This is a genomic window from Micromonospora parva, assembly GCF_040649675.1.
GTDB lineage: Bacteria > Actinomycetota > Actinomycetes > Mycobacteriales > Micromonosporaceae > Micromonospora > Micromonospora parva.
Window position 1 is genome coordinate 112899 of the sequence record NZ_JBEZFX010000009.1, and the last position, 57671, is coordinate 170569.

Consider the following 57671-nt stretch of genomic DNA (forward strand, 5'->3'; position numbering starts at 1 on the left):
TGTAGCTCGCGGTGAACGTCTGCAGCGACATGTTGGACCACTCGACCACGTAGGTGCGGTTCGGCGCGGTGCCGATGGTCTTGGTACGGATCACGCTGCCGGATCCGATACCGAGCTGGTCGTCCCAGAACGGGGCGATGACGGAGTTCGGCGCGTCGACCCGCGGCATGTCGGGGTTGATGACCGTGATCGGAGCGGCGTCGAAGCTGATCAGTCCGTTCGTGTCCACCCAGCCCGTGGTGTAGGTCTTGCCGTGCAGGGTGAAGGGGAACGGCAGGTTCACCTGCGCGGTGCCGTTGGTCAGGGTCAGCGGCGTGTCAGCGGTGACATAGCCGGACGCGCCGACGACGCAGCTGTAGCCGAGGCTGCCGTAGTCGACGGCGAGTTGCAGCGCCCGCACCGTGTCCTCGGTCAGGTCGACCTGGCTCTCCGCGGACGGGCCACACCTGTTGTGTTGCGACGACGAGATGGTGTAGCTGTCGGCGACCACGTCGGCGAAGCTCCAGGCACCGCCGGCGCCGGTGGTGGTGGCCAGACCGGTCGGGTCGAGGGTGACGGTCGCGCCGACCACCGGGTTGCCCGCCGGGTCGACGAGGGTGCCGGAGAGATCGTGCTTCTCCAACGGCTCGGCCGTCACCGGAACCGCGAAGGTGATCGCCTGACCGGTGGCCAGTGCCGGAGTCGCCGCCGAATACACCAGGCCGTCGTCGCCACCGGGTGCCTCCATCCCCACCACCGCGTTGGCCCCACGCTCAGCGTCGTTGTCGAGCTGGTCGTAGTTGGTGGTGACGGTGCCGTCGGCGGCCAGCAGGACCTGGAAGGAGAGCCGCTGCGCGGTCGACGACTTGCGATGCACGTTTCGCCATTCGATGACGAACTGTTCGTCGGCGCCGGTTCCCACCGTCCCCGTACGCACGCTCGCCGAGGCGTCGACAACCAGGTCGTCCCAGAACGGGGCGAGCAGGCCGTTCGGATCGGCCGGGGCGGGCAGTGCCCCACCGGTGTACGGGTGGGATCCACCCGGGTCGGTGAAGGAGACGAGACCGTTGGTGTCCACCCAGGCGCTGCGGTACGCGTGGCCGTAGAACGGGAACGCGAAGGGCAGTGCCACCTCGCCGACCGCGTCGTCACCGGTCAGCGCGAGCGCGGTGTCGGCGGCGATGAACTGCTTCGCCGAGGTGGCGCAGGTGTGCCCCTCGTCGTCGCGATACCGCTGCATGAAGATGTCGACACCGAGCCCCTGGCCGTCGATCTCCCACGGGCCGCTGGTGCCGGTCAGCCCGCAACGGCCGCCGAAGGACCCGACGAGGGTGTAGGCCCCGGGCGCGAAGTTGCCGAGGTTGAACGCCCCTTCGGGGCCGGTGGTCGTCTGCGGGCCGCCTGGTTCCAGTCGCACCGTGGCACCGGCCAGCGGCAGCCAGTTGTCGTCGTAGACGGTGCCGTAGACGAATGCCGTCACCTTGACGGTGAACGACGCCTGGGTCATTGCGCCGGTTCGGCCACCGTCGTCCTGGGCCGCCACGTAGATCAGGCGTTCTCCCGTGACGGTACCGACGCCGACGTCGACGGTGGCGGTCCCACCGGCGGCCGTCGCGTTCGCCGTGCTGCCCAGCGCGGTGTCGCCCACGCTGTACCGGAACTTCGTGATGTTGGTGTCGCCGCCGGCGTTGAAGGTGACTCGGAGCTGCCCTCCGGCGGTCACCTCGGTGCCGTTGGGGAAGGACACCGCCGGCTGCAGGGGCACTGCCAACGCGGCGAGCTTGGCCGGGGTCTCGACGAGGTTGTAGACCCGGATGTCATCGACGGCACCGGAGAAGAGCCCGTCGTCGGCGCCGTCCCACCTGCGCTTGCCGACTGTTATCGAGCCGGTCGCGTGGAAGCCGCCGACCAGCGTCGTCGTCGCGGTCTGGGCCACCCCGTTCACGTAGAGAGTCATCTTCTTCGTGGCACCGTCGTAGGTCGCCGCGATGTGAGTCCACTTGCCGGCGATGGCCGCCGAGTTGGACAGCACGTGGTACAGCGTGGTGTTGATGGTGTCCGAGGCGGACATGGTGAACCGCCACCGCTGGCTCGCGCCGGAGTAGCCCAGACTGTAGGCGTGCGACTGGGTGCCGTTGGCACTGAGCACGGCCTGGTAGCCGCTGGTCGGCACGGTCGGCAGCCGAACCCAGGCAGCCACGGTGAAACTTCCGTCGGTACGGACCGGGGTGGCCGCGCCGGTGTCCGGGTTCGGGGTCATCACCGTTCCGGTCAGTGAACCCGTCGTGCTGCCGTTGAGGCTGAGCGCGGTGCCGACACCGGCCCGACCCGGCGTCCGGGTTCCCGACGGCGTCAGGGTGAGAGTGTTGCCGTGGCCGGTGGCGTCGACAGCCGTGTTCCCGGTCTCGTCGAATGTCCAACGGGCGGCCGGACCGGACCCGGCCCGCACGCTGAACGTGTAGGTCGCCGGGACGAGCGAGTACCGACCGGAGTGGTCCCGGGACCAGACGCGCAGGGTGTTCACCCCGTCGTGCAACGGAATGACGCTGATCGAGGCACCGAAATTCGACTGGGCCGGCACGTTCACCGCATCGGTGAGCACGCCCGAGTCGAGGGTCCAGGCGTACTCCTTCACCTCGTACGCGCGCTGCGTCGGCGGCGCCACGGTGAACACGCCCGTCACGCCGACCCCGCCGCGCGGCGTACCGTCGTTGCTGTAGGTGGTGGAGCTGAGGCCCCCGGGTTCCTTCGGCGGTGTGGCGTCCACTGTGAACTCGCAGGTGCCGGACCAGTCGCTGTTGACCGAGCCGTCCGACGTGATCGCCTGCCACACGTAGGTGGTGCCGTCCACCAACCTGCCGGACGGGATCTGCTTCGACACCGCGGACGGGTTGCCCGACGCCTGGGAGATCTTGTTGGTCTCGTTGCGCGAGCCGCCGAGCGGCCACCAGTAGAACCACGTCGTCAGGGACTGCTGCGAGCTGTCCGGGTCGGCCTGCTTGACGGACAGGTACGGGGTGGCGCTCAACACGTACGGTCGGGAGCTGCCGACGGCGCACGGCTTACCGTCCGACTTGTGTCCCGACGGCGGGCTGGGCTTGGTGTTGTAGGTGATCGCCAGCTTCGGCGTCGAGTGCTTGAACCGCTTCCACTGGTTCTTGGTGCCCTCGTCGACCGCCCGCAGCCCGACTGTCAGGTCCGCCCAGCCGCTCTTTGCCGCCCGGTCGACCATGCGGGTGACGTCGAACTCGATCGTCCCGCTGCCCAGACAGCCGTGTGCGCCGCCAAGCTTGCGGTTGGCGGCCGTCTGAGCGGTGTAGCTGCTGTCCCAGCTCGGCTGGTTGTTCCAGGTCGTGGAGGACGAGATCTTCCCGGTGAGCCAGAGTTTCGCGTTGGACTTCGGGTTGCAGGTCCAGGAGTGGAGCTGCTCGATCCTGAACTGCGCCTTGCTAATGATCTTGCCCTTGACCGCGCTGGTGTTCATCCGGAACAGGGATCGGATGATGTGGTCCGCGCAGCCGTCGCAGTCCTCGGTCCGACCCGCTCCGGCGCCGCCGTAGGTCGACGCCCGCTGGAGCGCGGTGGAGTTCTGCCAGAACGAGCTGGACTTGTGCTTGCTCCACACCGACGTCCAGGCGTTGCTGGCAATCCCCCCGGTCCACGACGGGTCGATGTAGATGGGCAGCTTGGTGCGCGGGTCGTCCAGCATCGCCCGGTCCGGCACGATGGTCAGGGAGTCGCGGCCGACCGTCACCGGCATCACCGCGCGCCGGGTCACCCCGGAGGTGCCGGCTGGTGCGTCGCTCGATCGGGCGCCCTGGCCGGCGAGGTCCGGCTCCGCGCCGGCGACGGTGGCGTCCCACATCAGCGGGGCAGGCGCACTGAAGACGTCCCGGCCGCTCCCGTCGCGGGCCGCCAGACCACCGCCGGCCGCCGGACTGACAGTCACCCCCTTGCCGGCCAGGCCGAAGCGCAGGGACCGGAGCTTCGGGTTGGCCGCCGCCTTGCGGGTGTGCACCACCAACACCTCGGAGAAGCCGAGAGCGCCGGCCGTCACGCGCAGGTCGACCTCGGGCAGCACGTTGCGGTAGACGGCGGTGGAACCGTCGAGCACCGGCGCGGGCAGTCGACCGGGCCAGGACATCGTCAACTCGCGCGCACCGTCACGCAGGCGAGCCAGCGGTGCGTTCTCGCCCCCTGGGGAGAAGACCATCGGGAGCACCGACGCCCTGGGGGTGAGCCCCTCCGGGGTCGCCTTGAGGGCGGTGTCCACCGGCACCCACGAGTCGCCCTTGCGCACCCGTACGGGCTCGATGCTCTGCTCCAGGGTGAGCGATCCGTCGGGGTTGAGGAATGTCTGTGCGTATTCGGTGCGCTCCGACAGGATCTCCACCTGCCGGTCGCAGGTGGCGAGCATCGCGCGTGCGCTCTTGGCGTCCGGTTGGACGTCGACGCAGGCAGCGGCGGGCGTGGGCGCGGCCGCGCGGGCCGGAGCCGCAGGTGGGACGAGCACCGAGGCCGGCAGGAGCGCCATGACCAACAGAGCGGAACCACGACGACGAATGCCCAAAAAGGGCGTGCGACGCCCACCATGAACGACCATGAACAGCCCCCGTGTTGATCGATCCGCCGCTGCGGCGCGCTCAACATACTGAGGGGATCTTCAGTTTTCAATATTCAAGATCAGTGAGTTCACGCCTGATGCGTCAAGCGCCGAAACACGGCCTGCTGGGGCGTAAGGGTCCGCACCGCCCAGACTGGTCAGCCGGCGGAGGATCATCTGGGCGGATCGGGGCGCGTCAGCGGCTGGGCCGCCACGGGTCCGCTGCGGCGAGCGGATCGACCCAGCCGCCGTAGCGGTTGACCTCCCGGGCCCGCAGCAGCGACCGGGTGACCTGGCCGAACTGCCGTTCGTCGTCGGCGCTGAACAGCAGCACCTCCGTCCCCCGGTACCACCCCCACAGCTCGTGGGGCGGCGGCCGCCAGCGGTCACCGACCACTGCGAGCGCGGCCGGGAGCAGGAACACCGCACCGAGGATCAGGTACGCCTCGGCGGTGAGACGTTGCAGACCGCCGGTGAAGCCGAGGAGCACCCCCACCCCGCCGAGCATGCTGGCGGTGAGGACGACGGCACGGACGGCGATCCGGTCGTGCGGGCCTCGGGTGGTACGCAGATGGGTCAGGTCGGCGACCCGGTAGCTGTTGCGACCGACGGTGAACCGGTCGACGGTCACGATGATGCCGGGCCGTGCGTACAGCAGGGTCGACCGGGCGCCCGGCACCGTTCGCGGCGGTCGCGTCTTTGCGCCTTCACGATTCACGGTTCCTCCCGCAGGGGACGGTGGGCCGGGTGGACCGCCGGTGACAGTCATCGCCACCTGCCGACGGGATTCCCGGCTCCGGACTTCATTGTGTTTCGGCATTGCCAGTCGACCTGGGCATTTGCGGGCTCCCGACAGCTCGCCCCGACGGGTGACATCGCCGAGAAACAGCATCCATTTCGGGTTTTATCGGTTATGGCGACCAGGAAACCGGCGGCATGCGCCGGGAACGACGAAAGTCGCATATCCGTCAGTGGCCCTCGGAAAGGGCTATATCCGCCCCTTCTGAGTCGTCATCAGCCACGATGACGCCACCCAACACACCGGCCACGACCGGCAACTCCGCCAACTTTCGCCACTGCTTCAACTGCGAGTGACATCCGTCCCGGGTTAGGTTGGGCGAGCCGGTCCGGCCCAGTGCCGTCCGCCCGGATGGCCCCGGCCGGTGTCGTCGCGGGCATCAGCAGCCCCGGCGGCCGTGGGAGAGGGGCCTTTCGCTCTTGTCATCCCTGAGAAATCTGCTGCGCACCGTGGCGCTGGTCGGCATGTCCGCCGCGCTGATCGCCCCGACGGCGGTGGCCCAGGCCGAGCCGTCCCCCGCCGAGCTGACCCGCCGGATCGAGACGTCCTCGGCGGAGCTGGAGCGGGTCGTCGAGTCGTACAACAAGCTGCGTGAGGAGATCAAGACGAACGAGGCCGCAGTGGCCCGATTACAGGCCCGCATCGGCCCGCTCGAACAGCAGGTCGAGCAGAGCCGGGCCGACGTCGCCAAGATCGCCTCCACCGCGTACAAGAGCGGCAGCCTGCGCACCGCTGACGCGCTGCTGCGTCCCGGGGGTTCGGCCACGCTGCTGGACCGGCTCGGCACCGTCGAACAGTTGACCCGCCAACGGCAGGCGAGCATCTCCGGCTTCACCGCCAGTCAGCAGCGACTGCTCGACGAGAAGGCCAGCCTGGACGCCACGCTGGCCCGGCAGGCCGCGCAGGCTCGCCAGCTCGCCGCGGGTAAGAAGCAGATCGAGCAGGACCTGGCCAGGCTGTACGAGCTGCGCCGGCAGGCGTACGGGGCCGCCACCGAGCGACCCGAGCCCACGGCGGCGAAGAACGAGGCGAAGAACGTGCCCGCCGTGTCCGGTGCCGCCGGCACAGCGGTGCGCTACGCGTTCGGCGCGATCGGCAAGCCGTACGTGTGGGCAGGCGACGGGCCGAACGGGTACGACTGTTCCGGGCTGACCTCGGCGGCCTGGCGGGCGGCCGGGAAGTCCCTGCCGCACAACACCCGGATGCAGTGGAGCGCGGTCACCCACATCGGGCGAAGCGACCTGAGCCCCGGCGACCTGGTCTTCTACAGCGGGCTCGGGCACGTCGCCCTCTACGTGGGCGGCGGCCAGGTGATCGACGCGCCCAGCGCCGGTCGCAACGTGCTCAAGCGCGGCATGAACATGATGCCCATCCAGGGCTACGGTCGGGTTCGCTGACCACGCTCGGCAAACGGCAAACGGCGAACGGCCGGCGTCCCCCTATCGGACGCCGGCCGTTCGCCGTCATTACTACCAGGTCAGGCTGCTTGCAGCCCCTCTGCCCGGGCCAGCTCACGGAGCCGGCCGAGGGCCTGGATCTCCAACTGCCGGATCCGCTCGCGGGACAGCGAGAACCGGGACGCGACCTCGGTGAGCGAGTGCTCCCGGCCGTCCTCCAGCCCGTAGCGGGCCCGCATGATGCCGGCGGACCGGTCGTCGAGGTGGTTGAGCAGCCCTTCGATGCGCTGCCGCTCCAGGCCGCTGAGCACGATGTCCTCGGGCGACGGCGCGTCACTGTCGGCGACCAGGTCGCCGAGGTTCGTGTCGCCGTCGTCACCCACCGGGGTGTCCAACGAAACGGTGTCCTGCGACCAGCGGCGCAACTCGTTCACCCGCTCGACGGTGACGCCGAGGGAGGCGGCGATCTGCTCCGGCTCCGGGTCGCTGCCCAACTCGCGGGTCAGCTGCCGCGCCACGTTGCGCATCCGGTTGACGTCCTCCACCAGGTGCACCGGGAGTCGGACGGTGCGCTCCTGCTGGGCGATCGCCCGGCTGATCGCCTGCCGAATCCACCAGGTGGCGTAGGTGGAGAACTTGTATCCACGCTCGTAGTCGAACTTCTCGACCGCCCGGACGAGGCCGGTGTTGCCCTCCTGGATCAGGTCCAGCATGGGCATCCCGGAGCGTACGTAGCGCCGGGCGATCGACACGACCAGCCGGAGGTTGGCGCGGATGAAGAGGTCCTTCGCCCGCTCCCCCTCGACGACCAGCCACTCCAGGTCGGCCCGGTCGACACCGGCGGGAACGGCTTCCTCACCGAGCAGGTGCTCGGCGTAGAGGCCGGCCTCGATCGCCTTGGAGAGATCGACCTCCTTGGCGGCGTCCAGCAGTGGCGTCCGGGAGATCTCGTGCAGGTAGACGCCGACCAGGTCGCGCTCCTCGGCAACCTCGTCGGTTCGCATGCCGATGTTCTTGTCCACGTTGCCCACGGTCCCCTCGCTCGCGCCGGTTGCCCGGTTCCTTGCCATTTCCCACGCCTGTCAGCCCCTGGTAACTTCTGCTGTGCCCATCGGTGCTGACACCTACACAACAGATGAGACGTGTCGGGGATTCCTCGCCGTGAGTCGAAAGTGTCACGAATGCCTGAGTAGTAGCTGAGAGCACGGTCCATGTTTGCTGTCAGCACCCCATCGGGTGGGCTCACCATTGGGCACCACGTACGGGTTACCGCACCATGGCAACACCGCCCGCCGCGGGGGACAGCGACCCGGGTCACCACCACGATGCGATCCTGCTCACTGCCAGATACGCACCGGTGAACCGGTCGGTTCATCCACGGGGGTGTTATTACCCCCGGGCCAGATGAACAATCCGAAGCCCCGTTCGCTTCCCGGGGGTGGGCGGCGTTAGGAGGCGAGCAGGGCGAGGGCGCCGCGCACCTGGTCCGCCGAGCGGGCCAACGCGGCCCGGGCGGCGTCGATCTCGGCGCCGGAGACGAGGGAGACGAGCGCCGTCTTCAGGTCACCGTCGGCCTCGGTGAGGGCCCGCCGGGAGATCTCCTCCGAGCAGCCGGTGGCCTCGACCAGAATTGAGATCATTCGTCCGCGGAGTTTCGCGTTGGTGGCCACCATGTCGATCATGAGGTTCGAGTAGACCCGCCCCAGGCGCACCATGACGGCGGTCGAGAACGTGTTGAGCACCAACTTCTGCGCGGTGCCCGCCTTCATCCGGGTCGACCCGGTGACCACCTCGGGTCCGGTGTCCACCCCGATGAACACGTCGACCGACCGGGCGGCCTCCGCCTCCGGATTGGCGCAGAGCAGCACCGTGGAGGCGTCGATGGCGCCGGCTGCGGCGAGCGCCCCGAGGACGTACGGGGTGCGTCCGCTGGCCGCCAGACCAACCACCAGGTCCCCGGCTCGGACACAACTGGCCGCTTCGACCGCGCCGCCCCGGTCATCGTCCTCGGCGTCCTCCACGGCCCGCCACATGGCGTCCGGGCCGCCCGCGAGGTGTGCGCAGAACCAGTGCCGGGGCGAGTTGAAGGTGGGGGCCAGCTCGGCCGCGTCGATCACGCCCAGTCGGCCGGAGGTGCCGGCGCCGAAGTAGTGCACCCGGTGACCGCCGCGAAGCGCCTCGACCGCCAGGTCGACGGTGGTGGCGATCTCGTCGAGCACCGCGGCGACAGCGGCGGGCACCCGCCGGTCCGCGTCGTTGATCACGGTGAGCACGTCCCGGGTCGACATCAGGTCCAGGTCGACGCTGAGCGGGTTACGCCGTTCGGTCGGAGCACCCACCCGGACCGTCGGGCGAGCGGGCGGTGCGGGCATCTCCGCACCGGCCGTCATGCCCGCCTCCGGTTGGCACCCACCCGGTGCGACTGGACCGCCTCGGCGGTCGCCTCCAGGGCCTTGCGGGCCCGGGCACGGTTGCGGGCGGCCACCCCGACGAAGAGGCAGTCGACCACGGTGAGCTGGGCCAGTCGGCTGGCCGTCGCGCCGGAGCGGTAGGTGGTCTCCCGGGCCGCCGTGGTCAACACGAAGTCCGCCACGTCGGCGATCGGCGAGCGCGGGAAGTTGGTCAGGGCCACTGTCGCGGCACCGCGCGTGCGGGCCTGCTCCAGCACCTCGATCACGTCGGAGGTGGTGCCGGTGTGCGAGATGCCGATCGCCACGTCGCCCCGGCCCAGGAGGGCGGCCGAGGTCAGCGCGGTGTGCACGTCCGGGAAGTAGAAGGCGATCCGCCCGATGCGGTGCAGCTTCTGCTGGAAGTCCGAGGCGACGAAGCCGCTGGCGCCGGCGCCGTAGATGTCGATCCGACCGGCGCCGCTGATCGCCTCGACCACCTGCTCGCAGACGGCAGGGTCGAGTTGCTCGGCGGTCTCCTCGACGGCGCGGGCGTCGTTGAACGCGATGGTGGCGATGATCTGGGCGAGGTCGGCGCCGGGCGGGATGTCACCGCCGACCACTCGGGCGTCCGGTGGCTCGATCCGCCGGGCGGCCTCGGCGGCGAGGCGGATGCGCAGCTGGGGGTAACCGTCCATGCCCACCGAACGGCAGAACCGGATGACGGTCGCCTCCGACGTCTCGGCTGCGGTGGCGAGGTCGGTGATTGTCCGCCGGGCGGCGGCCGCCGGGTCGGAGACGACCAGCCGGGCGACCCGCTGCTCGGCGGGCGACAGCGATGGCAGCAACCCACTGATGTGGACGATCAGTCCACCGGGCTCGTGACTCGCAGAAATCTTCGGACTCTTCGCCACGGGTGAAACTTACTTTCACCAGGCGTGAGCGTCAACTATGACTGTCCGGTAGGGAAAAGTGTCGGCAGCCGGGATCACCGGTCCCGCACAGCCTGCCACTCCCCCAGGACCACCGCCTCATCCGCCGGGTCGAGACCACCCTGCCGTACGGCGGCCGGATGCGCTGCCATCCAGGACGCGGTCGCCCGAACGGTGTCCGGCAGCGGACGGACCGCCAACCCGGCGTGCAGAGAGGGTCGGGCGTCGCGGTCCATCAGGCCGCCGTACTCCGGCAGTCGCACCCACAGCGGCAGCGCCCGCTCCCCCGACCACTCGCGGACGTCGTGGGAGATCAGGAACTCCTGATCGACCCAGGTCAGGGCGGGTTCTGCCAGGTCCAGCCCGGCCGCGACCCCGGCCAGCAGGTCCGCCCGGGTCATCGCCGGTCCGATGCCGTCGTACGTGCCACCGAGGCGGGTGCCGGCGGCGTGCAGCAACCAACCCGCCAGGTCGGCGACGTCCACGAACTGCACCCGGTCGGTCGGCGCTCCGGGGGCCAGCACCTCACCACCGGCCGACAGCCGCCGCACCCAGTACGGGAAACGGTCGCTCGGGTCCTCGGCGCCGACGATCAACCCGGGCCGGCAGATGAACGAACGGTCCACCCCCATCCGCTCCCGGACCAGCTCCTCGATGCTCACCTTGCACTCGCCGTACCAGCGGTGATCCGGGCCGACCGGACCGTCCACGTCCGCCGGGGCGGCCGGCAGCACGGGCGCGTCCGCGACGCTCTGGCCCGGGGTGGTGTTGTCCGCGTACACCGAGATCGTGGACACGAACGACCAGTGGCCGACGTGGTCGGCGAGCGCGGCGAGCGCGTGCCGGGCGTGACTGATCTGGCGGGTCACGTCGATCACGGCGTCGAAGCCCGCGTCGGCCAGCGGGGCGAGCGCCTGCGGATCATCGCGGTCGACCGGGACGAACCGCGCCCCGGCCGGCACGACACCGGACACTCCCCTTGCCGCGCAGGTCACCTCGTGGCCCTGCTCGACGGCGAGCCGGGCCGTCGCCCGGCCGAGGAACTGGGTGCCACCCAGGATGAGGATCCGCATGCAGCGATCCTGCGCCCCCAACACCCGACCAGCCCAACCCCTCTGCCCACGGCAGACGGTGATCGTGAAGTTGTTGCCACTCAGGCCCGGCGTGTCACGGCAACACCTTGATGATCGACGCAGGGGTGGCGAGGGCGGGGGCGGGAGCGTGGGGTGGGGGTGGATGGGGGCTAGCGTGGGGGGTATGGCGGAGCGCAGCGTGGTGGTGACCGGAGGTACCGGCGGGCTCGGCGGGGCGGTCGTCACCGCGTTCGTCGAGGCGGGCTGGCGGGTGGTCGTACCGCAGCGGGAAGCCCGGCCCGGATCGGAGCCGGCGGCAGCGGGGGTGGTCCCGGTGGTCGCGGACCTGGCCGACCCGGCGGGTGCGGCGCGGGCGGTCGAGGCCGCGCTCGGCGAACCGGCGGCGCCGCTGCGCGCGGTGGTCAACCTGGTCGGGGGGTACGCCAGCGGCGGGCTGGTGCACGAGACCCCGGTCGAGGAGTTCGAACGGATGCTCACCGTCAACCTGCGGCCGACCTACCTGGTCACCCGGGCCGCGCTGCCGCACCTGGTGGCGTCCGGCGGCGGCGCGGTGGTCTGCGTCTCGGCCCGCGCGGCGATCGCCCCGTTCCGGGGCGCGGCCGGCTACTCGACGGCCAAGGCGGCGGTGCTGGCCTTCGCCAACGCGGTGGCGGTGGAGTACCGGTCGCAGCACGTGCGGTGCAACACCGTGCTGCCCAGCGTCATCGACACCCCGGCGAACCGGGCCGCGCAGCCCAACGCCGACCATTCCCGCTGGGTGACCCCGGCCGAGATCGCGCCGGTGATCCGGTTCCTCGCGTCGGACGAGTCCGCCCCGACCAGCGGCGCCACCGTTCCGGTCTACGGGCGGGCCTGAGCCGCCACCGACCCCAGGTCGTCCCCGGCCGGCGCGGACGACGGCAGCCAGGTCTCCAGGTGCGCCTGGATCTGCTCGGTCACCTCCTCGGCCGGGCGGCCCGCGTCCACCACCACGAAGGTGGGGTACTCGGGCAGCGCCCGGTAGGCGGTGTCGGCGGCGGTCAGCCACCCCATCGTCTCGTGATCGGTGCCGCGTTCCTCGATGCGCCGGTATGCCTCCGCCGGGTCGACGGAGAGCAGGAAGGTCACCTGCGGCGTCGGGAACAACCGGTAGCCGGCCCGGGCGAGCCGCTCCCAGCGCTGCCCGCCGTGCGCCCGGATGCTCGCGTACTGGCAGGCCGAGTAGCGGTCCATCACCGCCGTCCGGCCGGTGAGCAGACAGCTGATCAGGGCGATCGCGATGGCGAGCCAGCGCAGCACCGACTCCACGGCCAGCACGCCGTCGCGCCCGACGAGCCGTTGCGCGTCGGGCCGGCCGAGTCGGTGGGCGAGCCGGGCGAGCCAGCGCCGGCCACTGGCGTTGCGCCGGTACCTGGCGGGGCGCCCGGCGGCGGTCAGCGCGTCGGCCAGCCGGTGCGCCTGGGTGGTCTTGCCGGAACCGTCGATGCCGATCAGGGCGACAGTGCGCAACCGGGCCTTGCGTCGTCGCATCCCCGATGATCTGGCCACTCTCCACAGATTATCCGACCGACGCACCCGCCCCGCGAGGTTTGTCATGCTTCATCCCTGTTGACACCCGACCGCGACACCGGCAGGTGTGGCCGACCGGAATGCCGGGTACCGGACTTTGAAATCCAACCGCCGGTCCACCAACACGACGACGGAGGAACCAGATGGCTGAGCGCGGGGACGAGAGTCTTGTGCACACCCTCAAGAAGGTCGCCGCCGTGCTCAAGCAGTCCGAGATTCCGTTCGCCCTGGGCGGCAGCTTCGCCGTCTACGCCCACGGAGGCCACTCCAGCGATCACGACGTCGACTTCCTGATCCGGGAAGTGGACGTGGAACAGGCGCTGCAGGCCCTGGTGGCCGCCGGTTTCGTCGCCGAGCGCCCACCGGAGGACTGGCTGGTCAAGGTCTTCGACGACGGCCGGATGGTGGACCTGATCCACCGGCCGATCGAGACGCCGGTGACCGAGGAGACGTTCGCCGACACCGTCATCCGGCCGGTGGACGCGATTCACATGCCGGTGCTGTCCGCCACCCAGCTGATGGTGCACAAACTGCTCAGCTTCTCCCAGCACTACTGCGACTTCGCCCGCGGCCTGCCGCTGGCCCGCTCGCTGCGGGAGCAGATCGACTGGGAACGGGTACGCAAGGAGACGCAGCACTCGCCGTACGCCGAGGCGTTCCTGGTGCTGCTGGACCGGCTGGAGGTGGTGCCGGCCGCCGGCACCCAACCAGGAGAGGGGACATCGTGACCCACCATCGCGACATCGACACCGGGCCACCGGACGAGTACGTCGAAGCGGAGATCCAACGGTTGCTCGTCGAGGACCCCGCCGTCGCCGAACAGGGGATCACCGTGATCCGGCGGGAACGCGCCCTCGTGCTCTACGGCGAGGTGGAGAGCCCGCACCGGCGGGAGGAGATCCTGCGTCTGGTGTCGGAGCGCTTTCCGGACGTGCCGGTCACCAGCGACATCGGGGTGATCCGCGCGCAGGCGCCCACGGAGATCGAGCAACTGCCCTGAGGGAGGTTCCATGGTGATCCGGATCGCCGCCGTGGGCGACGTGCATCTGGACGAGGACGTCGTCGGTCGGTTCCGACCGGCGTTGGAGGAGCTGCCGGAGTGTGCCGACGTGCTGCTGCTGGCCGGGGACCTGACCCGGCACGGCACCGAGGCCGAGGCGCGCTGCGTGGCAACGGAGTTCGGTGGGTTGGCAGTGCCGGTGGTGACCGTGCTGGGTAACCACGACCACCAGTGTGACCAGGTGCCGCAGGTGGTCAAGGTACTGGAGGACGCGGGCATCACCGTGCTGGAGGGCAACGGCGTCGTGCTGGACTGCGCTGGTGGTCGTCTCGGCATCGCCGGCGTGAAGGGCTTCGGCGGCGGGTTCGCCGGCCGGTGCGCGAGTGACTTCGGCGAGCCGGAGATGAAGGCGTTCGTCCGCACCACCACCGACAGCGCGGACCGGCTCGGTGCGGCGCTGCGCTCGTTGGACTGCGACATGCTGGTGGCGCTCACCCACTACTCGCCGGTGCCGGACACACTGGCCGGTGAACCGTTGGAGATCTACCCGTTCCTCGGGTCGTACCAGCTGGGGCAGGCGATCGACTCGGCGCCCACGGCACTGGCCGTGCACGGGCACGCGCACGCCGGGACCGAGCGCGGCACGACCCCCGGTGGGGTACGCGTCCGCAACGTCGCACACCCGGTGATCAAGCAGGCGTACAGCGTCTTCCACGTTGGCGATCAACTCGACACCGACCAGGTTTCCCCGATCGGCCAGTCGGGTAGTCAGAGGTCATGGAGCTGATTCTCTGGATTCTCGCAGTCGTACTCGTGGTCGCCGGCATCCTCGCGCTGTTCCGCCGGCAGATCCTGTGGGGCATCGTCCTCATCGTCGTCGGGCTGTTGGTCGGCCCGGGTGGTGTCAGCATCTTCAATTAGCGCTCATCATCGGTAACACCGGGACCCGCCGGGGTCGCCGCGACCGGAGCTTCGTCCTCCCGACAGAGGCACCGGCCGCAGCGATCCCGGCGCTTTCGTGTCCGGCGGTTTGCCACCGCCGATCCGCGGAAACATCTTGACTATGGAGACATCTCAGAACGCCCCGAGGACCTCCGGCCGCCGCCGGTGGTGGGCCCTCGTCGGCTTCGGGGTGGCGGTTTTCATCGCCGCCGCCATCGGCGGGCTGGGCGTGCAGGGCACCACCGACGAGTACGCGAGCCTGCGGCAGCCCGACTGGGCGCCGCCCTCGTGGCTGTTCGGCCCGGTCTGGTCGCTGCTGTACGCACTGATCGCGGTGGCCGGCTGGCTGGTGTGGCGACGGGTCGGCTTCTCCCCCGCACTCTGGGCCTGGACCGCCCAACTGGTCCTCAACGCCATCTGGACCCCGCTGTTCTTCGGCGCGGGGCAGTACGGACTGGCGTTCGCCGAGATCGTGCTGATGTGGTTGGCGATCGGCCTCACCGTGCTGCTGTTCACCCGGGTCTCCCGGGTCGCCACCGCGCTGATGCTGCCCTACTGGGCGTGGGTCACCTTCGCCGCCGCGTTGAACCTGTCGATCTGGCGGCTGAACGCCTGACCGGCGGATCTCCGGCGGGCGCTCGCCCGCCGGAGACCGGCCGTCCGCTGCCTCAGCAGCGAGGGACGTTCGGGATGTAACCGTCGTAACCGGTGTAGACGTACGCGTCGGCGATGAACCGCCCGGCGCCGATGCGGTCCCAGATCGTGCTGGTGCCGTAGGTGCCGGTGACGCTCGTGCCACTGGTCTGGCAGGCGATGGTCACCCGGGTGCCATCGGCGACGGTGCCCACCGAGGCGTACCCGGTGCCGGGACCGGAGCGGACGGTCAGCGGCGTGCCGCTGGTGTCGACGGTGCCGTTGCCGCTGCCCGACGAGCACCCGTTGCCACTGGTGTAGCTCTTGGTGCCCCAGTAGAGCGCGAGGCTGCCGTTGAAGCGGACCTGGATGTCGGCACCGTTGAGGCGCTGCTCGTAGTGCAGGTGCGGGCCGGTCGATCCCCCGGTGCTGCCGACCCAGCCGATGACCTTGCCGTACCCGACCGTCTGCCCGACCGAGACGTTGAAGCCGCTGAGGTGCGCGTAGTAGGTGCTGTAACCGCCCCCGTGGTTGATTCGGACGTATTTGCCGTAGCTGGTGCCGCCGAGGTCGGTGACCCGGTCGACGGTGCCGGGGGCGCTGGCGACCACCGGGTCGCCGGCGTCGTCGGTGCGGTTGAAGTCGATGGCGTACGCCGGGCTGTGATCCGACCGGGTCTGCCCGGACCAGGTCTGCCCGCACGGGAAGGGCACCCTGAAGGTCGGCGCGGCCAGCGCGGGCGTCGCCGGCGCCAGCGCTCCCCCGACCAAGAGACCCGTCACCAGCAGGCTGATCCACCGCTTTCGCATACAGCTCCTCCTATGTCGAAAACCTTCGATGCGTAGGCATCAGCCTGACAGATATCGTCACTCTTCGAAAGAGTCCGAAGCGTGCCCCGGGAGCGCGCCCACCAGGCAGCCGGCAGGTTTCCGGATTGTTACTCGGTCGTGTCTGGCAGGGGGTGGACCCAGCCGGATGCAAGCGCTTACATGTGTGCACGCCCAATCGGACCGGCGACGGGTCACCAGCGAGACCGCGCCGGCTAGGAAGGAGGACGGCATGGCGGTCTTCACCAGACCACGCCAGGCCTTCGTGATCGCCGGCGTACTCGGGCTGGCGCTCAGCGCCACCGCCTGCGGTACCGGCGACGACAAGAAGAGCAGCAACGCGGGCTCCGCGGAGTGCGCCGCATACGACAAGTACGACGGCCACGACGGCAAGAAGGTCTCCATCTACGCGTCCATCCGTGACGCCGAGGCCGATCTGCTCAGGAACTCCTGGAAGACGTTCGAGGACTGCACCGGCATCGAGATCGACTACGAGGGCAACGCCGAGTTCGAGGCGCAGCTCCCGGTCCGGGTCGACGGCGGCAACGCGCCCGACCTGGCCTTCGTGCCCCAGCCGGGCCTGGTCAAGCGGTTCGCCGACGCCAGCAAGCTGAAGTCCCTCGGTGCCGACACCAAGACGATGGCCGAGCAGAACATGCCGGCCGACTGGCTGAAGTACGGCACCGTCAACGGCACCCTCTACGGTGTGCCGCTCGGCGCCAACGTGAAGTCCTTCGTGTGGTACTCGCCGAAGCTCTTCAAGGAGAAGGGCTGGACCGTCCCCACCAGCTGGGACGACATGATCAAGCTCAGCGACACGATCGCGGCGAGCGGCATCAAGCCGTGGTGCGCCGGCATCGAGTCCGGTGACGCCACCGGCTGGCCGGCCACCGACTGGATCGAGGACGTCATCCTGCGTACGCAGGGCCCCGAGGTCTACGACCAGTGGACCACCCACGCCATCCCGTTCAACGACCCGCGGATCGTCGACGCCGTCAACCGGGCCGGCACGATCCTGAAGAACGAGAAGTACATGAACGGCGGCTTCGGCGGGGTGAAGAGCATCGGCACCACCGCCTTCGGTGAGGCCGGCCTGCCGGTCACCACCGGCAAGTGCGCCATGCACCGCCAGGCGTCGTTCTACGCCAACCAGTTCCCCGAGGGCACCAAGGTGGCCGAGGACGGCGACGCCTTCGCGTTCTACTTCCCGGCCATCGACACGGCCAAGGGCAAGCCGGTGCTCGGCGCGGGCGAGTTCGTCGTCGGCTTCGCCGACCGCCCCGAGGTGCAGGCGGTGCAGACCTACCTCGCCTCGGCCGAGTACGTCAACAGCCGCGCGAAGCTCGGCAACTGGGTCACGGCGAACAACAAGCTGGACATCGCCAACGTCGCCAGCCCGATCGACAAGCTCTCCGTCCAGATCCTGCAGGACAAGACCGGCGTCTTCCGCTTCGACGGATCCGACCTGATGCCGGCCGCGGTCGGCGCGGGGACGTTCTGGAAGGGCATGGTCGAGTGGATCAACGGCAAGGACACCGCGTCGGTGCTCCAGGGCATCGAGAGCAGCTGGAAGTGATCTGAGCGGTGGGCCGGTCCGCACCTGCGGGCCGGCCCACCGACGGATCTGGACCTGGGAGGGTCGATGGAGTTCGACTTCGCTGAGGAGCAGCCGAAGTTCCTCATGCTGATGTACGGGCTGATCGCTTTCGTCGCGGTGGTGGGCGGTCTGCTCCTGCTTCTCGACGTGGTGCCGGCCTGGTTCGCCCGCCGTCGGGAGGCGCAGCTCGTCGCCGCGTCCGCCAGCGGCGCCCCGCTCCCCCGCCGACGCAAGCAGGGGGAGGGACTCTTCGCGCTCTTCTTCCTGCTGCCGACGCTGCTACTGCTCACGGTCGGGTTGGTCGTGCCGGCCATTCGCACCACGCTGCTCTCCCTGATGGATGGAAGCAGCACCAACTGGGTCGGACTGCGCAACTACAGCTGGATGTTCTCCGACGACTCGATCGTCCGGGTTCTGATCAACACCCTGGTCTGGGTGGTCCTGGTCCCGTTGGTGGCGACCGGGTTCGGCCTGATCTACGCCGTACTTGTCGACAAGGCCCGGTTCGAGGCGGTCGCCAAGTCACTGATCTTCCTGCCGATGGCCATCTCCTTCGTCGGCGCCAGCATCATCTGGAAGTTCGTCTACGCCTATCGGGGCGAGGGCGACCAGATCGGTCTGCTCAACCAGATCGTCGTCAGCCTCGGCGGCGAGCCGAAGCAGTGGTTGCTGGAATCGCCGCTGAACACGCTGCTGCTGATCGTCATCATGGTCTGGATCCAGGCCGGCTTCGCCATGGTGGTGCTCTCCGCCGCGATCAAGGCGATCCCCGGTGACATCGTGGAGGCCGCCCGGCTCGACGGCGTCAGCCCGTGGCAGATGTTCTGGCGGATCACCATGCCGAGCATCCGGCCGGCGCTGATCGTCGTGGTCGTGACGCTCACGATCGCCACGCTCAAGGTCTTCGACATCGTCCGGACCTCGACCAACGGCAACTACGACACCAGCGTGATCGCCAGCGAGATGTACAACCAGGCGTTCCGGTACGGCCAGAACGGGCAGGGCTCCGCGCTCGCGGTCTTCCTCTTCATCCTGGTCATCCCGGTCGTGATCTACCAGATCCGCAACCTCCGTCAGCAGCGGGAGGGCTGAGATGACCACCGCAACGCCCACCGTCGCCGTCGGCACCCAGAAGACCGACGGCACCCCGACCACCACGGCCGCCCGGGTCCGCAAGCGGTTGAACAGCCGCACCGCGACGCTCGTCTCGATCGTCATCGCGGTGCTCTGGACCATCCCGACCTTCGGCCTGCTCGTCTCCTCCCTCCGCCCGGAGGACGAGATCAAGACCACCGGCTGGTGGACGGCCTTCACCAACCCGCAGTTCACCTTCGAGAACTACGAGCAGGTCCTGTTCGGGCGGTCAGCGTCCTCCGGACAGCTTGCCGGTTCCTTCATCAACTCGCTGGCGATCACCATCCCGTCGGTGCTCTTCCCGCTCGCCTTCGCATGCCTCGCCGCGTACGCGCTCGCGTGGATCAACTTCCGCGGCCGGGACTGGGTCTACATCGCGATCTTCGCGTTGCAGATCGTGCCGTTGCAGATGGCCCTGGTGCCGTTGCTGAAGTTCTTCTCCACCGGCGTCAGCCTCGGCGGCGTCACCCTGATGCCGGCGTGGGACCTGGTCGACGAACAGAAGTTCGCCCAGGTGTGGTTCGCGCATACCTGCTTCGCGCTGCCGTTCGCCGTCTTCCTGCTGCACAACTTCATCTCGCAGCTGCCCGGGGACCTGATGGAGGCGGCCCGGGTCGACGGGGCCACCCACCCGAAGATCTTCCGCACCATCGTGCTGCCGCTGATCACCCCCGCGCTGGCGGCGTTCGGCATCTTCCAGTTCCTCTGGGTCTGGAACGACCTGCTGGTCGCGCTGATCTTCGCCGGTGGCGGCAACGAGACCGCCCCGCTCACCGTCAAGCTCGCCGAGATGGCCGGCACCCGGGGCAACGAGTGGCAGCGGCTGACCGCCGGTGCGTTCGTGTCGATCGTCGTACCGCTCATCGTGTTCCTGTCCCTGCAGCGCTTCTTCGTGCGAGGTCTGCTCGCCGGCAGCGTCAAGGGCTGACCGCGCGCCCGCCGTCGCCTGGCCCCTCGGGCGGCGGCGGGCACCGGGCACCGAGCGGGGGTAACCGTGACGAGGATCGATGATGTGGCCCGACTGGCCGGGGTCTCCACGGCCACCGTCTCACGGGCCCTGCGGGGGCTGCCGACGGTCTCGGCCGCCACCCGGCGCCGGGTACTGGCCGCCGCCGAACAGCTCGACTACGAGGTCTCACCGAGCGCGTCCCGGCTCGCCGGTGGTCGCACCGGCACTGTCGCGGTGGTCGTTCCCCGCATCACCCGGTGGTTCTTCAGCACCGTCGTCGAAGCGGTCGAGGAATACCTCCACCAGTCCGGCTACGACCTGCTGCTCTACAACCTGGGCGGCCGGGAACAGGTCCGCCAGCGGGTCCTGCGGACGGCCAACCTGCACAAGCGGGTGGACGCCATCATGCTGGTCGCCACGCCCCTGCGTCCGGCCGACCTGACCGCGCTGGCCACGCTGGACCTGCCCGGAGTCACCATCAGCTCGGGCAGCAGGGTGCCCAACTGGCCGTGCGTACGCATCGACGACGTGGCCGCCGCGCGGGTCGCCACCAAGCATCTGATCGACCTCGGCCACCACCGGATCGCCCACATCTCCGGCGACCCGGACGACGAGTTGGCCTTCACCACCCACCTCGACCGACGGCGGGGTTACCAGGCGGCGCTGCGCTCCGCCGGCCTGCGACCCGACCCGACCCTGGACATCGAGTCCACCTTCACCATCGACGGCGGCAACCGGGCCACCGCCGAACTGCTGGCCCGCGGCGAGCCGCCGACAGCGATCGTCGCCGCCTGCGACGAGATGGCGATGGGCGCGATGACCGCCCTGCGCGACGTCGGGCTGCGGGTGCCGCAGGACGTCAGCGTGGTCGGTATCGACGACCACTACCTGGCCGGTGTGCTCGGGCTCAGCACCGTCGCCCAGCCCGCCGCCGAGCAGGGCCGGCTCGCCGCACAGATGCTGCTCGACCCGCTCGGGGCCCGACCGCCGAACCCTGTCGTCAGTCAACGGGGCACCGGTTGCGACACTCCGGTGGTCCTGCCCACCCGGTTGGTGGTGCGGGATTCGACAGCGCCGCCCCGGGCACATTGAAATCAACACACCGCAACACGGGAGACGACCCTGAACACCGACCCGACGCAGCAGACCTCCTCCGACCAACCGGCCACCGGCTGGTGGACCGAGGCCGCCATCTACCAGATCTACCCCCGCTCGTTCGCCGACTCGGACGGGGACGGAATCGGTGACCTGCCCGGCATCACCGCCCGCCTCGACCACCTGGTCGAGCTGGGCGTGGATGCGGTGTGGCTCTCTCCCTTCTACCCGTCGCCGCAGGCCGACGCCGGCTACGACGTGGCCGACTACCGCGACATCGACCCGCTGTTCGGCACCCTCGCCGACGCGGACAAGCTGATCGCCGAGGCCCGTTCCCGCAACCTGCGGGTGATCGTCGACCTGGTGCCGAACCACACCTCGTCGGCGCATCGCTGGTTCCAGGCCGCGCTGCCGGCCGCGCCCGGCAGCCCGGAACGGTCCCGGTACATCTTCCGGGACGGCCGAGGCCCGGACGGCGACCAGCCGCCGAACGACTGGCAGAGCGTCTTCGGTGGTCCGGCCTGGACCCGCACTGTCGACGCCGACGGGCAGCCCGGCCAGTGGTACCTGCACCTGTTCGACACCGGGCAGCCGGACCTCAACTGGGACAACCCGGAGGTGCACGCGGAGTTCCTCGACGTGCTGCGGTTCTGGCTGGACCGCGGGGTGGACGGCTTCCGCGTCGACGTGGCGCACGGCCTCATCAAGCAGGCCGACCTGGCCGACTGGCAGGAGCCCCAGGAGATCCTCTCCGGCAACGAGATCGACAAGCCCCGCCCGCCGATGTGGGACCAGGACGGTGTGCACGAGATCTACCGGCAGTGGCGGCAGGTTCTGGACAGCTACCCCGGCGAGCGGGTGCTGGTCGCCGAGGCCTGGGTGGAACCGGCCGAGCGGTTGGCCCGCTACGTCCGCCCGGACGAGATGCACCAGGCGTTCAACTTCGAATACCTGCTCGCGGCGTGGACCGCACCGGCCCAGTACGCGGTGATCACCCGCTCGCTCGAGGCGACCGACTCGGTCGGCGCGCCGACCACCTGGGTGCTGTCCAACCACGACGTGGTGCGGCACGCCTCCCGGCTCGGCCTGCCGGTCGGCACCGTACGCCCCAACGGCATCGGTATCGGTGACCCGCAACCCGACGCCGCACTCGGTCTGCGCCGGGCCCGGGCGGCCACCGTGCTGATGCTCGCGCTGCCCGGCTCGGCGTACCTCTACCAGGGCGAGGAGCTGGGGCTGCCCGAGCACACCACGATGCCCGACGAGGCCCGGCAGGACCCGACCTGGGCGCGCAGCGGGCACACCCAGCGCGGCCGGGACGGCTGCCGGGTGCCGATCCCGTGGGAGGCCGACGCCCCGTCGTACGGCTTCGGACCGACCGACGCCAGCTGGTTGCCGCAGCCCGCGCTCTGGGCGGAGTACGCGCTGGACCGCCAGCGCGACGTGCCCGGCTCGACGTACGAGCTGTACCGCGCGGCGCTGCGGTTGCGCCGTGCCCACGGGCTGGGCCGCGGCACCCTGGAGTGGTTGTCCTCCGGCGACGAGGTGCTGAGCTTCCGCAACGGTGAGCTGACCGTGTTGACCAACTTCGGTGCCACGCCGGTACCGGTGCCGGCCGGCGCCGAGGTGCTCGTCGCCAGCGCGGCGCTGGACGACGACGGCGCGGTCCCGACCGACGTGACCGTCTGGCTGCGCGGCTGATCTCGCGCCGACCGGCCCGCCCCGGCCACGCGGTGCGGGCGGGCCGGTCGGTGCGGGCGGGCCGCTCGGTGCGCGACGGCCCGCTTTGGAGCTGATGTCGTAAACGATTCACGCCCGCCTGCACCTCGCCAACCTCAAGATCGCGCTACTTCCACGATCTAGTGGCCTCCGTCCGCCAGGAGGCGACTAAAACCAGGAAGTAGCGCGATCTTCAGGTTGGCGCGCGGGGTCAGGTGCGCGAGGCGGGGTGCTCGGGGTGTCAGAGGCGGTCGGCTCGGTTGTGGAGCAGGTCGTGCACGTTGTCGATGTCCGCCGGTGAGGTCCGCGAGGCGAGCCAGTACATGACACCGGTCGGGATGAAGAAAAGCTGGAACGCGGCCAACCCGACGGCGAAGTTCAACGGTGGCGGGAATGCCGTTCGCAGTGCCTGGAAGGCCACCCCGACCAGCCCGTTGCCGGCCGCGCGACCGACACCGTTGACGAGGTTGCCCAGGCTGTAGACAGTGCCCCGGTGCTCCGGCGGGTTGACGTCGGCGATCAACGCGAACCAGTTCGGCGAGTTGGCCGAGGTCAACGCGAGCGCCACGATCGCGGTGAGCAGGCTCAGCCCGACCGACGGCTCGGTGAACACACTGGCCAGCACCGCGCCGACCACCGCGCCGCCGCTCGCGCCGTCCGGCACGTCGATGGTCACCGGGACGAAGAACAACACCAGGTAGAACGGCAGCGCGGCGAGGATGCCGACCGAGGCGACGAGTGCGCGCCCCCGCGGTGTCCGCCGCTGCACCGCGTCGCCGATCAACCCACCCACGATGGACAGCACCCCGCCGAGCTGGAACAGGGTGGCGAACACGCTGCCCACCACCACCGCCGTGGACGTCGAGTAGCCCTGGGCCTCGGCCCGTTCGGCGAAGAGCACCGGCAGCCAGACCAACGAGCCGAACGCGGCCTGCGCGGTCAGCCCCTGCAGGATCAGCCACCGGTTGGTCCGCCGGGCCAGGATGCGCGGCAGGTCGGCGCGGCTGATCCGGTAGTCGTACTCGGCACCGGCGTCGAGCCTGCCGGCCAGTTCCGGCTCGCTCTGGCCCCGTCGGATGTCGTACGTGAAGAAGTAGGCGAGGGTGGCGACCAGGCCGACGCCGGTCAACAGCAGGAACGGCCGCCGCCAGTCGGCCGCCCCGAGCAGCCCGCCGACGAGCGTGCCGGCGAGGGTGCCGATGCCCTGGGAGAGGCCCCAGAAGCTCATCACCAACCCGCGCCGGGTCGGCGAGATCAGGTCGGTGACCACGGAGAAGCCCACCGAGCCGACCGCGCCGAGGCCGACCGCCGCGACCAGCTGCGCGGACAGGAACGTCAGGTAACCGCCGGCGAGCGCGCTACCGCCGGTGCCCGCCGCCCAGAGCAACGTGCCCACCATGAGCAGCGGCTTGCGGTTGGTGCGGTCCCCGACGTACGCCCAGCCGACGGCCGCGACCGAGCTGACCAGGAAGCTGACCGCGGTGACCACGCCGAGCAGCCGCCCGGACACGTCGAACGCGTCGGAGATCGGACCGTACAGCGGGGGGACCAGCCCGATCGCCACGTTGTCCAGCGAGGCGAGCAGCACGAACACCACGACGCTGTACAAGCGGTGCGCCGGCCCACCGCCCCGACCGTGCGCGCGCAGGCCGGGCCCGCCACTGGTCACCGTCATGACCGGCAGCCAACCAGACTCCGTGCGGGCGCGCGTCACGCGGGTGGCCGCCGGTCACCGTCGACCGGCGGCCACCCGCACAGATCGCGACGCTCAGCGTCGGTCGAGCACCAACCCGCGGGCCGCGGCGTACTGGTCGCGGACGGCGGGAACCGCCGCTGCCGCGTACTCCTCGGTGCCCTCGACCGCCCAGGTCGGCGGCGCGGCACCGCCCAGGGCGACCCAGGCGGCCTGTCGGGCGGCCCCGTCGGCGACGTACTCGCCGGCCGGCGGGACGACGACCGGGCAGCCGAAGACCTGCGGGGCGATCTGACGGACCGCGGCCGACCGGGCTCCGCCGCCGATCAGGATGACCCGGCGGGCGACGGCACCCTGCGCGATCAACGCGTCCAGGCCGTCGGCGAGCGCGCAGAGCATGCCCTCCACGGCGGCCCGCGCCAGGTGCGCCGGGGTCGAGGTGCGCAGGGTCAGCCCGTGCACCGCGCCGGTGGCGAGCGGCCGGTTCGGCGTCCGCTCACCTTCCAGGTACGGCACCATGACCAGCCCGTCCGCCCCGGCGGGGGCGGAGAGCGCCAGCTGGGCCAGCTCGTCGAGGTTGACGCCGAGCATCGCGGCGGCGGCGTCCAGCACCCGGGCGGCGTTGAGCGTGGCGACCAGCGGCAGGAAACGACCTGACGCGTCGGCGAAGCCCGCCACCGCGCCGCTCTCGTCGCCCGCCGGCACGTCCGCGACGCTGAACACGGTGCCGGAGGTGCCGATCGAGACGATCACGTCACCCGGCCCGGCACCGACACCGAGCGCGGCAGCGGCGTTGTCCCCGGTGCCCGCACCGAGCAGCGCCCCACCCGACCCGCCCAGGTCGTCGGCGAGCTTTCCCGCCGACTCCGCCGGACCGAGCACCTCGGGCACCACCAACCGCCGACCGAAGCCCTGCTCCAGCAGGTCCAGTCGGTAGTCATCGGTGGCCGGCGACCAGTAGCTGGTGCCGCTGGCGTCGCCCCGGTCGGTACGCAGCGCGCCCAACCCCGGTGCGCCGGCCAGCCGCCAGGTCAACCAGTCGTGCGGCAGGCAGACGGCGGCCACCCGGGCCGCCAGCTCCGGCTCGTGACTGGCCAACCACCGCAGTTTGGTCAGGGTGAAGCTGGCCACCGGAACGCTGCCGGTCGCCTCGGCCCAGAACCGGCGCCCGGCCGCGCCGCCGCCGGCCTCCTCGATGAGATCGGCGGCGGCGTCGGCGGATCGGGTGTCGTTCCACAGCAGCGCCGGGCGGACCACCCGGCCGTCCTCGTCGAGACACACCATGCCGTGCTGCTGGCCGGCGACGGAGATCGCCGCCACGTCGGCGAACCCGCCGGCCTGGTCGGCGGCGCTGCGCAGCGCCTGCCACCAGGCTTCCGGGTCGACCTCCGTGCCGTCCGGGTGCGGTGCCCGGCCCTGCCGGAGCAGGGCACCGGTCTCCGCGTCCCGGATCACCACCTTGCAGGACTGGGTGGACGAGTCAACGCCTGCGACCAACGGCATGGCGGGGCCTCAGCGGGCGCCGAGCAGGTGCTCGACGGCGAGCTGGTTGAGCCGGACGAAGGCGAAGCCCCGGGCGGCGACAGCGTCCACGTCGACATCCTCGAACGCGGACCGGTCGGCCAGGAACTCCTCGTAGCCCTCGCCGTCGCCGAGCGTCGGCGTGCTCAGCTCGCCGACCTTGCTGGCGGCGAGCGCCTCGATCACCTCGGGGTCGGCACGGAACGCCGCCGCGCGCTCCTTGAGCAGCAGGTACGTGCTCATGTTGGCCGCCGCGGACGCCCACACCCCGTCCATGTCCTCGGTACGCGACGGCTTGTAGTCGAAGTGCCGGGGACCGTCGTAGGTCGGCCCGCCGTTCGGGCCACCGTTCTCCAGGAGGTCCACCAGGGCGAACGCGTTCATCAGGTCACCGTGGCCGAAGACCAGGTCCTGGTCGTACTTGATGCCGCGCTGGCCGTTCAGGTCCAGGTGGAACAGCTTGCCCTGCCAGAGCGCCTGGGCGATGCCGTGGGCGTAGTTGAGCCCGGCCATCTGCTCGTGCCCGACCTCCGGGTTGAGGCCGACCATCTCCGGGTGCTCCAACTGGGAGATGAAGCCGAGCGCGTGCCCGATGGTGGGCAGCAGGATGTCGCCGCGCGGCTCGTTGGGCTTGGGCTCCAGCGCGAACCGCAGGTTGTAGCCCTTGTCGATGACGTACTGGGTGAGCAGGTTGACGGCCTCGCGGTAGCGGTCCAGGGCGGCCTGGACGTCCTTGGCGAGGTCGTACTCGGAGCCCTCGCGGCCACCCCACATGACGAAGGTGCCCGCACCCAGCTCGGCGGCCAGGTCGACCTGGCGCAGCACCTTGCGCAGCGCGAAGCGGCGGACGTCGCGGTCGTTGCTGGTGAAGCCGCCGTCCTTGAAGATCGGGTGGGTGAAGAGGTTGGTGGTGACCATCGGCACCACCAGGCCGGTCTCGTCGAGGGCCTTGCGGAACCGGGCGATGTGCTGGTCACGGGAAGCCGCGTCGGCGCCGAACGGGATCAGGTCGTCGTCGTGGAAGGTGATGCCGTACGCGCCCAGCTCGGCGAGCCGGTGGACGGCCTCGACCGCGTCCAGCTCGGGGCGGGTGGCGTCACCGAACGGGTCGCGGGCCTGCCAGCCCACGGTCCAGAGCCCGAAGGAGAACTTGTCGGCGGGGGTGGGACGGGGTGCCATGAGCGACCTCCGGGGTGGTGGTGTCAGGTATTTGTTCAGCGATTGAATTATTTGCCCACCCTATGGCACTGTCAAGGGGTGAGCCTCACCCACGCCCCGGCCGGCGCAGTCCGTCAGGGCAGTCTGCGCGAGCTCAACCTCGCCCTGGTCCTCGGTCGGATCGCCGCGGCCGACCGACCCCCCTCCCGAGCCGACCTGGCGACCGCCACCGGCCTGACCAGAGCCACCGTCTCCGCTGTCGTCGAGGACCTGCTCGGCGGTCGGCTGGTCAGTGAGTCCGACCCCGCGCCCCGCTCGGGCGCCGGCCGCCCGGCGCGCGGGCTGGTCCTGGCCGAACAGGGGCCGGCCGGGCTCGGCCTGGAGGTCAACGTCGACTACCTGGCGGTCTGCGTGGTGGACCTCACCGGCCAGGTGCGGCACCGCACCGTGCACCGGGCCGACCTGCGTCCGGTGGCCCCCGCCGACGCCCTGGCCCACCTGGTCGAGATGGCCGGGGCAGCCCGCGACGACGCCGCCCACCAGGGCCTCACCCTGGTCGGGGCCGCGCTCGCGGTGCCCGGCCTGGTGGACGACGACGGGCTGGTCCGGCTCGCGCCGAACCTCGGATGGTCCGACGTGCCGGTGCCCGCGCTGCTCGCCGAGCACCCTCCGCTGGTCGAGCAGGTGCCCGGGGTCCCCGCGTTGACGGTGGACAACGAGGCCAACCTCGCCGCGCTCGGCGAGCTGCACTCGCAACCACCCGGCCCGTCCAGCTTCCTGCACATCTCCGGGGAGGTGGGCATCGGCGCCGGCATCGTGCTGGACGGCGCGCTGTTCCGCGGCGTACGCGGGTGGAGCGGTGAGATCGGGCACCTCCCGGTCCACCCCGAGGGCCGTCCGTGCCGCTGCGGCGGGCAGGGCTGCCTGGAGCAGTACGCCGGCCAGGAGGCGATCGTGTCCGCCGCCGGGCTGGCCCGGGCGGAGCTTCCCGCGGACACCGCGACCGCCCGGTTGGCCGAGTTGGCCGAGGCCGGCGACGCCGACGCGCTGCGGGCGCTGCACGAGGCCGGAACGGCGCTCGGCGTCGCGGTGGCCGGTGTCGTCAACCTGCTCGACCTGGACACCGTGGTGCTCGGTGGCGGTTACGCCGCGCTCGCACCCTGGTTGTGCCCCCCGGTCCTCGCCGAGATCGACGCCCGGGTGCTCACCGCCGCCTGGTCGCCGGTAACGGTCCGGCCGTCGACGCTCGGTGCGGAAGCCGCAGCGGTGGGAGCCGCCGGCTCGGTGGCCCGCCGGATCATCGCCCAGCCCGCCGGCTGGCTGGCACGCTCCGGCTGATCGCCGCCCCCGCGCCCCCGTCGGCACGGATCGGTACCCTTGCACTCAGGCAACGATCCCCGGTGAGGAGTCGAGAAGCAGCATGCGCACACGTCGCCAGACGCGAGCTGGCGTCCGGCGGTGACCACGACCCGGCAACCCGGCGACACCCCGCTGCCGGCCGACGACCGGTTGGCCCGCGAACTGCTCGACGGGCTCGCCGAGGCCGTGCTGACGACGGACCGGACCGGCCTGGTCACCCTGGTCAACGCCATGGCGGCCGAGCTGCTCCCGGAGATCGAGGCCGGCACCGGGCTGGCCGACTGCCCGGTGGCGGCCCTGGCCCGGGCGGTCGTCACCGGCGCCGACCGCTTCGACGCCGACCACCACGGCCGGCGACTGCGTGGCGTCCGGCGCCAACTCGCCGGCTCCCGGTGGGCGTGGTATGTCCGCGACGTCACCGAGGAGCACGCCCGCGCCGACGCCCTGCTCGCCGAACGCTCCCGCACCGCGTTCCTCGCCCAGGCCGGCAGCCGGCTGGCGCTGGCCCTGCACCGGGACCAGGTCCTCCTGTTCGCCACCACGCTCGCCGTCCCCTACCTGGCCGACGTCGCCGTGGCACTGCCCCGACCGACAGCGCCGGCCGAGCCACACGCCAGGTGGATCCGGTACGCCGACGGTGATCCGGCCCCGGTCACCGGGCTGGCCGGTCCCGCGCTGGCCAGCGCCGTGCCTGGTCTCGCCGAGGCGCTGGCCGGCGACCGCGCCGAGCCGGGCCGCTGGTCGGACGCCCCGCTCACCGACCTGGCCGACCTGCTGCCGCCCGGGTTCGGCCCCCCGGGGGCGGTGCTGGCCAGCCCTCTGCTGAACGCCAGCGAGTCGACCGGCGCCCTTCTGCTCATCCGTCGGCCCGGGCGGGCCGGTTTCGAACCACGCGACGTGGAGCTGGCCCGGGAGTTCGCCGCCCGCGCGGGTGCCGCGCTGGCCACCGCCGACCTGCACAGTGAGCAGGCCCACCTGGCCCAGGTGCTGCAGAGCAGTCTGCTCCCGCCCGAGCTGCCCGCCGTGCCCGGCGTGACGATGGCCGGCGGCTACCGGGCAGCTGGCGACACCCTGCGCATCGGCGGGGACTTCTACGAGGTGTTCCCGCACCCCGAGGGCGCCCTGTTCGCGCTCGGCGACGTGTGCGGCAAGGGCGTGGGCGCCGCCGTGCTGACCGGCCGGGTTCGCCAGTCGTTGCAGACGCTGCGGCTCGTCGAGCGACGCCCCCTGGAGCTGATTCGCCTGCTCAACCAGGCGCTGTTCGACGCGCCGGACGCCGCGCGTCGCAGCCAGTTCACCACAGTGCTGCTCGGTTCCCTGGACCGCGGGCCCACCGGACTGGACATCCGGATCGCCGGCGGAGGGCACCCGGCGCCACTGCTGGTCACCGCCGACGGCACTGTCACCACCGTCCCGGTCGGTGGCATGCCGGTGGGGGCGCTGACCGCCGCCCGGTTCGCCGAGGCGAGGGTGCACCTCGATCCCGGCGACGTGTTGCTCGCGTACACCGATGGGGTGACCGAGGCGCGCGGACCGCGCGACACGGCGATGTTCGGTGAGGCCCGGCTGCGGGCCGCGCTCGTGGCGGCGGCCGGGCAGCCACCGGCCGCGCTGATCGACCGGGTGCTGCGGGAGGTCGACGACTGGCTGGACGGGCAGGCCCACGACGACATCGCGATGCTGGCCGTGGGCGCGTCGACGCCGGCCTGACCGACGGCGACCGACCGGCCTGACCGACGGCGACCGACCGGCCTGACCGACGGCGACCGACCGGCCTGGTCAGGCGGTACGTGCCACCGGCGGGTCGCCGGCCGGCCACTCCCGGGTGCTGCCGGCCGTCGGATCCGGACCGCCAGCGGCGCCCGCCCACAACCCACGGGTCTGCCGCGCCGAATCGACCGACCAGTCCCCCGACCGCCCACCGGGCTGGTCCGGGCCGTCCGGCCAGTCCCCCGGGCCCGGCGGCTCCCCGGGCGTCGCCGGCCGCTGCTCCTGCTGGCGGCGCGCGGTCTCGTCGAACTCCCGCATTCCGCGCAGCAGCGCGTCGCGGCCCTCCCGGCTCATCCCGGTCAGCACGGCGTCGAGTTGGGCCCGGCGGTTGGCCCGTAGCTCGGCGAGGAGCCGGCGGGCCTCCGGGGTGAGGTGCAGCGAGATCTCCCGCCGGTCGAAGCGGCCCGGCTCGCGCTCCAGCATGCCGGCGGCGACCAGCCGGTCGCAGAGGCGGCTGGCGGAGCTGAGCAGCATGTCGAGTCGGGTGGCGAGCCGACGCAGGTTGATCCCGTCGGCCTGCTCCACCACCATCACTGCCCGTAGTTGGGCACCGGAGACCCGGTTGGCGGTCCCCTCCCGGGCAGATTCCCAGATCCCGAGCAGGGCAGCGGCCGCCGCGTCCAGCGCGGCAGCCATACTCGTCTCGGGGTCCGTCGGACGGTTCAGTTCGGCCATGGTGGCCCGAGAGTACTCCGAACCCACTGGTGGTCGAGCTTTCAGCGAGGGAGTGACGATGAGCAAACCGGTCGATCGGGTACGACGTGCCCTGAACGAGACACCAGCTGACCGGCTCGTCGGTGGAATCGGGGACGTGCTCGCCGGGTCGTACGGGATCACCGACGTTGAGCTGTACCAGGTCGACTACCGGCTCGCGGAGTTGCTGCCACTCACCGACGGTGACTCGATCACGAGCCCCGGGCACCCCGCCTGGCGCGCCTTCGACCACCAGTCGCCGCTACTGACCGACGGCGTCGCCTGGATGCCGGTCACCATGCGCGGCGAGCGCCGAGGGGTGCTGCGCCTGTCGCCCGTGCCGGACGACCAGGAGGTCGTCAACGCGCTGGCCGAGGTCGCCACCGCGCTCGCGCACGAGGTGGCGGCGGTCTCCGCCGGCACCGACGTCTACCGGGCGGCTCGGCGCACCCAACGCCTCACCCTGGCCGCCGAGATGCAGTGGGAGCTGCTTCCCGGCCGCAGCCGGATCCGTCCCTCGTTCAGCCTGGCCGGGCAGTTGGAGCCGGCGTACGCCGTGCGCGGCGACGGCTTCGACTGGTCTGACGACGGGGAGCGGCTCTGGTTGTCCACCATCAACGGCACCGGTGAGGGCGTGGCCGCCTCCCTGCTCACCTCCCTGGCCACCCACGCGCTGCGCAACGCGCGACGGGCCGGGCTGAGCCTGGCCGACCAGGCCGCCCTCGCCGATCAGGCCATCTACGACCTGTACCGGGGCGAGCAGCACCTGTCGGCGTTGCTGATGGAGCTGGACCTGCGCTCCGGGATGATGACAGTGGTGGACGCCGGGTCGCCCCGACTGGTCCTGCTCCGCGGCGGCGAGGTCAGCGAGCAGCCGCTGGAGGCGCAGTTTCCGCTGGGCATGTTCGAGGCGACCGACTACCACGAGCAGAAGTTCCCCCTGGAACTCGGCGACCGGGTCTTCGTGGTCAGCGACGGGGTGGTGGAGGCCACCGGTCAGCACATGCGCTACGGCGAGACGGCACTGGACCGGTTCCTACGGCGGACCGGGCCGATGGCACCGCTGGACGCGGTCCGGTCGCTGATCGGTGATCTGCGCGCGTTCGTGGCCGGTGACCTGGTCGACGACGCGGTGGTCGTCTGCCTGGACTGGACCGGCCCGCAACCGTGACCTGTGGTCAGTACGCTCCGCGGCCGTTCAGCACCGCGCCGAAGGTCTTCCAGAGGATGGTGAGGTCGGCGGTGAGGGACCAGTTCTCCACGTAGTAGAGGTCGAGCCGGATGCCGTCCTCCCAGCTCAGGTCGGAGCGGCCACTGACCTGCCACAGGCCGGTCATGCCGGGCTTGACCAGCAGCCGCCGGGCCACGTCACCGTCGTAGCGGGCCACCTCCGAGGGCAGCGGCGGGCGCGGCCCGACCAGGCTCATCTGCCCCAGCAGCACGTTGACCAGTTGCGGCAGCTCGTCCAGTGACCATTTGCGCAGCAGCCGGCCGACGCGGGTCACCCGGGGGTCGTGGCGCATCTTGAACATCAGGCCGTCGGTCTCGTTGCGGGCGGCCAACTCGGCGAGCAGCGCGTCCGCGTTCACCACCATGGTGCGGAACTTGAACACGCCGAACTCCTGCCCGCCCCGGCCAACCCGGACCTGCCGGAACAGCACCGGACCCCGGCTGTCCAGTTTGATGGCCAGGGCGATGAACGCGATGAGCGGCAGCAGCACCGCCAGCGCCAGCGACGAGACGGACCTGTCGACGAAACCCTTCACCAGTTTGCGAACGCCGCGGAACTCGGGGGCCTCGACGTGGATCAGCGGCAGTCCGGCGACCGGGCGGGTGTGGATCCGCGGGCCGGCGACGTCGGTCAGCGCGGGTGCCACGACCAGGTCGACGCCGGTCCCCTCCAACTGCCAGCCGAGGCGACGCAGCCGGGTCGCGGTCAGCTCACCCGAGGCGGTCACCGCGACGGTGTCCGCGCCGATCGCGGTGGCGGCCTCCGGGATGCCCCGGAACGACCCCACCACCGGCACGTCACCCAGCCGCTGCGCCACCGGCGCGAGCAGCGCGTCCGGGATGCAGGCGCCCACCACCTGGTAACCGGCGTACGGCTCGCGACGCAACGTGTGGACCAACTCCAACACGTGGGCGGTGTCGCCGACCACCAGCACCTTCCGGGACCAGCCGGCGCCGAGCGAGCGGGCCCGGTGCAGCCGCTTGCGGGCGGCGAACCGGGCCACCTCCAGCCCGACCGTGCCCACCGCAAAGGAGATGCCCAGGAAGCCCCGGGAGACTCCGACGTCGGCGATGTAGCCGATGATGGCGATCGCCCCGGCCAGGCGCAGGCTGGCGGAGCTGACCCGCCGGTACTCGTCCGCCCCGTAGCCGATCACCCGGTCGTCGTAGCAGCCGAGGGCCTTGAGCGAGATCAGCCAGGCCAGCACCAACCCGGGGGCGACCAGCACGTACGGGATCTCCGAGCCGGTCGGCTCGCCCTCACCGAAACGGGTGACGTACCCGATCAGCAACGCGATGATGAGGATGGTGGTGTCCAGCACCACCAGCACCCGGACGTAGGACCGTTCGTCGGCTCGTGCCAGCAGCCCGGTGCGTTGACCATCGGGCTCCGCCGACGTGGCGGGGGTCAACAGTGTCGCCACGCTCACCGGCCCTCCCACTCTGTACAGGATGGCCCCGGCCAACGGGTCGGACCGGAGGCGGACCGACCATGCCGGAACAGTCGACATCCTGCCCTGACAACTATGACTGCCGATTGCTTCCGACGTATTGCCGTCACTTTTCTTCAACAACTGGCGGGCCGAAAAGGGGCCTGCCACACCGGATCGACGGGTGTGGCAGGCTCCCCGACCGCTGAGCGTCGGATCAGCGCGGTGCTGGCGGGCGCCGCGCGATGGCGCTGAGGAAGATGCTGCCGATCTCGCTCGGATCCTTCGTGACGAAGACGTCGCCACCGGTCACCTTGGTGATCGACTCCAGCTCCGCCTTGCTGACGCCCTCACCGATACCGATCATGATGACCTGGACCGGCCGCTCCGGGTCGGCGGCCTGCTTGAGCTTGCCGAGCAGCTGCTGCTGGTTGAGACCGTTGTCGTCCTCGTTCTTGCCGTCGGTGAACAGCACGATCGAGTTGACCCGGCCGGGCTGCCAGTTTTCCTGGACCGCCTGGTACGCGGCAAACATCGTGTCGTAGAGGCCGGTGTCGCCGCTGGAGGGCTTGATGGTCGCGAGCGCGCCCTCCAACTGGCCGCGCTGGCCGGAGAGCGGGCCGATCGGGACCAGCTCCCGGTAGTCCCGGTTGCCGACGAGCTGGGTGGAGAAGGTCCACAGACCGATCGACCAGGAGTCGTCGAAGAGGCTGAGGCCACGACGGGCCGCGTCGACAGTGACCTCCTCCCGGCTGCGGTTGTTGGCGGAGGGCACCGGCTCCTTCATCGAGCCGGAGACGTCGATGACGGCGAGCATCCGACCGGACTGGGTGGCGATCGACCAGCTGGAGACGACCCGCTGGATGGCGGCCGGGTCCAGGCCACCCGCTGCGGTGCCGCCGTTCGCCGGTGCGGTGGGCGCGCCGCCGGCCGGGCTCGGCGCACCCTGCGGCGCCTTGAAACCCTCGCCCCAGTTGCCGTCCGGCGCACGCAGCGACTGCGCGGCGAGCCGGTTACGGAAGGTCGGGCTGGTGAGCAGTTCGAACAGCACCTTGGCCGCCGACGCCTTGCTCGGCTCGATGCCGGGCAGCACCGCGTACGGGTAGTCCAGCGGCATCGGCGCCGGCTCCATGTAGAGCGCGGCGAGCGGCACCGGCGGCTTCTTGCTGTTGTACGCGATCACGTCTTCTTCGGACAGGGCTGCCGCACCGAGACCACTGGCGATGGACGTGGAGTCGTTGGCAGTGGGGAAACGGGCCAGCAGGTCGTTGCGGAGCGAGGAGCGGCCGGTGGCCAGTGCGCGCAGCGCGCCGACGGTGTTGCGCTGGGCGTCGCCGCCGGCCGCGCTGGCGGCGGCGGTCAGCGAGAGCAGTCCGGACAGGCCCGCCGCGTCGCGGGTCGGCTCGACGATCCCGGTCCGCAGCGGCGTGCTGCTGTTGACCTGCTTGAGCAGGTCGGTCCAGTTGAACTTCTTGTCCGGCCAGCCGAGCCGGGTGGCGATCGGCTCGGGCATCGCGACGACGATCGGGCTGCGCGCGATGGACGCGCCGTTGGTCGGAGCGAACGCCGTCGCGTCCTTCTTCAACCGCAGCAGCCAGGTCGAGGAGTCGGGCACCCAGACGTCGGGGCTGACGGCGGTGCCGCTGGCCTGCCCCACGCCGGCGAGCACCGCGCCGTGCTTGGCCGCCACCACGGCCGCGACGTCGACCGGGTCGGACGCGGAAACGTCGACCCGAATGCAGGTCGGGCCTACCGCCGCGCCGTCCTTCACCCACTGGGACGCCGCCGCGTCCACCGCTGGCGCGAGTTCGGAGGCGACCGCCACGGCGAGCCGGATCTCCCCCGAGCAGCTGGGCTGGATCAACTCCCGATAGCCGAACCACGCGCCCGTCGTGACGACGAGCACCCCGACCGTTGCGGCGGCGGCGGCTAGGTGGAGTTTCGAACGCATGCGATGGCGGCCTGCTGACACGGTGACCATCTTGCGTACTAGGTGCCGTCTCTGCCACATCCGTTCGGACTAAAGTTACGCAGGAGAAACAGTTGACCTCTCTTTTGCAACACAGAGTGATGTAGCAGCCTCGTGGCGTTGCCAAACGAGTGCGGCGCTCACGTCTCTAAACCATCGTTCAGGGCAAAACGCACGTCGGACTCGGCACCGGAACCGGCTCGCCGACCGCCTCCGGGACGCCGGTTTCGGCGTCGCGCCGGAACACCCGCACCATGTCCGCCCGCTCGTCGGCGACGTAGAGGTGCTCCCCGATCAGGGCGAAGTGCCGGGGCCACTCGCCACCGGTGTCCACTTCGGCCACCAGCTCGGGCAACTCCCCGGCCAGGGTGAAGACCGCCACGGTCCCCGCCCCACGGTTGGCGACGTGGAGGAAACGGCCGTCCGGGGTGACAGCGACCTCCGACGGTTGGACGTGGCCGGCCCGCTCGCTCGCCTCGACCCGCCCGCGTTGGTGCAACGCGCCGTCGTCGGTCAGCTCGTACGCGGTGACCGAGGCGTCCAGCTCACCGACGAGGTAGCAGCGCCGTCCGTCCGGGTGCCGGGCCAGGTGCCGGGGACCGGTTCCGGGCGCGGTCCGCATCCGCGGCGCACGCGGCACCAGTCGTCCGGTCGCCGCGTCCAGGTCGTACCGGTAGACGGAGTCGGTGCCGAGATCCACGGCGAGGATCGGCCCCCGGCCCGGTCCCGGCGAGACCATGTGAGCGTGGGCGTGGTCCTGGCGCTCCGGGTCGGGGCCGTGCCCCTCGTGCACCACCAGGTCGGTGCGGTCGCCGGGCACGCCCCGCGGGTCGAGTGGGAAGACCGCGATGCTGCCGCTGCCGTAGTTGGCCGCCAGCAGGTGATCGCCGCCGGGCAGCACCGCCAGGTGGCAGGGCTCGGCCCCGCCGGTCGACCGGCTGCCGAGCGGGTCCAGCGCGCCGTCCGCACCGACCTGCCAGGCGCTGACCTCCCCGTCGGTCAGCTCGTTGACCGCGTAGAGCACCGGCTGGGTGGGGTGCCGTGCCAGGAAGGACGGGGACGGGGTGACCGCCACCGTGCCGAGCGGGGTCAGCGCCCCGGTCGTCGGGTCGCGACGTGCGGCGACGATGCCGCTGCCCCGTCCACCGCTCTGCGCGGTGTAACAGCCGATGTGGACGACCTCACCCTGACCGCTCACGTACCACTCCTCCGCCGGCATCCTCCGTTGATCCAACCAGAGCGTGCCCGCGTTGCCCGCCCGTTAACCCGCTTTCCGGCCCGGTTCTCAGGCGGCCGGCACTGGCTCACCGCGCTGCCGGGCCACGTGCTCCACCAGAGAGATCAACACCATCTTCCCGGACTGCCGGTCCCGGGCGTCGCAGAGCACCATCGGCACCTCCGGGTCCAGGTCGAGCGCTCGGCGTACGGTCTCCAGGTTGAACCGGCGGGAGCCGTCGAAACAGTTCACGCCCACCACGAACGGGATGCCGCGCTGCTCGAAGTAGTCGATGGAGGGGAAGCAGTCGGCCAGTCGCCGGGTGTCGGCGAGCACCACCGCGCCGAGCGCGCCGAAGGCCAGCTCGTCCCAGAGGAACCAGAACCGGTCCTGACCCGGCGTGCCGAACAGGTAGACCTGCAGGTCGTCGTTGATGGTGATCCGGCCGAAGTCCATCGCCACCGTGGTGGTGGACTTGCCCTCCACGCCGGAGATGTCGTCGGTGCCGATCCCGGCCCCGGTCAGCACCTCCTCGGTCTGCAACGGACGGACCTCGCTCAGGGCGCTCACCAAGGTCGTCTTGCCGGCCCCGAAGCCTCCCGCAATGAGGATCTTCAGTGCCAGCGGGATGGTGGTGCTGGTGCCCACCTGGTCATAGCGCACGGAGTCCACTGACCACCGCCTTGAGGATGTCGTCGTCGGGAAGGATGCCGGCTTTCGGCGGCTCGTGCACCGCGACCAGGCCTTCGGCGAGGAGATCACCGAGCAGTACCCGGACCACGCCGACAGCGAGGTCCAACTCGGCCGCCAGTTCGGCCACCGACACCGGCCGGCTGGCCAACGCGACGAGCCGTCGATGCTCGGGCAGCAGGTGCGCCTGACCCGCCGGGTCGACGTCCGCCGCCACCACGAACGCGACCAGGTTGAAATTGTCGACGGCGGAGCGTACCCGGCCCCGGGTGAGCGTGTACGGGCGCATCACCGGGCCGGCGTCACCGTCCAGCCACTCGTGCTGCGGCCCGGGCGGCTCAGTCCGCATCTCCGGCGTCCGCTGCCGATCGGGCCGGTGCGGCGAGGCTCTCCCCCACCCGGATCACCAGCATCGCCATCTCGTACGCGACCAGCCCGATGTCCGCGTCGGCGTCGCTCACCACGGCCAGGCAGGCGCCCTGCCCGGCGGTGGTGACGAAGAGGTACGCGGCCTCCATCTCCACCACCGTCTGTCGCACCGGGCCGCCGTCCACGTGCCGGCTGGCGCCGCGGGCCAGGCTGGAGAACCCGGCGGCGAGCGCACAGAGGTGCTCGGCGTCGGAGCGTTCCAACTCGGCCGAGCAGCCGAGCAGCAGGCCGTCGGCGGAGAGCACCACCGCCTCCCGGGCGGCCGGTACCCGTTGCACCAGTTCGTCGAGCAACCAGTCGAGGCCGGCGCTCTGCTTCGTCGAATGCCGCACTAGGCGTCCCTCTCAGTCGCGGTCGGTGGTTCGGGGCTCGTCGGCGGGTCGGTGGGTGCCGTCGGGACCGCGCTGCCGGTCGGCGTCGTCGGGCCCGTTGACGGCGGTGCCGTCGGGGTGACGGCGGTGGCACGGCCGCGCGCCGTGCCGGCCTGCAGCGCCGCCATCACCTGGCGGACCTCCTCGGGCGAGCGGGGTGACGGCGTGTCGCCGACTGTCGACCGGGGTTGGGCGGCGGGGGTCCGGCGGCGCACCCGGCGGGGCAGCCCGTCCAGCTCGTCGTCCGGCTCGTCGGAGGTCGCCGGCCCCTCGTCGGGCGTGCTGGCCGGCGCGGTGACCGAGGTCGGCGCGCCGGTGGGCGGGGCCGGCGGGGCCGTGCTGCCGGTCGGGGCCGTCGGTGGGCGGGTACGGGGTCGGGTCACCGCGCCCCGGCGTGCCGTCCGCACCAGTCGCCGGCCTGGGTCGGCCGACGCGGCGCCGAGCGTGGCCGGGTCGGGGCCGGCCGGCGGTTCGGTGGTGATCAGGTCGCCGGGGAGCAGCACCACGGCGGTCACGCCACCCTCCCCCGACGGCCGCAACCGCACCCGTACGCCGTGCCGGGCCGCCAGCCGGGCCACCACGAACAGGCCGAGTCGGGCGCTCTGCGCCGGGTCGAACTCCGGCGAGCTGGCCAGCCGGGTGTTGGCGGTCTCCAGCGCCGTGTCGGACATGCCCAGCCCTTGGTCGGTGATCTCCAGGGCGTACCCGTTGGCCACCTGCGCCCCGGTGACGGTGACCCGGGTGTCCGGCGGAGAGAAGGCGGTGGCGTTCTCGACCAGCTCGGCGAGGAGGTGGATGACATCGCCGACGGCCCGCCCCAGCACGCCGGCCGGTTGCACGTTGGTGATGTCCACCCGTTCGTACGCCTCGACCTCGGAGATCGCGCCACGGATCAGGTCGACCATCGCGACCGGGTTGCGCCAACCGCGGCCGGGGGCGGAGCCGGCGAGGATGACCAGGTCCTCGGCGTGCCGGCGGAGCCGGGTGGCCAGGTGGTCGACCTGGAACAACTCGGCCAGCTCGTCCGGGTCCTCGCTGCGCCGCTCCATCCGGTCCAGCAGGTGCAGCTGACGGTGCACCAGGCTCTGGCTGCGTCGGGCGATGTTGAGGAAGACCTCGTTGAGCCCGCGCCGCAGGGTGACCTCGTCCACAGCGGCCTGCACGGCGGTGCGCTGCACCTCGGTGAAGGCGCGCCCGACCTCGCCGATCTCGTCGTGGCCGTACTCCAGCGGCGGCGCCTCCCGGGCGACGTCGACCTGCTCGCCACGGCGCAGCCGGGTCACCACGTCGGGCAGCCGGTGCTCGGCCAGCTCCAGCGCGGCGGTGCGGACGCCGCTGAGCCGCCGGACCAGGGTGCGGCCGACCCGCAGCGCCACCAGCACCGAGACGACCACGGCGACGAGCCCGAGCACCCCGGCGGCGGCCAGCCGCACCAGGATGCGGACCGCCATCGGCACCGAACGGTCGGTGAGGGCGTCCGCCTCGGACAGCTCGAAGTCCCGCAGCTGCTGCTGCACCGCGTCCTGGCTGGCCTGCCAGGCCGCCGCGTCGACCGCCGGTCGGCCGGACCGGCTGGGTACGACCAGCGCGTCCTGCATGGCGCGCAGCCGGGTGAACGCCTCGCCCTCGGTCAGTCGTTGGTACGCGACCCGGCTGCTCTCGGGCAGGTCGGCCACGGCGCTCTCGGTGAGCCACCGTTGGTTGCCGATGGCCTGGACGAGCTGGGTGTGCTCCCCCTCGGCGAACCGTCCGGCGGTCAGCGCGCCGGCCAGCAGCGCGTCGCTCTGGCCGAGCAGCTCCCGGGAGCGGCCCAGCGCGGTGAGCGCCAGGGCCTGCCGGTTGATTCCCGGGTCGGTCAGGGTCGCCATGCCGGCGAACGCCTGAAAGGCCGCGGAGACCATGCCGCTGTACAGGTTGAGCGCGCCGGCCCGGTCCACCTTGCGGTCGTCGATGAACGTCCGCCCGCTGGGCAGCGCTGCCAGGGCGGTGATGAGCTGGTCGATCCGGGTTTCCAGCAGGTCGTCAGCGGCGTCGCGCAGGGGTTCGCCGTCCACCCGGCGGCGCAGCTCGGCGACCGCCCGGTCGGTGCGCCCGCGCTGCTCGGCGAGGGCGGGCAGCTCGGCGTCGCCGGCGAGCTGCACCACCGAGAGCCGGCGTTCCCGTTGCAGCTCGGTGACCACCGCCTCGCCGGGGCGACCCAGGTCGTACAGGAGGGTGCGGGCGGAGAGCAGGTTCAGGGCGGGACCGAAGGTCAGGGAGGTCGCGAAGATCCACAACGCCAGGAGCGCGGTCACCGGCGCGACGACCAACGCGGTCAGCTTCGAGCGGATCGGCCAGTCGCGGGTTTTCATCAGACCTCGCCCGTACAGGGTGGCAGGAGGGGCGCCGGCACCGCCGGGCAACGCTCCGGCCGGCTGCGCGCCCGGCCGTTCGTCGGGCACCGGCGCGGGCGCCTTGGGCAGGATACGTAATCGAGAGCTGTTGCACTACCGCCTGTCGCGCCGACATCGACGCTCCGGGATGTGCGCGGGCGTGGTCCGAATCCCACTTTTCTGGAACGAGTCAGATTCTGGCAGGTGGGGCAGTTGGGGCCTCGTCAGGAAAGTGTCTCGGATCGGGATTGGCGATCACTGCGCGGAGGGAATACCAGATGACGAAGGAGGAGCCCATGTCGTCCACGCAGATAGTCGTCATCGTGCTCGTCGTGCTGGTGATCGTCGCGGTGCTGGCCGTGGCCGCCCGCTCGCTCACCAACCGTCGCGCGCTCCGCAACCGGTTCGGCCCGGAGTACGACCGGGTGGTGGCGGAGCAGGACAGCCGGTCCGCCGCCGAGCGCGAACTGCGCGACCGGGAACGCCGGCATGCCGAGCTCACGCTCACCCCACTCACCCCGGAGTCCCGGGCGCGGTACGCCGCCGCCTGGGAGGAACTTCAGGTCCGCTTCATCGACTCCCCCGGCGAGACCGTGGGCGACGCGGACGAACTGGTCACGCGGCTCATCGAAGAGCAGGGCTACCCGACCGGTGACTTCTCCGACCAGATCGCCCACCTCTCCGTCGAGCACGCCCGCACCCTCACCAACTACCGGGACGCGCACGAGATCCACCTGCGCAACTCCCGGGGCGAGGCCAACACCGAGGAGCTGCGGCAGGCGGTTGTGCACTACCGCGCACTCTTCGCCGACCTGCTGGGCGAGGAGCCGGTCGGCCAGCAGACGCCCGAGCAGCGCCACCACCCGGACCACGACACCACGAGCCGCTGAGGAGGCCACCGATGCGCCAGGAAGAGCAGCAGGTGAGCAACGACCACCCGGAGGCCGTGCGGTCCGCGCCCGTGCCGGTACCCCCGGCCGGCGACCGGTCCGGCCGCTCCGACGTCCCTGAGGACGCCCTCGACGACCGGGGCACCTTCGACGGCCAAAGCACCGTCCACGACCGGACCGACGACACCGACCGGGCCGACGACACCGACCGGGATGGCGCGTACGACCCGGCCGACGACGAGCTGACCGACGACTCCGACCCACGCCACGGACGCGACGACCGCTCCACCGACGAGGGCGGTTTCCACGAGCCGGGGCCGCTGCCGACCACGTTCGGCGCCACCACTGTCGCCGACGCGGTGGCCGCCTCCGCGCTGGCCAGCCCGCGCCCGCAGGACCAGCCGGACCCCCGGGCCGAGCGGACCGCCCAGCCGGGCGACGGCGCCGAGGATGGCGAGCGGGAGGGTCTGCGCGCCGACCCGACCGCCGAGCTGCACCGCCGCGACTCGGACGTCGACGTCGACAGCACTGACGTCGACAGCACCGACGTCGACAACCGCAGCGACGTCGACGACCGCGCCGACGCGGACACGTCAGCGCGGACCGTCGTCCCGCCGGGGAGCACGAACGGCGACCCCGAGCGACGCGGCGATCTGACCGGCGATCGGGAGGCCGCCGCGGCGGGCGCGGCCGGCTACGGCAGCGCCACACCGGAGATGGTCGACCCGGACGCGGACGGCGAACCGGTCCCCGGCGACGACACCAGCCCCACGCTGGCGGCCGCCGGAACATCCCGACCCGCCGGGTCGACTGTCGCGGCCGGGCCGGCCACGCTCCTCGAACCGGACACCGCGCAGAGCTTCCGGGACCGTTGGCGGGACGTGCAGCTGCGTTTCGTCGACGACCCGAAGGCGGCTGCCGGCGAGGCGCAGTCGCTGGTGGAGGAGGCCATCCAGGCCCTCTCCTCGGCACTGGCCGCGCAGAAGACCACGCTGGGCGGGTGGCAGGACGCCGGCTCGGCCGACACCGAGCAGCTGCGCATGGCGGTCCGCAACTACCGGGACTTCCTGGACCGCGTCCTCGGTCGCTGACCCACCCCGCAAACAGGCGGCGCCCCGGCCCTGACGGCCGGGGCGCCCTCTTGCGCGCGCTGGTCGGCGCCCGGGCGCCCCCAGACCGCTCGACCGGGGTGGAACAGGACGGTTCCCACCTCCAGGCGTGAAACCGCGCAGGCGGGGTAATAGGGCGCGCGGCAACCAGCGCGGACGTCGGGACGAGGGGTGGCGGGATGGACGGCGACGGTCTCCGGCTCAACATGAACGGCCTGGACTACCTGATTCTGGCGCTGTACTTCGTCACCGTCCTCGGGGTCGGCTTCGCCGCCCGACGGGCCATCCGGACCAGCGTCGACTTCTTCCTCTCCGGCCGCTCCCTGCCGGCCTGGGTGACCGGTCTCGCCTTCGTCTCGGCGAACCTGGGCGCGTTGGAGATCATCGGAATGGCCGCGAACGGGGCCCAGTACGGCGTGATGACGGTCCACTACTACTGGATCGGCGCGGTCCCGGCGATGGTCTTCCTGGGCATCGTGATGATGCCCTTCTACTACGGCTCCAAGGTCCGCAGCGTCCCCGAATACCTGCGGCTGCGATTCAACCGCCCCACCCACCTGCTCAACGCGCTCAGCTTCGCCGTCGCCCAGGTGCTGATCGCCGGCGTGAACCTCTACGCGTTGGCCCTCGTCATGCAGGCGCTGCTCGGCTGGCCGCTCTGGACGGCGATCGTGGTCGGGGCGGCGATCGTCCTGGCGTACATCACCATCGGCGGCCTGTCCGGGGCGATCTACAACGAGGTGCTCCAGTTCTTCGTCATCCTCGCCGGCCTCATTCCGGTCACGGTGATCGGCCTGGTCAAGGTCGGCGGGTGGAACGGCCTCATGGACGCGGTCGCCGACACCAAACTCGGAGAGGCGGGCCTGCACGCGTGGCAGGACACCGGCAGCACGGCCAACCCGCTCGGCGCGCACTGGATCGGCATCGTCTTCGGCCTCGGCTTCGTGCTCTCGTTCGGCTACTGGACGACGAACTTCGCCGAGGTGCAGCGTGCCCTTTCGGCGAAGAACATGAGCGCCGCCCGGCGTACGCCGATCATCGCCGCGTACCCGAAGCTGTTCATTCCCCTGGTCACGGTCATCCCCGGCCTGGTGGCCCTGGTCACCGTGAAGGGCCTCGGCGCGGAGAGCGGCGACCTCCAGTACAACAACGCCATCCCGCTGCTGATGCGCGACCTGCTCCCCAACGGCGTGCTCGGGGTGGCGGTCACCGGCCTGCTCGCCTCGTTCATGGCGGGCATGGCGGCCAACGTGAGCGGCTTCAACACCGTCTTCACCTACGACATCTGGCAGGCGTACATCCGCCGGGACCGCTCGGACGAGTACTACCTGCGGGTCGGCCGGTGGGCGACGGTCGCCGCCGTGGTGATCGGGATCGGCACCGCATTCATCGCGGCCGGGTTCAGCAACATCATGAACTACATCCAGGCGCTCTTCTCCGTCTTCAACGCGCCGCTGTTCGCCACCTTCATCATCGGCATGTTCTGGAAGCGGATGACCGCCCTGGCCGGCTTCTGGTCACTGCTGCTGGGCACCCTGGTGTCGCTGAGCCTCTACCTGCTCTACAAGGGCGGTGTGGTCGATTTCAACTCCGACCTGGAGGAGAGCTTCTGGGGCGCCGGTCTGGCGTTCGTCACCGCGGTGGTGGTCGCGGCGATCATCACCCCGCTCACCTCGCCCAAGCGCGACGAGGAACTGCGCGGGCTGGTGTACGGCATGGGCGGCGTCGACCTGAAGGGCGACGTGCTCGCCGGGGACGCCGTCTGGTACCGCTCCCCGGTGCTGCTCGGTCTGATCGCGGTCGCGCTGGCCGCCCTCTTCTACATCCCGGTCTTCTGAGGAAAGGGGTCGGCAGATGAGCAACGACGGCCAGCCGGCACAGGACCCGCTGATCGACGAGACGCAGGAGGAGCAGCGGCGCTCCGCCGCGGCCCGGCTGTTCGACATCCGCCGGGTGATCGGTGGTCTCTTCGTCGCGTACGGGATCATCGTGACGCTGATCGGCATCTTCGACAGCCGGGCCGAGATCGACAAGGCAGAGGGCGTCCGGATCAACCTGTGGGCCGGGCTGGCGATGCTCGTCTTCGGCCTGCTCATGCTGCTCTGGCAGTGGTTGCGCCCGGCGGAGCCGCCGACCCCCAACGAGCACCAGCCCGAGGCCTGACCCGCCGCCCCCACCGAGCACCAGCCCGGCGCCTGACGGCCGGGCCGCCCGGCATGAGCGCGACACGAAGGGGTACGTGAGGAAATCAGGCACCGTGTCGGACACAGGAGGCAGCACGATGACCGATCGCGATCGCCAACCGCCGTTGGAGGACAGCCCCGAGGTGGCCTCGGCGGTGGATGATGACGCCACCGTGCCGCAACTGCGGACCGGAGGTGGCCCCGACCGGGACACGCCGAGCTTCGCCGAACCCCGCAACCGACCAGACGATCTGGCACCGGACACCGACGATCTGATCGGCGATCCGTACGCTGCCGGCACCGGGGCGACCGGGACGGGCACCGGCGCTGGCGGGGACAACATCCGCACCGGCGGCGAACAGCAGTGGGAGCCGGAGGACCTGGTGATGGCCCGCGGCCAGGACCTGACGCCGGAGAACCTGGACAGGGCCCGCCGTGACCTGGCTGAGCAGGGTCGGGCGGCGATCGAACGCACGGTGCCCTGACCGGGGCGAGGGGGGTCCCCGACCCGACCTGTGACGGTCGGGCCGGGGACCCGGGGGGAACCTGCTGCCAACAGTGCCTCACCAACCACTGGCAGCGGGTTGGTGCGTGAGCTACCCGATCAGAGCGCCGGGTAGGCGTTGCGCATGAGCTCCTGGAACTGGGCGGAGAACCACGCACCGGAGATCGGCGCGTCGCCCAGCGCCCCGGACGGGTTGTTGCCGTTGCGGGCGTTGCCGCCGTACGTCGGGTCGCACATCCGGTCGAAGCCCTTGCCCTCGTTGTTCGGGATCTCCTTGCTGGAGCCGTCCGACTCACCCGGCGGCTTCACCCAGACGTAGGCGTCGATCCCCGTCGCCGGGTTGGCCCGCGGCCGCTCACCAAGACCGGCACCGGCCTGGTTGCACCAGTTGCCGAGGTGCAGGCGTCGGTCGACCCGGCCACCGTTGACGTAGGTGTCGACGCTCGTCATGGCACCCGGTCCGGTGGGCCGCGCGGAGCCACCCCATCCGTTGCGGGAGGTGTCGATCAGCATGCCGATGTTCGAGTTGAAGCCCAACGAGACCAGCTTGGTCCGGAACGCCTGGGCGAACGACAGCTCGTCGACGTAGAAGTTCCAGTCGACCCACTTGGACTGCCGCACCGTCTGGCCGTTCACGTTGTCGGTGACCTTGAAGTACGGCTCCTGCAGCGCCGAGTAGTTCGCGGTGTTCGTGATGAACCCGTGCACGTTGTTGACCGTGCTGCCGGAGGCGACCGCGGCGGTCTTCAGGATCTCGGCGCTCGGGCCGAAGTTGGAGTCCCAGCCGAGCCAGCCGTGGTGACCGGCGTCGATGTAGTTGTAGACGTTGCCGATCGAGCCCAGCTTGGCGAGGGCGTAGCCGACACCGTTGACGTAGGCACCGTTGGCCTTGACCGTGTCACACATGACCGTGCCGCCAGGCTGGCCGGAGGTGTTGGTCACCAGGTTCGGCAGCGAGTCGATCTCGATGATGTTGATGATCCGCAGGCTGCTGTACTTCGAGTCGCCCTGGATCGCGGCGATCGGGTCGATGTACTGGGCCTTGTACTTGGGCAGCTCGTCCGGGCCCAGCTCACCGTTGGAGGCGAGCGCGGAGCAGTCCCGGCCGGGCAGGTTGTAGATCACGAACTGGATGTAACCGGCGCCCTGGCGCAGCGCCTCGTCCAGGTGGTCCTTCACCCCGAAGGCACCGTTGGAGCTGCTGTCCGGCGTGCCGTTGATCGCGGCGATCCGGTCCAGCCAGACGGCGGTGGGGTTGTTGGAGACCCGGCTTCCGCCGGGCTCGGCGTCCGCCTTGGCCTTCCACTCCGGGTTCACGTAACCGCGCACCCCGACGTAGGGGTTGTCGACCTTGGTGCCGGGCGGCGGGTTGGTGGTGGGCGGCGGGTCGGTCGGCGGCGGGTCAGTGGGCGGCGGGTCGGTCGGCGGGGGCGTGGTCGGCGGGGTGGTGCCACCGTTGCAGACCACGCCGTTCAGGGTGAACGAGGTCGGCTTCGGGTTGCTGCCGCTCCACGCGCCGTTGAAGCCGATGCTCGTCGACGCGCCGGTGGCCAGGGTGCCGTTGTAGGACAGGCTCTGGGCGGTGACCTGGCTGCCGGACTGGGTGAACGTGGCCGACCAGCCCTGCTGCACCCGCTGGCTGGAGTTGGGGAAGGTCCAGCCCAGCGTCCAGCCGTTCAGCGGGTCACCGACGTTCTTGATGGTGATGTTCGCGGTGAAGCCGCCCTGCCAGTCGTTGCTCGTGTACGCGATATCGCACTGCGTCGCGGCCTGCGCCGCGGTGACCGGAATCGTTACGAGCCCACCGGCGACCAGGGCACCCGCGCCGGCGAGCGCGAGGGCCCGGCGTGGGCCGGTTAGCCTTCTCCACACATTCATGCCACTGATCTCCTTGGGCGAGACCGGGCCCAGGTACGGCCCGGCGGGACGGCCCGATGGGCGTCCTGCACGGACGACCGTCGGCGCCAACGGGATTCTTCGGGGGCGCCCGACCCGGACGGGCGATGGTGGTGGTGCCCGACCCGATGCGGCCGGTCGATCGGCGGCGGCATGTCGCCCGATGAACGGGTGCCCTCGACTGCCTGCCTGCACGGTGTGGCTCTCTGAACCGCGTTCGCCGATTCTTGCATGGGAGCGCTTCCATGGCAATGGCTCGATGCGTCGCCGGAGCCGTTCCGGACGATACCCCCCGACCGCGCCTTAGCGGCACGGTGCGGCCGCAGCCGCCGGTACCGGATGACTGGGCGGGGCGAGCACGACGTGCTCCGAACGCCGCGAGCGCGCCTACCGGGTCACGGCCCGCCTGACGCCACACTCAGCGCGCCGAAAGCCGCGTACCACCCCTTCGCCTCTTACCGGAACAAAGGTCAAAACGCGAATCTTTCACTTCATAAGTCATGAAACCGTCTAACGTCGGTCTTAGCTCGGTTGTCGCCGGGCTCAGGACAACAGGGATGGAGTGACGCAGGTCATGGCTAAGAAGATGCTCGGGAAGGTCGTTGCGGGCGCCGCGCTCGGCGGCGCGTCGCTCCTGGTGTTCGCACCGGGGATCGCGTTCGCCGACGGCCACGACGATGGCAAGGTCTACGCCAAGCCGCACGTCGTGAAGGCCGGCGACGAGGTCAAGCTCCTCGAGATCTGCCCGGATCGCCAGGAGCACGCGTACGTGTGGTCCAAGGTCACCGGCAAGGTCAAGCTCAAGCCGGCGCGTGAGGACCGGGGTGAGGACCGCGACTGGCGCGAGGGGGAGAACTCCTCCGACCACGACAAGGGCAAGGACGAACACGGCAAGGACGAACACGGCAAGGACCACGAGGGCAAGGACGAGAACGGCAAGGACGAGCACGGCAAGGACGACAAGGGCAAGGACGACAAGGGCAAGGACCACGAGGGCAAGGACGAGAACGGCAAGGACGAGCACGGCAAGGACGACAAGGGCAAGGACGACAAGGGCGGCCAGGGTGCCGGCGCTGCCGCCGACGCCTACGGCGACGAGAACGGCAAGGACTGGAAGGGCGAGGAGCACGGCCAGGACGCCGAAGACAGCCGTGACAAGAAGGACTGGGAGTCGAAGGACGAGCACGGCTCCGAGTACGGCTCCGACAAGGGCTGGGAGTCCAAGGACGAGCACGGCTCCGAGTACGGCTCCGACAAGGGCTGGGAGTCCAAGGACGAGCACGGCTCCGAGTACGGCTCGGACAAGGGCTGGGAGTCCAAGGACGAGCACGGCTCGGAATACGGCTCGGACAAGGGCTGGGAGTCCAAGGACGAGCACGGCTCGGAATACGGCTCCGACAAGGGCTGGGAGTCCAAGGACGAGCACGGCTCGGAATACGGCTCCGACAAGGGCTGGGAGTCCAAGGACGAGCACGGCTCCGAGTACGGCTCGGACGAGCGCGGCGGTTACGGCAAGGACGAGCGCGGCTCGGACGAGCGTGACTGGAAGAAGGAGCGCGAGTTCGTCTACTACGGCGAAGCCACTGTCGACAAGGACGCCAAGCCGGGTCGCTACGAGCTCAAGGGCTCCTGCGGCGAGGGCGAGCTGGTCGTGCTGCCGCACGGCGGTGTCGACGGCGGTGACGGCGGCGTCAGCACCGGCACCGACCGGGGTCTGGCCACTGGTGGGGCGGGCCTGCTCGGCGCTGCCGCGCTGGGCGGGATCGTGCTGATGCGTCGTCGGCGGACCGATGGTTCGCTCGTCTGACGTGACGACGACACCGGCCGGCGGCCGTCGCGGGAAACCGTGGCGTGCCGCCGGCACGGCCGTCGTCGTCACCATGGCCATGATCGGCGCCGGCATGATCGGCGCCAGTCTGAAGGACACACCCGCCCCCCGACCGCCGCAGCCGTTGGCCCAGGCCGCCCCGCAGACCACCGGGCCGGCGAGCACCGCCGACGACGCCCCGCCGGTCGACGGGCAGCCGATCGGGGACGCGCCGGCAGGGCTGGCCCGGTCGGCGCCGACCAGCATCGAGATCCCCCGGATCGGTGTCGACGCGACGATCATGTCGTTGGGCACCAACCCGGACGGCACCGTCCAGGTCCCGCCGTTGGACAAGGCCGACCAGGCCGGGTGGTACGAGCCGGGCGCGAGCCCGGGCGAGACGGGTAACGCTGTCATCGTCGGGCACGTGGACTCGGCGGTGCTCGGCCCGGCCGTCTTCTACGACCTCGGCGCTCTCACCCCCGGCGACACCATCACCGTGCGCCGCGCCGACGGCGTTCCGGCCAGCTTCACTGTCGACTCGGTGACGTCGTACCCGAAGACGGCCTTCCCCACCGAGCTGGTGTACGGACCGAGCGACCGGCCCGGCCTGCGGGTGGTCACCTGCGGCGGCCAGTTCGACCAGGCCGCGAAGAGCTACCCCGACAACATCGTCGTCTTCGCCACCCTGGCGGCGTGACCCACGACGAGGCGAAACGCGGTCCGGCCGGTCGGGGGTTCCCGACCGGCCGGACCGCGTCCGGCGTACCTGACTCAGGCGGCGGCGGAGGTCCGCACCAGGGTGCGGATCTGACGCAGCAGCACCGACAGCGCGGCGAGATCCGCCCGCGACTCGTCGAACTCTCCCATCGCCCGTCGGGCCCGGTGGATGGACGTGGCGTTCGACTGCTCCCACTGCTGCACCCGCTCGTGCGGCGGCAGGTCACCCGGGGTGGAGTCGAGCACCTCCGCGGTGAGCGCGGCCAACGCGGCATACAGGTCGTACCGCAGCGCCATCCGGGCCAGCGTCTGCCAGCGGTCCTCCCGCGGCAGCAGGGAGATCTTCGACAGCAGCGAGTCCACCCGGAACAGGTCGGACAGCACGAAGTAGACCGAGGCCACCTCGCTGACGTCCCGCCCGCTGGCGTTCGCGGTCTCCACCACGTCCATCAGGCCGAAGCTGTACATCAGCCGGGTCGCCCGCTCCGCCAGTTCGCGGGGCAGCCCACGCTCGGTCATCGAGTCCATGTAGGCGGCGATGCCCTGGCGCTCGTTGCCGTAGAACAGCTCCTCCAGCCCGGGCAGCAGCCGGGTGACCCCGTCCCGCAGTCGGGCGATCTCGGCCGGCACGTCGATCGGCGAGCGCCGGTTGGAGACCAGCCACCGTACCGCCCGGTCGAGCAGCCGGCGGGTGTCCAGGTAGACGCTGGTCTGCAGCTCCGGCGCCACCTTGTTGTCCAGCGCCTCGACCGCGTCCCACAGGTCGCGCAGGCCGAACACCTCGCTGACCACCACGTACGCCCGGATCACATCCGCCGCGCTGGCCGCCGTCTCCTCGACCACCCGGAAGATGAACGAGATGCCACCCCGGTTGATCGCCTCGTTGACCAGCACTGTGGTGACGATGTCCCGGCGCAGCCGGTGCCGGCCCATCCGGTCGGCGAACCGTTCGCGCATCGGCGTCGGGAAGTAGTTGACCAGGACGTCGGTCGTCCACTCCTCGTCGGCCAGACCCTCGGTGAGGATCTCCCGCTCCAGGACGATCTTCACGTACGCGAGCAGCACCGCGAACTCCGGCGCGGTCAGCCCGGACTCGCTGCGGACCGCCAGTTCCTCGTCCGGCGGCAGCGCCTCCAGGGCCCGGTCCAACCCGCCCGACCGCTCCAACTCGTTGATCATCCGACGGTGCACCGGGAGCAGCGAGGCGGCCTGGGCCTGGGCGTTGTTGATCGCCCGCGCCTGGTCGTAGTTGTCCCGCAGCACCAGCTCGGCAACCTCGTCGGTCATCCCGGCCAGCAGCTCATCCCGCTCGGCAGTGGTCAGCTCGCCGTCGGCCACCGCCGTGTTGAGCAGGATCTTGATGTTCACCTCGTGGTCGGAGGTGTCCACCCCGGCCGCGTTGTCGATGAAGTCCGTGTAGATCCGGCCACCGGTCAACGCGTACTCGATCCGGCCGAGCTGGGTCCAGCCCAGGTTGCCGCCCTCGCCCGCCACCCGGCAGCGCAGGTTGCGCCCGTCCACCCGGATCGCGTCGTTGGACTTGTCGCCCACCTCGGCGTTGGTCTGGCTGGAGGCCTTGACGTAGGTGCCGATGCCGCCGTTCCAGAACAGGTCCACCGGGGCGGTGAGGATCGCCTTCATCAGGTCCTGCGGCGACATCTGCGTGACGTCGTCGTCCAGGCCGATCACCGCCCGGACCTGCGGCGTGATCGGGATGGACTTCGCGGTACGCGGGAAGATGCCACCACCCTCCGAGATCAGCTCCGTGTTGTAGTCCTCCCAGGACGACCGGGGCAGGTCGAACAGCCGCCGACGCTCCGCGTACGAGGTGGCGGCGTCCGGGGCCGGGTCGAGGAAGATGTGCCGGTGGTCGAAGGCGGCCACCAGCCGGATGTGCTCGGAGAGCAGCATCCCGTTGCCGAACACGTCACCGGACATGTCGCCGACGCCGACCACAGTGAAGTCCTGGGTCTGAGTGTCCAGGCCCAGCTCCCGGAAGTGCCGCTTGACCGACTCCCAGGCGCCCCGGGCGGTGATGCCCATCTTCTTGTGGTCGTAGCCGGCGGAACCACCGGACGCGAACGCGTCGCCCATCCAGAAGTTGTGGTTCTTGGAGATCTCGTTGGCGATGTCCGAGAACGTGGCGGTGCCCTTGTCGGCCGCCACCACCAGGTACGGGTCGTCCTCGTCGTGCCGGACCACGTCCTCGGGCGGCACGATCTGCCCGCTGACGATGTTGTCGGTGACGTCCAGCATCGCGCCGACGAACTCCTGGTAGCAGGCGACCGCCTCGTCCCGGTCACCCGGCTTCTGCTTCAACACGAAGCCGCCCTTGGCGCCCACCGGCACGATCACCGTGTTCTTCACCATCTGCGCCTTGACCAGGCCCAGCACCTCGGTCCGGAAGTCCTCCCGACGATCGGACCAGCGCAACCCGCCCCGGGCCACCGGCCCGAACCGCAGGTGCACACCCTCGAACCGCGGCGAGTAGACGAAGATCTCGAACTTCGGTCGCGGCGCGGGCAGGTCCGGAATGGCCTGCGGGTCGAGCTTGAACGCCACGTACGCCTTCGGCCGCCCGTCGGCGCGCTTCTGGTAGAAGCTGGTCCGCAGGGTCGCCTCGATCAGCGTCAGGTACGAGCGCAGGATCCGATCCTGGTCGAGGCTCGCCACGTCGTCCAGCGCGCCCCGGATCGTCTCCACCAGCTCACCGCTGCGCTGCCGGCGCTGCTCGGTGGTCTGCTCCCCCGGCGCGAACCGGGTCTCGAAGAGCTCCACCAGCAACGCGGCGAGCTTCGGGTACGCGATGAAGGTCTGCTCCATGTAGTCCTGCGAGAAGACCGTGCCGGCCTGCCGCAGGTACTTCGCGTACGCCCGTAGCACCACCACCTGCCGCCAGGTCAGCCCCCCGCGCAGCACCAGCTCGTTGAACCGGTCCACCTCGGCCTCGCCGCGCCAGGCCGCCGCGAAGGCGTTCTCCACGTGCGGGCGCACCTCGGCCAGTTCCTGATGCCCCTCGGGCAGCATGAGCCCGAAGTCGTACAGGTAGACCCGACCGTCGATCCGGTCCACCTCGTACGGGTGCTCGTCGACCACCCGCACACCGAGCGAGTGCAGCACCGGGAGCACGGCGGAGAGCATCATCGGCTCGCCGTACCGGTAGACCTTGAACCGGACGTCCATCGCCTCGGCCAGGTCCGCACCCGGCACCCGGGTGCCGGGTCGGGGCGCCAACTGCTTGCGGAACAGGTGCATCTCCAGCTGGCCGGGCTCCTCCAGCAGCTCCAGCTTCGCCAGGTCCTTCATCGCCTCGTACGGCGTGTGCCCGTCCTTGTAGCCCTCCGGGAACGCGTCGGCGTACCGGGTGAACAGGTGCTTGGCCTGCTCGTCGCCGAGCTTGCGCTCCAGCACCAACCGGTAGTCGTCGTCCCACAGTCGGGTGGCGTCGGCCAACTCCTCGGCCAGCAGGTCGGCGTCGATGTCGCCGGGCGGCCGGGTCGGGTCGGTACGGACGATGAAGTGCACCCGCGCCAGCATCGACTCGGTGACCCGGGTGGTGTAGTCCACCCCGACACCGTTCAGCTCGCGCAGCAGGATGTCCTGCATGCGCAGCCGGTTCTGGGTGGTGAACCGGTCCCGGGGCAGGTAGATCAGGCAGGAGATGAACCTCCCGTACGCGTCGCGACGCAGGAACACCCGCAGCTGCCGGCGACCGGCCATCCGCAGCACGCCGATCACCGCGTGGTACAGATCGTCGGTCTTGATCTGGAACAGCTCGTCGCGCGGGTACGTCTCCAGGATCTGGATCAGATCCTTGCCCGAGTGGCTGCGCTGGCTCAGGCCGGAGCGGTCCAGCACCTCGGCCACCTTGCGGCGCACCACCGGCAGCTCACGGACGCTGGTCCGGTAGGCGGCGGTCGAGAACAGGCCCAGGAAACGCCGCTCACCGATCACGTCACCGGCGGAGTTGAAGATCTTGAAGCCGATGTAGTCCAGGTACGCCGAGCGGTGCACGGTGGCCCGGGAGTTGGCCTTGGTGATGATGAGCAGGCGCTTTTCCAGCACCTTCTCGTGCGCCTCGGGCGTCATCGAGGACAGCGACCGCGCCTCCGGCGAATCGGAGCGCAGGATGCCCAGACCGGTGCCGAGCACCGCCTCCAACGCCTTGCTGTCGGTATCGCCGCCGTCGGCGTCCACCAGCCGGTACTCGCGGTAGCCGAGGAAGGTGAAGTGGTCGTGGGCGAGCCACCGCAGCAGCTCCACCGAGTCGGTGATGTCCTTCTCCGGCACCGGTGGGCGATTGTCGGAGGTACGGGCCGAGGCCAGCTCGTCGGCGAGCGCGAGGGCCCGCTGACGCATCTTCGGCCAGTCCTCCACCGCCTCCCGCACGTCGGTGAGCACCCGCTGCAACTCGCGGCGCAACCGGTCCCGCTCGGCCGCGTCCCGGACCGGGTCGATCTCGATCCGCATCCAGCTCTCGATGATGTCGCCGGCGATCGCGTCGTCCGGCTCCACGTCGGCGGAGACCTCGGTGAGCCGGCCGAGCGGCTCGCGCCGCACCACCACCAGCGGGTGCACCAGCAGGTGCACGTCGAGGTGGTACGAGTTGAGCAGCGCCGTCACCGAGTCGACCAGGAACGGCATGTCGTCCGTGACGATCTCGACGACCGTGTGGTGCTGGTCCGCGTGCGGTTCGTGGATCCGCAGCTTCAACTCGCCGGGCACCCGTTGCTGGGCGAGGTCCCGGTGCGCCCGGGCCGCGTCGAGCATTTCCTCCGCCGTGAAGCCGACCAGCTCCTCGTCCGGGGCGAACCGCCAGAAACGGCCGACAAGTGTCGCCGCGTCGTGATCGTCCCCCGCGAGCGCGACGGCCTGGGCCACCAGGCGCTCCGCGTTGGGAACGGGTTCGTCGAGCTCCGCGTCCTCCACGTCGTCGGCCAACGCCTCGGTCGGCAGGCCCAGATCGTAGATGGTGTCGATGCTCGACCCGGTCAGCCCGGTGACGCCCGTGTCGAGCCGGCCGTAGCCGTCCCCGTCGGTCGCCGAATCGAAGCTGTCATCGTCCCGGCCGGAGTCATCCTGCCGGAGGTCGGGTTCCGGTTTGATCGCCGGACGCCGGTCCATCGGTGCCACTCCCCTCGACCCACCGCGTTGTGGGTCACTCTGCCGCCCAGCCTAGGCCCTGCCGTTCTGCGCCTTCGTCGGCGGACCACTGGCCAGACGTCCGGATCGGGACTTTGTCCTTTCACCCGTTGCGGGTCCGAGGTTGGCCGGCTGCGGGATACCCCGCCACGCGATGTTCATCACACGGGTGCGGCCCATCTTTGAGCGCGGCCGAACACCTGGGGGACGTTGGGGACGTCGTTCACGTACTACCGTGCGAGGGCAGTCCGAGATCGGAAGGACCAGCTTCATGACCTTGTCGTACCCCCGGCCCCACCGGCCGAACCACGCTCGCCGCCTGGCCACTGCGGTCAGCACGGCGCTGCTCGCGGCGGGCGTCCTGGTCGGTTGCTCCGGTGACGACGGGGCGCAGCGCACCGTTGACGCCTTCCTCGCGGGCTGGCGCAGCGGCGACCTCCAGTCGGTCGGCATGATCGACCCGCTGGGCTCGAAACTGCCGTCGGCCGACGTGGCCCGCGAGATCAAGGACCTCTCCGGCGAGCTGGCGGCCACCCCGCCCACCCTGACGCGACGCGGCGAGCCGAAGATCACGAAGGACATCGCCACCACGACGGTGCAGGTGGAGTGGACCCTGCCCGGCCAGACCCGCTGGGCGTACGACCGGGAGGTGCGGCTCGCCCACGGCGGTGACGACCAGTGGCAGGTGATCTGGGAGCCGACCGTGGTGCACGAGCGGCTCGCCAAGGGTGACCGGTTGGCGCTGCGCCGCGACACCGGTGCCCGCGCCGCCGTGCTGGACAACGCCGGGCAGCCGCTCGTGACCCCGCGCCCGGTGGTCCGGGTGGGTGTGCAGCCCAACGGGGTCGCCGACATCAAGAAGCTCGTCAAGGACCTCGACGCGGCGTTCAAGGCCATCCGTCCGGCGCTGGTCCCCGGCGTCGACCTGACCGACCTGCCCAACCGGGTGGCCGAGGCGGAGCCGGGTGCCTTCGTCGAGGTGGTGTCGCTTCGCGAGGAGGCGTACCGGCAGATCAAGCCCCGGATCTACGACCTGCCCGGCACCAAGTTCATCTCCGACAAGATCGACCTGGCGCCCACCCGCGAGTTCGCCCGCGCGCTGCTCGGCACCGTCGACCCGGCGCAGGCCGACGACATCGCCGCGCACCCCGACCGGTACGTCGTCGGCGACCTGGTGGGGCACGGCGGGCTGCAGGGCCGCTACGACGAACGACTGCGCGGCGGCCCCGGGCTGACAGTGGTGGTCGAGCGTCCGGCTGAGGGCGGCAAACTCGAACCCACCGGCACCGAACTGTTCCGCCGGGAGCCGCAGCCCGGGCAGGCGCTGAAGACCACGTTGGACGTCGCCGTCCAGAACGCTGCCGACGGGGCACTGCGCGGCGAAGCACGCCGGTCCGCCCTGGTGGCGCTCCGGGTCAGCGACGGTGCCGTGCTCGCCGCGGCGAACGGCCCCGGCCCGGCCGGGGAGAACCTGGCCTTCAACGCCCAGGTGCCGCCGGGTTCCACGTTCAAGATGGTCAGCACGCTGGGCCTGCTGGACCGGGGCGCGGTCACCCTGGACGGGCCGGTGGCGTGCCCGAAGGCCTTCACCGTTGACGGTCGGTCCTTCAAGAACTCCGACAACTTCGAGCTGGGCTCGGTGCCGTTCCGCACCGACTTCGCCAAGTCCTGCAACACGGCGTTCGCCGCGCTGGCGCCGAAGCTCGGCGGCGACGGGCTGGCCGCCGCCGGCCGCACGCTGGGCCTGGAGGGTCAGTGGGACCTCGGCACGGACGCCTTCACCGGCAAGGTCTCCACGGGCGGCAGCCCGGCCGAGCAGGCCGCGGCGTCGTTCGGGCAGGGCACCACGTTGGTCAGCCCGCTGGCCATGGCCGGCGCCACCGCCGCCGTCGCCCGCGGCCACTTCGAGCAGCCGAAGCTGCTGATCGACCCGGCGCCGGCCAAGCCGGCTCCGGCGGGTGAGCAACTCAAGCCAGAGTCCGTCGCGGCGCTGCGCACGATGATGCGCGAGGTGGTCACCACCGGCACCGGCAGCGCGCTCAAGGATGTGCCGGGCGAGGTGTACGGCAAGACCGGCACCGCCGAGTACGACGACAACCCGGCCCACACCCACGCCTGGTTCGTCGGCTGGCGGGGTGACGTGGCGTTCGCCGTCTTCGTGGAGAAGGGCGGGGCCAGCACCGCTTCGGCCGTCCCGATCGCCGAGCGCTTCCTCCGCGCCCTGCCCACCAGCTGACCCGGACCGCCACGCCCCGGGGCGCGACGCAAGGCCGACCACGCCTGCGGGCGCGACGCAGAGCCAACCGAGCCTCGGGGCGCGACGCACGGCCGACCACGCCTGCGGGCGCGGCGCAGAGCCAAGCCCCGGGGCGGCGAAGCGCCCGGACACCGCGCCTTCGGGCGGGCCCGCCAGCCTTGATCCACTCGGGTTTCAGGAAAGCGCGCTATCCGGCGCGGCCGGATGCCCCAACTTCAAGAAACCCGAGTCGATCATCCGCCCACGACCCGCGTTCGGGTCAAGCAGTATCGGCTTTGTGCAGATCTTCGCTGTTCTCGGTAGCTGAGCTCGGACGCGGAGCGTCCTCGGCGGGCTGAGCGGGTCGCCGGAGCAGGCCCGGACCCGCCGATGCGGGCGGGCCGACCGGCTCGCGCTCGACCGCAGCCGGGATCATCGCCGGCACTACTCCCGACGGCTCGGCCTTCGGGTGCCCGAGCAGGCCCGGTTGCGCCGAATCGACAGCGCCGTCGCGGTCGGCATCAGCCAGTCCCCCACCGGGGCCATCGCCGCCGGCAAGATCCACGGCGTCAAGCCCGTCCAGCCGCGCAGCACCGTCCAGCCGCCCCGCTGCACCGGACCGTCCGTCACCATCCAGCCGCGCCACG

43 protein-coding genes and 1 pseudogene (1 of these 44 only partly in view) are annotated in these 57671 nt (G+C 70.9%); 23 read left to right on the forward strand and 21 right to left on the reverse strand.

Features of this window, described 5'->3' with window-relative positions:
• Together AB0C03_RS22940 and AB0C03_RS22945 are read right to left on the reverse strand one after the other, a co-directional pair.
• Positions 1-4513 carry the 5' portion of a carboxypeptidase regulatory-like domain-containing protein gene (locus tag AB0C03_RS22940; RefSeq protein WP_357638767.1) on the reverse strand. 1877 nt of this gene lie to the left of the window's left edge, so the window shows 4513 of its 6390 coding nt (coding positions 1-4513); the start codon lies at positions 4511-4513; its stop codon lies beyond the left edge, outside the window.
• A gap of 265 nt (positions 4514-4778) precedes the next feature.
• A complete protein-coding gene (locus AB0C03_RS22945; protein ID WP_030333322.1) occupies positions 4779-5300 on the reverse strand; it encodes a DUF6232 family protein in 522 nt (173 codons plus the stop codon).
• Positions 5301-5800: 500 nt separating this feature from the next.
• Here AB0C03_RS22945 and AB0C03_RS22950 point away from each other — a divergent pair, with 500 nt between their 5' ends.
• Positions 5801-6778: a C40 family peptidase gene (locus AB0C03_RS22950; protein WP_030333320.1), complete on the forward strand. Its 978-nt coding sequence runs from the start codon at positions 5801-5803 to the stop codon at positions 6776-6778.
• A gap of 80 nt (positions 6779-6858) precedes the next feature.
• On the opposite strand, the gene AB0C03_RS22955 is transcribed toward AB0C03_RS22950, so the two are convergent.
• The 4 genes from AB0C03_RS22955 to AB0C03_RS22970 all read right to left on the reverse strand — a co-directional run bounded on the left by AB0C03_RS22955 (position 6859) and on the right by AB0C03_RS22970 (position 11170).
• Entirely contained in the window at positions 6859-7848 is a 990-nt protein-coding gene (locus AB0C03_RS22955; RefSeq protein ID WP_030333318.1) for a sigma-70 family RNA polymerase sigma factor, read from the reverse strand.
• 378 nt (positions 7849-8226) lie between these two features.
• Positions 8227-9168, reverse strand: coding sequence for an N-acetylmuramic acid 6-phosphate etherase (locus tag AB0C03_RS22960; protein WP_081883877.1), 942 nt, complete (start codon positions 9166-9168; stop codon positions 8227-8229).
• Complete coding sequence (locus AB0C03_RS22965; protein WP_030333314.1) at positions 9165-10079, reverse strand: MurR/RpiR family transcriptional regulator; 915 nt, start codon at positions 10077-10079, stop codon at positions 9165-9167. Before AB0C03_RS22965 ends, AB0C03_RS22960 begins: the two co-directional genes overlap by 4 nt.
• A 74-nt stretch (positions 10080-10153) precedes the next feature.
• The gene (locus tag AB0C03_RS22970) at positions 10154-11170 is read right to left on the reverse strand and encodes an NAD-dependent epimerase/dehydratase family protein (RefSeq protein ID WP_357638771.1); all 1017 of its coding nucleotides are present in this window, start codon (positions 11168-11170) and stop codon (positions 10154-10156) included.
• A 184-nt stretch (positions 11171-11354) separates the two neighbouring features.
• Here AB0C03_RS22970 and AB0C03_RS22975 point away from each other — a divergent pair, with 184 nt between their 5' ends.
• Positions 11355-12047 carry an SDR family NAD(P)-dependent oxidoreductase gene (locus AB0C03_RS22975; protein WP_357638773.1) on the forward strand — a complete coding sequence of 231 codons (693 nt, stop codon included), beginning with the start codon at positions 11355-11357 and terminating at the stop codon, positions 12045-12047.
• Here AB0C03_RS22975 and AB0C03_RS22980 read toward each other — a convergent pair.
• Positions 12032-12700: a nucleoside/nucleotide kinase family protein gene (locus AB0C03_RS22980; RefSeq protein WP_156057602.1), complete on the reverse strand. Its 669-nt coding sequence runs from the start codon at positions 12698-12700 to the stop codon at positions 12032-12034. The two genes, AB0C03_RS22975 and AB0C03_RS22980, sit on opposite strands and share 16 nt — an antisense overlap.
• 179 nt (positions 12701-12879) lie before the next feature.
• Between AB0C03_RS22980 and AB0C03_RS22985 the strand changes: the two are divergent.
• The 5 genes and pseudogenes from AB0C03_RS22985 to AB0C03_RS23005 form a co-directional block, all read left to right on the forward strand.
• Positions 12880-13467 (forward strand): annotated as a pseudogene (locus tag AB0C03_RS22985) (nucleotidyltransferase family protein); the annotation flags it as partial.
• The gene (locus tag AB0C03_RS22990; protein ID WP_030333304.1) at positions 13464-13739 is read left to right on the forward strand and encodes a hypothetical protein; all 276 of its coding nucleotides are present in this window, start codon (positions 13464-13466) and stop codon (positions 13737-13739) included. The pseudogene AB0C03_RS22985 and the gene AB0C03_RS22990, both read left to right, overlap by 4 nt.
• Before the next feature lie 10 nt (positions 13740-13749).
• Positions 13750-14526, forward strand: coding sequence for a metallophosphoesterase family protein (locus AB0C03_RS22995; RefSeq protein WP_030333302.1), 777 nt, complete (start codon positions 13750-13752; stop codon positions 14524-14526).
• Positions 14517-14660, forward strand: a complete 144-nt coding sequence (locus AB0C03_RS23000) for a GPGG-motif small membrane protein (RefSeq protein WP_007464364.1) — start codon at positions 14517-14519, stop codon at positions 14658-14660. The genes AB0C03_RS22995 and AB0C03_RS23000 overlap by 10 nt, the downstream gene beginning before the upstream one ends.
• Positions 14661-14802: 142 nt before the next feature.
• Positions 14803-15297 carry a TspO/MBR family protein gene (locus tag AB0C03_RS23005; RefSeq protein WP_030333300.1) on the forward strand — a complete coding sequence of 165 codons (495 nt, stop codon included), beginning with the start codon at positions 14803-14805 and terminating at the stop codon, positions 15295-15297.
• Positions 15298-15349: 52 nt separating this feature from the next.
• Here the strand turns inward: AB0C03_RS23005 and AB0C03_RS23010 are convergent, their stop codons facing one another.
• Entirely contained in the window at positions 15350-16123 is a 774-nt protein-coding gene (locus AB0C03_RS23010; protein ID WP_030333297.1) for a M23 family metallopeptidase, read from the reverse strand.
• A gap of 250 nt (positions 16124-16373) precedes the next feature.
• On the opposite strand from AB0C03_RS23010, the gene AB0C03_RS23015 reads away from it, so the two are divergent.
• The 5 genes from AB0C03_RS23015 (at position 16374) to AB0C03_RS23035 (ending at position 22617) form a co-directional block, all read left to right on the forward strand.
• Positions 16374-17717, forward strand: coding sequence for an ABC transporter substrate-binding protein (locus AB0C03_RS23015; protein WP_030333296.1), 1344 nt, complete (start codon positions 16374-16376; stop codon positions 17715-17717).
• Positions 17718-17783: 66 nt separating this feature from the next.
• A complete protein-coding gene (locus AB0C03_RS23020; RefSeq protein ID WP_030333294.1) occupies positions 17784-18830 on the forward strand; it encodes a carbohydrate ABC transporter permease in 1047 nt (348 codons plus the stop codon).
• Between the two features lies 1 nt (position 18831).
• Complete coding sequence (locus AB0C03_RS23025; RefSeq protein ID WP_030333292.1) at positions 18832-19800, forward strand: carbohydrate ABC transporter permease; 969 nt, start codon at positions 18832-18834, stop codon at positions 19798-19800.
• Positions 19801-19866: 66 nt separating this feature from the next.
• Complete coding sequence (locus AB0C03_RS23030; protein WP_030333290.1) at positions 19867-20913, forward strand: LacI family DNA-binding transcriptional regulator; 1047 nt, start codon at positions 19867-19869, stop codon at positions 20911-20913.
• Positions 20914-20943: 30 nt separating this feature from the next.
• Positions 20944-22617 (forward strand): glycoside hydrolase family 13 protein, encoded by a 1674-nt coding sequence (locus tag AB0C03_RS23035; RefSeq protein WP_357638926.1) that lies wholly within the window; start codon positions 20944-20946, stop codon positions 22615-22617.
• A gap of 259 nt (positions 22618-22876) precedes the next feature.
• Here AB0C03_RS23035 and AB0C03_RS23040 read toward each other — a convergent pair whose 3' ends face one another.
• From AB0C03_RS23040 to xylA, 3 genes are all read right to left on the reverse strand, one after another.
• Positions 22877-24310, reverse strand: a complete 1434-nt coding sequence (locus AB0C03_RS23040) for an MFS transporter (RefSeq protein WP_030333287.1) — start codon at positions 24308-24310, stop codon at positions 22877-22879.
• A 93-nt stretch (positions 24311-24403) separates the two neighbouring features.
• Positions 24404-25831 carry a xylulokinase gene (gene xylB / locus AB0C03_RS23045; RefSeq protein WP_030333285.1) on the reverse strand — a complete coding sequence of 476 codons (1428 nt, stop codon included), beginning with the start codon at positions 25829-25831 and terminating at the stop codon, positions 24404-24406.
• Between the two features lie 9 nt (positions 25832-25840).
• Complete coding sequence (xylA, locus tag AB0C03_RS23050; RefSeq protein WP_030333283.1) at positions 25841-27028, reverse strand: xylose isomerase; 1188 nt, start codon at positions 27026-27028, stop codon at positions 25841-25843.
• A gap of 78 nt (positions 27029-27106) precedes the next feature.
• Here xylA and AB0C03_RS23055 point away from each other — a divergent pair, with 78 nt between their 5' ends.
• Both AB0C03_RS23055 and AB0C03_RS23060 read left to right on the forward strand, forming a co-directional pair.
• The gene (locus tag AB0C03_RS23055) at positions 27107-28345 is read left to right on the forward strand and encodes an ROK family transcriptional regulator (RefSeq protein WP_030333282.1); all 1239 of its coding nucleotides are present in this window, start codon (positions 27107-27109) and stop codon (positions 28343-28345) included.
• 120 nt (positions 28346-28465) lie between these two features.
• Positions 28466-30076 carry a SpoIIE family protein phosphatase gene (locus AB0C03_RS23060; protein WP_357638778.1) on the forward strand — a complete coding sequence of 537 codons (1611 nt, stop codon included), beginning with the start codon at positions 28466-28468 and terminating at the stop codon, positions 30074-30076.
• 69 nt (positions 30077-30145) lie between these two features.
• On the opposite strand, the gene AB0C03_RS23065 is transcribed toward AB0C03_RS23060, so the two are convergent.
• On the reverse strand, positions 30146-30811 hold the full coding sequence (locus AB0C03_RS23065) for a MarR family winged helix-turn-helix transcriptional regulator (protein WP_245233658.1): 666 nt from the start codon (positions 30809-30811) through the stop codon (positions 30146-30148).
• A gap of 58 nt (positions 30812-30869) precedes the next feature.
• On the opposite strand from AB0C03_RS23065, the gene AB0C03_RS23070 reads away from it, so the two are divergent.
• Positions 30870-32000, forward strand: a complete 1131-nt coding sequence (locus AB0C03_RS23070) for a PP2C family protein-serine/threonine phosphatase (RefSeq protein ID WP_357638780.1) — start codon at positions 30870-30872, stop codon at positions 31998-32000.
• A 7-nt stretch (positions 32001-32007) separates the two neighbouring features.
• On the opposite strand, the gene AB0C03_RS23075 is transcribed toward AB0C03_RS23070, so the two are convergent.
• The 7 genes from AB0C03_RS23075 to AB0C03_RS23105 form a co-directional block, all read right to left on the reverse strand.
• Positions 32008-33489: a sugar transferase gene (locus AB0C03_RS23075; RefSeq protein WP_030333273.1), complete on the reverse strand. Its 1482-nt coding sequence runs from the start codon at positions 33487-33489 to the stop codon at positions 32008-32010.
• 217 nt (positions 33490-33706) lie between these two features.
• Complete coding sequence (locus AB0C03_RS23080) at positions 33707-35461, reverse strand: substrate-binding domain-containing protein (protein WP_210865989.1); 1755 nt, start codon at positions 35459-35461, stop codon at positions 33707-33709.
• 157 nt (positions 35462-35618) lie between these two features.
• The gene (locus AB0C03_RS23085) at positions 35619-36656 is read right to left on the reverse strand and encodes a lactonase family protein (RefSeq protein WP_357638782.1); all 1038 of its coding nucleotides are present in this window, start codon (positions 36654-36656) and stop codon (positions 35619-35621) included.
• An 87-nt stretch (positions 36657-36743) separates the two neighbouring features.
• Positions 36744-37346: a GTP-binding protein gene (locus tag AB0C03_RS23090; protein ID WP_124771228.1), complete on the reverse strand. Its 603-nt coding sequence runs from the start codon at positions 37344-37346 to the stop codon at positions 36744-36746.
• Positions 37327-37713, reverse strand: coding sequence for a DUF742 domain-containing protein (locus tag AB0C03_RS23095; RefSeq protein WP_210862248.1), 387 nt, complete (start codon positions 37711-37713; stop codon positions 37327-37329). Before AB0C03_RS23095 ends, AB0C03_RS23090 begins: the two co-directional genes overlap by 20 nt.
• Complete coding sequence (locus AB0C03_RS23100) at positions 37703-38125, reverse strand: roadblock/LC7 domain-containing protein (RefSeq protein WP_030333266.1); 423 nt, start codon at positions 38123-38125, stop codon at positions 37703-37705. The genes AB0C03_RS23095 and AB0C03_RS23100 overlap by 11 nt, the downstream gene beginning before the upstream one ends.
• Entirely contained in the window at positions 38125-40515 is a 2391-nt protein-coding gene (locus AB0C03_RS23105) for a sensor histidine kinase (protein ID WP_030333265.1), read from the reverse strand. Before AB0C03_RS23105 ends, AB0C03_RS23100 begins: the two co-directional genes overlap by 1 nt.
• A 317-nt stretch (positions 40516-40832) precedes the next feature.
• Here AB0C03_RS23105 and AB0C03_RS23110 point away from each other — a divergent pair, with 317 nt between their 5' ends.
• The 5 genes from AB0C03_RS23110 (at position 40833) to AB0C03_RS23130 (ending at position 45203) form a co-directional block, all read left to right on the forward strand.
• Positions 40833-41426 carry a hypothetical protein gene (locus AB0C03_RS23110; protein ID WP_030333264.1) on the forward strand — a complete coding sequence of 198 codons (594 nt, stop codon included), beginning with the start codon at positions 40833-40835 and terminating at the stop codon, positions 41424-41426.
• Positions 41427-41437: 11 nt separating this feature from the next.
• Positions 41438-42517, forward strand: a complete 1080-nt coding sequence (locus tag AB0C03_RS23115; RefSeq protein WP_357638785.1) for a hypothetical protein — start codon at positions 41438-41440, stop codon at positions 42515-42517.
• A gap of 197 nt (positions 42518-42714) precedes the next feature.
• The gene (locus AB0C03_RS23120) at positions 42715-44373 is read left to right on the forward strand and encodes a sodium:solute symporter family protein (protein WP_210862199.1); all 1659 of its coding nucleotides are present in this window, start codon (positions 42715-42717) and stop codon (positions 44371-44373) included.
• 16 nt (positions 44374-44389) lie between these two features.
• Positions 44390-44698 carry a hypothetical protein gene (locus AB0C03_RS23125; RefSeq protein ID WP_210865986.1) on the forward strand — a complete coding sequence of 103 codons (309 nt, stop codon included), beginning with the start codon at positions 44390-44392 and terminating at the stop codon, positions 44696-44698.
• 118 nt (positions 44699-44816) lie between these two features.
• Positions 44817-45203 (forward strand): hypothetical protein, encoded by a 387-nt coding sequence (locus tag AB0C03_RS23130; protein ID WP_030333260.1) that lies wholly within the window; start codon positions 44817-44819, stop codon positions 45201-45203.
• 119 nt (positions 45204-45322) lie between these two features.
• On the opposite strand, the gene AB0C03_RS23135 is transcribed toward AB0C03_RS23130, so the two are convergent.
• Positions 45323-47101: a glycoside hydrolase family 6 protein gene (locus tag AB0C03_RS23135; protein ID WP_030333258.1), complete on the reverse strand. Its 1779-nt coding sequence runs from the start codon at positions 47099-47101 to the stop codon at positions 45323-45325.
• Positions 47102-47693: 592 nt separating this feature from the next.
• Here AB0C03_RS23135 and AB0C03_RS23140 point away from each other — a divergent pair.
• Positions 47694-48926, forward strand: coding sequence for a putative sodium/potassium/calcium exchanger (locus AB0C03_RS23140; RefSeq protein WP_357638789.1), 1233 nt, complete (start codon positions 47694-47696; stop codon positions 48924-48926).
• A 1-nt stretch (position 48927) separates the two neighbouring features.
• Positions 48928-49626, forward strand: a complete 699-nt coding sequence (locus AB0C03_RS23145; protein WP_357638790.1) for a class F sortase — start codon at positions 48928-48930, stop codon at positions 49624-49626.
• Positions 49627-49700: 74 nt separating this feature from the next.
• On the opposite strand, the gene AB0C03_RS23150 is transcribed toward AB0C03_RS23145, so the two are convergent.
• Positions 49701-54770, reverse strand: a complete 5070-nt coding sequence (locus AB0C03_RS23150; RefSeq protein ID WP_357638792.1) for an NAD-glutamate dehydrogenase — start codon at positions 54768-54770, stop codon at positions 49701-49703.
• Positions 54771-55059: 289 nt separating this feature from the next.
• Between AB0C03_RS23150 and AB0C03_RS23155 the strand changes: the two genes are divergently transcribed.
• Positions 55060-57024, forward strand: a complete 1965-nt coding sequence (locus tag AB0C03_RS23155) for a penicillin-binding transpeptidase domain-containing protein (protein ID WP_357638794.1) — start codon at positions 55060-55062, stop codon at positions 57022-57024.
• Positions 57025-57671 lie beyond the last annotated feature (647 nt).

Excerpts from the sequence above, each read along its gene's own strand:
- AB0C03_RS23155 (WP_357638794.1), top strand. The coding sequence starts at position 55,060 with ATGACCTTGTCGTACCCCCGGCCCCACCGGCCGAACCACGCTCGCCGC.
- AB0C03_RS23130 (WP_030333260.1), top strand. The coding sequence starts at position 44,817 with ATGACCGATCGCGATCGCCAACCGCCGTTGGAGGACAGCCCCGAGGTG.
- AB0C03_RS23120 (WP_210862199.1), top strand. The coding sequence starts at position 42,715 with ATGGACGGCGACGGTCTCCGGCTCAACATGAACGGCCTGGACTACCTG.
- AB0C03_RS23105 (WP_030333265.1), bottom strand. The coding sequence starts at position 40,515 with ATGAAAACCCGCGACTGGCCGATCCGCTCGAAGCTGACCGCGTTGGTC.
- AB0C03_RS23150 (WP_357638792.1), bottom strand. The coding sequence starts at position 54,770 with ATGGACCGGCGTCCGGCGATCAAACCGGAACCCGACCTCCGGCAGGAT.
- AB0C03_RS23135 (WP_030333258.1), bottom strand. The coding sequence starts at position 47,101 with ATGAATGTGTGGAGAAGGCTAACCGGCCCACGCCGGGCCCTCGCGCTC.
- AB0C03_RS22995 (WP_030333302.1), top strand. The coding sequence starts at position 13,750 with ATGGTGATCCGGATCGCCGCCGTGGGCGACGTGCATCTGGACGAGGAC.
- AB0C03_RS23070 (WP_357638780.1), top strand. The coding sequence starts at position 30,870 with ATGAGCAAACCGGTCGATCGGGTACGACGTGCCCTGAACGAGACACCA.
- xylB (WP_030333285.1), bottom strand. The coding sequence starts at position 25,831 with ATGCCGTTGGTCGCAGGCGTTGACTCGTCCACCCAGTCCTGCAAGGTG.
- AB0C03_RS23065 (WP_245233658.1), bottom strand. The coding sequence starts at position 30,811 with ATGGCCGAACTGAACCGTCCGACGGACCCCGAGACGAGTATGGCTGCC.
- AB0C03_RS23015 (WP_030333296.1), top strand. The coding sequence starts at position 16,374 with ATGGCGGTCTTCACCAGACCACGCCAGGCCTTCGTGATCGCCGGCGTA.
- AB0C03_RS22975 (WP_357638773.1), top strand. The coding sequence starts at position 11,355 with ATGGCGGAGCGCAGCGTGGTGGTGACCGGAGGTACCGGCGGGCTCGGC.
- AB0C03_RS23005 (WP_030333300.1), top strand. The coding sequence starts at position 14,803 with ATGGAGACATCTCAGAACGCCCCGAGGACCTCCGGCCGCCGCCGGTGG.
- AB0C03_RS22970 (WP_357638771.1), bottom strand. The coding sequence starts at position 11,170 with ATGCGGATCCTCATCCTGGGTGGCACCCAGTTCCTCGGCCGGGCGACG.
- AB0C03_RS23040 (WP_030333287.1), bottom strand. The coding sequence starts at position 24,310 with ATGACGGTGACCAGTGGCGGGCCCGGCCTGCGCGCGCACGGTCGGGGC.
- xylA (WP_030333283.1), bottom strand. The coding sequence starts at position 27,028 with ATGGCACCCCGTCCCACCCCCGCCGACAAGTTCTCCTTCGGGCTCTGG.
- AB0C03_RS23140 (WP_357638789.1), top strand. The coding sequence starts at position 47,694 with ATGGCTAAGAAGATGCTCGGGAAGGTCGTTGCGGGCGCCGCGCTCGGC.
- AB0C03_RS23115 (WP_357638785.1), top strand. The coding sequence starts at position 41,438 with ATGCGCCAGGAAGAGCAGCAGGTGAGCAACGACCACCCGGAGGCCGTG.
- AB0C03_RS23000 (WP_007464364.1), top strand. The coding sequence starts at position 14,517 with ATGGAGCTGATTCTCTGGATTCTCGCAGTCGTACTCGTGGTCGCCGGC.
- AB0C03_RS22960 (WP_081883877.1), bottom strand. The coding sequence starts at position 9,168 with ATGACGGCCGGTGCGGAGATGCCCGCACCGCCCGCTCGCCCGACGGTC.
- AB0C03_RS23025 (WP_030333292.1), top strand. The coding sequence starts at position 18,832 with ATGACCACCGCAACGCCCACCGTCGCCGTCGGCACCCAGAAGACCGAC.
- AB0C03_RS23125 (WP_210865986.1), top strand. The coding sequence starts at position 44,390 with ATGAGCAACGACGGCCAGCCGGCACAGGACCCGCTGATCGACGAGACG.
- AB0C03_RS23110 (WP_030333264.1), top strand. The coding sequence starts at position 40,833 with ATGTCGTCCACGCAGATAGTCGTCATCGTGCTCGTCGTGCTGGTGATC.
- AB0C03_RS22955 (WP_030333318.1), bottom strand. The coding sequence starts at position 7,848 with ATGGCAAGGAACCGGGCAACCGGCGCGAGCGAGGGGACCGTGGGCAAC.
- AB0C03_RS23010 (WP_030333297.1), bottom strand. The coding sequence starts at position 16,123 with ATGCGAAAGCGGTGGATCAGCCTGCTGGTGACGGGTCTCTTGGTCGGG.
- AB0C03_RS22980 (WP_156057602.1), bottom strand. The coding sequence starts at position 12,700 with ATGCGACGACGCAAGGCCCGGTTGCGCACTGTCGCCCTGATCGGCATC.
- AB0C03_RS23020 (WP_030333294.1), top strand. The coding sequence starts at position 17,784 with ATGGAGTTCGACTTCGCTGAGGAGCAGCCGAAGTTCCTCATGCTGATG.
- AB0C03_RS23095 (WP_210862248.1), bottom strand. The coding sequence starts at position 37,713 with ATGCGGACTGAGCCGCCCGGGCCGCAGCACGAGTGGCTGGACGGTGAC.